At 66.1% G+C, this 56,836-nt stretch carries 50 protein-coding genes and 2 pseudogenes (1 of these 52 cut by a window edge); 21 read left to right on the top strand and 31 right to left on the bottom strand.

Annotated features, from left to right (window positions below):
• The 4 genes and pseudogenes from ACZYX4_RS15050 to ACZYX4_RS15035 form a co-directional block, all read right to left on the bottom strand.
• On the bottom strand, positions 1–586 hold the 5' portion of the coding sequence (locus tag ACZYX4_RS15050) for a hydroxypyruvate isomerase family protein (RefSeq protein WP_463877259.1). It extends 215 nt beyond the left edge of the window; only the first 586 of its 801 coding nucleotides appear in the window; its start codon is at positions 584–586; its stop codon lies beyond the left edge, outside the window.
• A gap of 169 nt (positions 587–755) precedes the next feature.
• A complete protein-coding gene (locus tag ACZYX4_RS15045) occupies positions 756–917 on the bottom strand; it encodes a hypothetical protein (RefSeq protein ID WP_463877257.1) in 162 nt (53 codons plus the stop codon).
• A gap of 371 nt (positions 918–1,288) precedes the next feature.
• Positions 1,289–2,887: a malate synthase A gene (gene aceB / locus ACZYX4_RS15040; RefSeq protein ID WP_463877255.1), complete on the bottom strand. Its 1,599-nt coding sequence runs from the start codon at positions 2,885–2,887 to the stop codon at positions 1,289–1,291.
• 260 nt (positions 2,888–3,147) lie between these two features.
• A pseudogene (locus ACZYX4_RS15035) lies at positions 3,148–3,381 on the bottom strand (factor-independent urate hydroxylase); the annotation flags it as partial.
• 541 nt (positions 3,382–3,922) lie between these two features.
• Between ACZYX4_RS15035 and ACZYX4_RS15030 the strand changes: the two are divergent.
• A complete protein-coding gene (locus tag ACZYX4_RS15030; RefSeq protein WP_463877253.1) occupies positions 3,923–4,906 on the top strand; it encodes an aldo/keto reductase in 984 nt (327 codons plus the stop codon).
• A gap of 95 nt (positions 4,907–5,001) precedes the next feature.
• On the opposite strand, the gene ACZYX4_RS15025 is transcribed toward ACZYX4_RS15030, so the two are convergent.
• Complete coding sequence (locus ACZYX4_RS15025; protein WP_463877251.1) at positions 5,002–5,526, bottom strand: DUF488 domain-containing protein; 525 nt, start codon at positions 5,524–5,526, stop codon at positions 5,002–5,004.
• 93 nt (positions 5,527–5,619) lie between these two features.
• Between ACZYX4_RS15025 and ACZYX4_RS15020 the strand changes: the two genes are divergently transcribed.
• Both ACZYX4_RS15020 and ACZYX4_RS15015 read left to right on the top strand, forming a co-directional pair.
• Positions 5,620–6,309, top strand: coding sequence for a uracil-DNA glycosylase (locus ACZYX4_RS15020; protein ID WP_463877248.1), 690 nt, complete (start codon positions 5,620–5,622; stop codon positions 6,307–6,309).
• Between the two features lie 190 nt (positions 6,310–6,499).
• The gene (locus tag ACZYX4_RS15015) at positions 6,500–6,739 is read left to right on the top strand and encodes a hypothetical protein (RefSeq protein WP_463877246.1); all 240 of its coding nucleotides are present in this window, start codon (positions 6,500–6,502) and stop codon (positions 6,737–6,739) included.
• Positions 6,740–6,824: 85 nt separating this feature from the next.
• Here the strand turns inward: ACZYX4_RS15015 and ACZYX4_RS15010 are convergent, their stop codons facing one another.
• Entirely contained in the window at positions 6,825–7,670 is an 846-nt protein-coding gene (locus tag ACZYX4_RS15010) for an alpha/beta fold hydrolase (protein WP_463877245.1), read from the bottom strand.
• 192 nt (positions 7,671–7,862) lie between these two features.
• Between ACZYX4_RS15010 and ACZYX4_RS15005 the strand changes: the two genes are divergently transcribed.
• A complete protein-coding gene (locus ACZYX4_RS15005; protein WP_307464437.1) occupies positions 7,863–8,030 on the top strand; it encodes a hypothetical protein in 168 nt (55 codons plus the stop codon).
• A gap of 83 nt (positions 8,031–8,113) precedes the next feature.
• Here the strand turns inward: ACZYX4_RS15005 and ACZYX4_RS15000 are convergent, their stop codons facing one another.
• Positions 8,114–9,028 (bottom strand): serine hydrolase, encoded by a 915-nt coding sequence (locus ACZYX4_RS15000; RefSeq protein ID WP_463877243.1) that lies wholly within the window; start codon positions 9,026–9,028, stop codon positions 8,114–8,116.
• Between the two features lie 193 nt (positions 9,029–9,221).
• Here ACZYX4_RS15000 and ACZYX4_RS14995 point away from each other — a divergent pair, with 193 nt between their 5' ends.
• The 4 genes from ACZYX4_RS14995 (at position 9,222) to ACZYX4_RS14980 (ending at position 14,813) form a co-directional block, all read left to right on the top strand.
• The gene (locus ACZYX4_RS14995; RefSeq protein ID WP_463877241.1) at positions 9,222–10,160 is read left to right on the top strand and encodes a 2-hydroxyacid dehydrogenase; all 939 of its coding nucleotides are present in this window, start codon (positions 9,222–9,224) and stop codon (positions 10,158–10,160) included.
• Positions 10,161–10,304: 144 nt separating this feature from the next.
• A complete protein-coding gene (locus ACZYX4_RS14990) occupies positions 10,305–10,964 on the top strand; it encodes a dihydrofolate reductase family protein (protein ID WP_463877240.1) in 660 nt (219 codons plus the stop codon).
• Between the two features lie 79 nt (positions 10,965–11,043).
• Positions 11,044–12,783 carry an ABC transporter ATP-binding protein gene (locus ACZYX4_RS14985; protein ID WP_463877238.1) on the top strand — a complete coding sequence of 580 codons (1,740 nt, stop codon included), beginning with the start codon at positions 11,044–11,046 and terminating at the stop codon, positions 12,781–12,783.
• On the top strand, positions 12,780–14,813 hold the full coding sequence (locus tag ACZYX4_RS14980; RefSeq protein ID WP_463877237.1) for an ABC transporter ATP-binding protein: 2,034 nt from the start codon (positions 12,780–12,782) through the stop codon (positions 14,811–14,813). Before ACZYX4_RS14985 ends, ACZYX4_RS14980 begins: the two co-directional genes overlap by 4 nt.
• 335 nt (positions 14,814–15,148) lie before the next feature.
• On the opposite strand, the gene ACZYX4_RS14975 is transcribed toward ACZYX4_RS14980, so the two are convergent.
• The 4 genes and pseudogenes from ACZYX4_RS14975 to ACZYX4_RS14960 all read right to left on the bottom strand — a co-directional run bounded on the left by ACZYX4_RS14975 (position 15,149) and on the right by ACZYX4_RS14960 (position 18,452).
• Complete coding sequence (locus ACZYX4_RS14975) at positions 15,149–15,937, bottom strand: DUF3800 domain-containing protein (RefSeq protein WP_463877235.1); 789 nt, start codon at positions 15,935–15,937, stop codon at positions 15,149–15,151.
• A 168-nt stretch (positions 15,938–16,105) separates the two neighbouring features.
• Positions 16,106–16,357, bottom strand: a pseudogene (locus tag ACZYX4_RS14970) (hypothetical protein); the annotation flags it as partial.
• 121 nt (positions 16,358–16,478) lie between these two features.
• Complete coding sequence (locus ACZYX4_RS14965) at positions 16,479–17,117, bottom strand: RloB family protein (RefSeq protein WP_463877232.1); 639 nt, start codon at positions 17,115–17,117, stop codon at positions 16,479–16,481.
• Positions 17,118–17,120: 3 nt separating this feature from the next.
• On the bottom strand, positions 17,121–18,452 hold the full coding sequence (locus ACZYX4_RS14960) for an AAA family ATPase (protein WP_463877230.1): 1,332 nt from the start codon (positions 18,450–18,452) through the stop codon (positions 17,121–17,123).
• Positions 18,453–18,880: 428 nt separating this feature from the next.
• Here ACZYX4_RS14960 and metH point away from each other — a divergent pair, with 428 nt between their 5' ends.
• Positions 18,881–22,531 (top strand): methionine synthase, encoded by a 3,651-nt coding sequence (gene metH / locus ACZYX4_RS14955; protein WP_463877227.1) that lies wholly within the window; start codon positions 18,881–18,883, stop codon positions 22,529–22,531.
• Here the strand turns inward: metH and ACZYX4_RS14950 are convergent.
• On the bottom strand, positions 22,521–25,379 hold the full coding sequence (locus ACZYX4_RS14950) for an ATP-binding cassette domain-containing protein (protein WP_463877224.1): 2,859 nt from the start codon (positions 25,377–25,379) through the stop codon (positions 22,521–22,523). The genes metH and ACZYX4_RS14950 overlap by 11 nt on opposite strands.
• Positions 25,376–25,933 carry a hypothetical protein gene (locus tag ACZYX4_RS14945; RefSeq protein WP_463877222.1) on the bottom strand — a complete coding sequence of 186 codons (558 nt, stop codon included), beginning with the start codon at positions 25,931–25,933 and terminating at the stop codon, positions 25,376–25,378. Before ACZYX4_RS14945 ends, ACZYX4_RS14950 begins: the two co-directional genes overlap by 4 nt.
• 291 nt (positions 25,934–26,224) lie before the next feature.
• Here ACZYX4_RS14945 and ACZYX4_RS14940 point away from each other — a divergent pair, with 291 nt between their 5' ends.
• The 3 genes from ACZYX4_RS14940 (at position 26,225) to ACZYX4_RS14930 (ending at position 28,037) form a co-directional block, all read left to right on the top strand.
• Positions 26,225–27,445 (top strand): MFS transporter, encoded by a 1,221-nt coding sequence (locus tag ACZYX4_RS14940; RefSeq protein ID WP_463877219.1) that lies wholly within the window; start codon positions 26,225–26,227, stop codon positions 27,443–27,445.
• Between the two features lie 33 nt (positions 27,446–27,478).
• Positions 27,479–27,733, top strand: a complete 255-nt coding sequence (locus tag ACZYX4_RS14935) for a hypothetical protein (RefSeq protein ID WP_463877216.1) — start codon at positions 27,479–27,481, stop codon at positions 27,731–27,733.
• Positions 27,734–27,860: 127 nt separating this feature from the next.
• Positions 27,861–28,037: a CsbD family protein gene (locus ACZYX4_RS14930; protein WP_463877214.1), complete on the top strand. Its 177-nt coding sequence runs from the start codon at positions 27,861–27,863 to the stop codon at positions 28,035–28,037.
• A 149-nt stretch (positions 28,038–28,186) separates the two neighbouring features.
• Here the strand turns inward: ACZYX4_RS14930 and ACZYX4_RS14925 are convergent, their stop codons facing one another.
• The 3 genes from ACZYX4_RS14925 to ACZYX4_RS14915 form a co-directional block, all read right to left on the bottom strand.
• Positions 28,187–28,969, bottom strand: a complete 783-nt coding sequence (locus ACZYX4_RS14925) for a hypothetical protein (RefSeq protein WP_463877212.1) — start codon at positions 28,967–28,969, stop codon at positions 28,187–28,189.
• A 203-nt stretch (positions 28,970–29,172) separates the two neighbouring features.
• The gene (locus ACZYX4_RS14920; protein ID WP_463877209.1) at positions 29,173–29,574 is read right to left on the bottom strand and encodes a hypothetical protein; all 402 of its coding nucleotides are present in this window, start codon (positions 29,572–29,574) and stop codon (positions 29,173–29,175) included.
• Between the two features lies 1 nt (position 29,575).
• Positions 29,576–30,253, bottom strand: a complete 678-nt coding sequence (locus tag ACZYX4_RS14915) for an MSMEG_4193 family putative phosphomutase (RefSeq protein ID WP_463877207.1) — start codon at positions 30,251–30,253, stop codon at positions 29,576–29,578.
• 144 nt (positions 30,254–30,397) lie between these two features.
• Between ACZYX4_RS14915 and ACZYX4_RS14910 the strand changes: the two genes are divergently transcribed.
• Entirely contained in the window at positions 30,398–31,786 is a 1,389-nt protein-coding gene (locus tag ACZYX4_RS14910; protein WP_463877206.1) for a sigma 54-interacting transcriptional regulator, read from the top strand.
• 46 nt (positions 31,787–31,832) lie between these two features.
• Positions 31,833–33,836 (top strand): vWA domain-containing protein, encoded by a 2,004-nt coding sequence (locus tag ACZYX4_RS14905; protein ID WP_463877204.1) that lies wholly within the window; start codon positions 31,833–31,835, stop codon positions 33,834–33,836.
• A 19-nt stretch (positions 33,837–33,855) separates the two neighbouring features.
• Here ACZYX4_RS14905 and ACZYX4_RS14900 read toward each other — a convergent pair whose 3' ends face one another.
• The 9 genes from ACZYX4_RS14900 to ACZYX4_RS14860 all read right to left on the bottom strand — a co-directional run bounded on the left by ACZYX4_RS14900 (position 33,856) and on the right by ACZYX4_RS14860 (position 44,338).
• The gene (locus ACZYX4_RS14900) at positions 33,856–34,428 is read right to left on the bottom strand and encodes an MOSC domain-containing protein (protein WP_463877201.1); all 573 of its coding nucleotides are present in this window, start codon (positions 34,426–34,428) and stop codon (positions 33,856–33,858) included.
• Between the two features lie 63 nt (positions 34,429–34,491).
• Entirely contained in the window at positions 34,492–34,740 is a 249-nt protein-coding gene (locus ACZYX4_RS14895) for a hypothetical protein (RefSeq protein WP_463877198.1), read from the bottom strand.
• A gap of 471 nt (positions 34,741–35,211) precedes the next feature.
• On the bottom strand, positions 35,212–37,401 hold the full coding sequence (locus ACZYX4_RS14890; protein WP_463877196.1) for an S-layer homology domain-containing protein: 2,190 nt from the start codon (positions 37,399–37,401) through the stop codon (positions 35,212–35,214).
• 667 nt (positions 37,402–38,068) lie between these two features.
• Positions 38,069–38,962 carry an alpha/beta fold hydrolase gene (locus ACZYX4_RS14885; RefSeq protein ID WP_463877193.1) on the bottom strand — a complete coding sequence of 298 codons (894 nt, stop codon included), beginning with the start codon at positions 38,960–38,962 and terminating at the stop codon, positions 38,069–38,071.
• A gap of 244 nt (positions 38,963–39,206) precedes the next feature.
• Complete coding sequence (locus ACZYX4_RS14880; RefSeq protein WP_463877191.1) at positions 39,207–39,677, bottom strand: hypothetical protein; 471 nt, start codon at positions 39,675–39,677, stop codon at positions 39,207–39,209.
• Between the two features lie 239 nt (positions 39,678–39,916).
• Positions 39,917–40,960, bottom strand: a complete 1,044-nt coding sequence (locus ACZYX4_RS14875; protein WP_463877189.1) for a cytochrome b/b6 domain-containing protein — start codon at positions 40,958–40,960, stop codon at positions 39,917–39,919.
• A 623-nt stretch (positions 40,961–41,583) separates the two neighbouring features.
• On the bottom strand, positions 41,584–42,567 hold the full coding sequence (locus tag ACZYX4_RS14870) for an electron transfer flavoprotein subunit alpha/FixB family protein (RefSeq protein WP_463877187.1): 984 nt from the start codon (positions 42,565–42,567) through the stop codon (positions 41,584–41,586).
• Between the two features lie 11 nt (positions 42,568–42,578).
• Positions 42,579–43,355, bottom strand: a complete 777-nt coding sequence (locus ACZYX4_RS14865) for an electron transfer flavoprotein subunit beta/FixA family protein (protein ID WP_463877281.1) — start codon at positions 43,353–43,355, stop codon at positions 42,579–42,581.
• 296 nt (positions 43,356–43,651) lie between these two features.
• Entirely contained in the window at positions 43,652–44,338 is a 687-nt protein-coding gene (locus tag ACZYX4_RS14860) for a hypothetical protein (RefSeq protein WP_463877185.1), read from the bottom strand.
• Between the two features lie 304 nt (positions 44,339–44,642).
• On the opposite strand from ACZYX4_RS14860, the gene ACZYX4_RS14855 reads away from it, so the two are divergent.
• The 4 genes from ACZYX4_RS14855 to ACZYX4_RS14840 are packed head-to-tail and all read left to right on the top strand — an operon-like array spanning position 44,643 to position 47,830.
• The gene (locus ACZYX4_RS14855) at positions 44,643–45,407 is read left to right on the top strand and encodes a phosphatase PAP2 family protein (protein ID WP_463877183.1); all 765 of its coding nucleotides are present in this window, start codon (positions 44,643–44,645) and stop codon (positions 45,405–45,407) included.
• Positions 45,408–45,417: 10 nt separating this feature from the next.
• Positions 45,418–46,164: a DedA family protein gene (locus ACZYX4_RS14850; protein WP_463877181.1), complete on the top strand. Its 747-nt coding sequence runs from the start codon at positions 45,418–45,420 to the stop codon at positions 46,162–46,164.
• Positions 46,161–46,835: a response regulator transcription factor gene (locus ACZYX4_RS14845; RefSeq protein WP_463877180.1), complete on the top strand. Its 675-nt coding sequence runs from the start codon at positions 46,161–46,163 to the stop codon at positions 46,833–46,835. Before ACZYX4_RS14850 ends, ACZYX4_RS14845 begins: the two co-directional genes overlap by 4 nt.
• A gap of 5 nt (positions 46,836–46,840) precedes the next feature.
• Complete coding sequence (locus ACZYX4_RS14840) at positions 46,841–47,830, top strand: sensor histidine kinase (protein WP_463877279.1); 990 nt, start codon at positions 46,841–46,843, stop codon at positions 47,828–47,830.
• Positions 47,831–47,872: 42 nt separating this feature from the next.
• Here the strand turns inward: ACZYX4_RS14840 and ACZYX4_RS14835 are convergent, their stop codons facing one another.
• Positions 47,873–49,069, bottom strand: a complete 1,197-nt coding sequence (locus tag ACZYX4_RS14835) for an NAD(P)/FAD-dependent oxidoreductase (protein WP_463877178.1) — start codon at positions 49,067–49,069, stop codon at positions 47,873–47,875.
• 367 nt (positions 49,070–49,436) lie between these two features.
• On the opposite strand from ACZYX4_RS14835, the gene ACZYX4_RS14830 reads away from it, so the two are divergent.
• Positions 49,437–50,210 (top strand): GOLPH3/VPS74 family protein, encoded by a 774-nt coding sequence (locus ACZYX4_RS14830; protein WP_463877176.1) that lies wholly within the window; start codon positions 49,437–49,439, stop codon positions 50,208–50,210.
• 48 nt (positions 50,211–50,258) lie between these two features.
• Here the strand turns inward: ACZYX4_RS14830 and ACZYX4_RS14825 are convergent, their stop codons facing one another.
• The 5 genes from ACZYX4_RS14825 to ACZYX4_RS14805 form a co-directional block, all read right to left on the bottom strand.
• The gene (locus ACZYX4_RS14825; protein ID WP_463877174.1) at positions 50,259–51,821 is read right to left on the bottom strand and encodes a long-chain-fatty-acid--CoA ligase; all 1,563 of its coding nucleotides are present in this window, start codon (positions 51,819–51,821) and stop codon (positions 50,259–50,261) included.
• A 23-nt stretch (positions 51,822–51,844) separates the two neighbouring features.
• A complete protein-coding gene (locus tag ACZYX4_RS14820; RefSeq protein ID WP_463877172.1) occupies positions 51,845–53,041 on the bottom strand; it encodes an acetyl-CoA C-acetyltransferase in 1,197 nt (398 codons plus the stop codon).
• Between the two features lie 204 nt (positions 53,042–53,245).
• Complete coding sequence (locus ACZYX4_RS14815) at positions 53,246–53,956, bottom strand: TetR/AcrR family transcriptional regulator (protein WP_463877170.1); 711 nt, start codon at positions 53,954–53,956, stop codon at positions 53,246–53,248.
• A gap of 51 nt (positions 53,957–54,007) precedes the next feature.
• Positions 54,008–54,601, bottom strand: a complete 594-nt coding sequence (locus ACZYX4_RS14810) for a hypothetical protein (protein ID WP_463877168.1) — start codon at positions 54,599–54,601, stop codon at positions 54,008–54,010.
• Between the two features lie 63 nt (positions 54,602–54,664).
• On the bottom strand, positions 54,665–55,114 hold the full coding sequence (locus ACZYX4_RS14805; protein ID WP_463877166.1) for a MarR family winged helix-turn-helix transcriptional regulator: 450 nt from the start codon (positions 55,112–55,114) through the stop codon (positions 54,665–54,667).
• A gap of 636 nt (positions 55,115–55,750) precedes the next feature.
• On the opposite strand from ACZYX4_RS14805, the gene ACZYX4_RS14800 reads away from it, so the two are divergent.
• Together ACZYX4_RS14800 and ACZYX4_RS14795 are read left to right on the top strand one after the other, a co-directional pair.
• Positions 55,751–56,476 (top strand): hypothetical protein, encoded by a 726-nt coding sequence (locus tag ACZYX4_RS14800; protein WP_463877164.1) that lies wholly within the window; start codon positions 55,751–55,753, stop codon positions 56,474–56,476.
• A gap of 17 nt (positions 56,477–56,493) precedes the next feature.
• The coding region (locus ACZYX4_RS14795; protein WP_463877277.1) for a phage holin family protein at positions 56,494–56,836 on the top strand (343 nt) is incomplete at its 3' end.

The raw sequence follows: 56,836 nt of genomic DNA, 5'->3' as shown, positions 1-56,836 counted from the left end.
CGTCGTCGCCGTTGACCGAGAGGTGATAGAAGTCGGCGAGGAGCTTGATGTTCTCCGCACCGGTTTCCTCCTTCACGCGGGAGATGACCCGCAGGGCGTCCTCGGCGGTGAGGAGCGGGTAACTGGGGGCGCCGCTGACCGGTTCGAGCAGCACGGTGCCGCCGATGCCGGCCACTCCCGCGGCCGCGGACGCGAGGTTCTTGACCGCCAGTTCGTCCTGGGCCTCCGGGGTGTGCCCGTCCTGCCGGTTGCCGTAGAGGGCGTTGAAGGACGTGCAGCCGAGCCGTCCGCCGATGCCAGCCACCACGTCGATGTTGTCCTTGAACTCGGAGCAGCGGCCCTTCCAGGACACCAGGCCCCGGTCGCCGCCGGGCATGTCGCCGGCGTTGAAGTTGAGGCCGGTGAGCTGGACCCCGGCGTCGGTGATGGCCCGCTCGAAGCGGGTGACCTCGGCGTCGGCGGGCACTGACGCCGCGAAGGGCCACCAGAACTCGACGGCGTCAAAGCCGGCAGCCTTCGCCGCGGCGGGCCGCTCGAGGAGGGGCAGCTCGGTCAGCAGGATGGAGCAGTTCACGGTGTAGGTCATGGTGGGTTCTTTCCGGTGCGGGGAGCTGGAAGAAGTGCTTCTTCGCCTCTCTCAATTTCCACTTTGTGGCACCGACCCAGCAGCTGGAATGTCAGGGCGCCGCCTCAGGGCCCGGTACATCGAGGGCCGGGTACATCAGGGGCCGGGGAATTCAGGGCGGGGGATGTCGCTACCCCTTCGTGGGGTCTTTCCGGGCCGCCAGGCCCACCAGCGCACCGACGGCCACACCGATCAACAGGCCTGTGAACGGCTTGTCGGCGGTGGTCACGCCGATGGCGAAGCCGAGGGCTGCGCCCAGGAGCATTCCGATCCACAGGGATTCGTATTTCACAGCCTCAGGGTACCAAGCGCCGCCAAGCCCCGCCGTCACGGGAACGGGCCCGGCCAGCCGGCGTAGCGGGCCGGGCAGAAGGGGCGAAGCCACATGAAGTCGCAGGCCTCGACTTCCGTCCAGCGGCTCATGGGCCTTGCGGATCCACTGGACACGGGCAGCGTCCCCGGCGGCGGCGTCGTTGGAGACCTTCCAGACGTGGCCGCCGCCCCTCCAGGCGGTGGATCCCGCCGTCGCGCGTCAGTGTCAGTTCGCCCTTGGTGAGGAAGACGACGCCTTCGCCGCCGGCCTCCGCCTCGGGTTTGTCACTGTCGCGCAGCACCCTCTTGGGGATGCCCGTGCAGGCCTCCGGAGGGAGGGGCCGCCATGGCTCAGCCGACCAGTTCGTAGGCAGGCGTGGTGAGGAAGTCCGTGTAGTCCTCGGAGAGGCAAATGTCGCCGATCAGCTTGCTGGCGGGCAGGTAGTGCTTTGCGAAAGCGTCCTCGCCCACCTCGCCGCGGAGCTTCGCGGTTTCCTCGGCCAGGATCCCGGACACCAGTTCACGGGTCACGGTCCGGCCGGTGTCGGCGAGGACCACCTGGTTGCGGATCTGCTGCCACACCTGCGAGCGGGAGATTTCGGCCGTAGCGGCGTCCTCCATCAGGTTGTGGATGGCGACTGCGCCGTTGCCGGAGATCCACACCGCGGTGTAGGCGACGGCGACGTAGAGGTTCAGGCGCAGGCCAGCCTCGGTGACCGTGCCGTTCGCGGAGGCGATGTCCAGGAGCTGGTCCGCGGTGACCGTCACTTCCGGGCGCTGTTTGTCCAGCTGGTTCGGCCGCTCGCCCAGGACGGCGTCGAAGACCTCCCGGCAGACCGGGACCAGGTCCGGGTGGGCCACCCAGGAACCGTCAAAGCCGTCGTTCACCTCGCGGGTCTTGTCCGCCCGCACTTTCTCGAAGGCCTGGGCCGTCACCTCGGGCTCGCGGCGGTTGGGGATGACGGCCGCCATGCCGCCCATCGCGAAGGCGCCGCGGTGGTGGCAGGTTTTGACCAGCAGCTCGGTGTAGGCGCGCATGAACGGCGCGGTCATGGCCACGGTGGCGCGGTCCGGGAGCACAAATTGCGGGCCGGCGTCGCGGAAGTACTTGATGATGCTGAACAGGTAGTCCCAGCGCCCGGCGTTCAGGCCGGAGGCGTGGTCTCGGAGTTCATAGAGGATCTCGTCCATCTCGAACGCCGCCGGGATGGTCTCGATCAGGACGGTGGCGCGGATGGTGCCCTGCGGAATCCCGAGGTAGTCCTGCGCAAAGACGAAGACCTCGTTCCAGAGGCGGGCCTCGAGGTGGCTCTCCATTTTGGGCAGGTAGTAGTAGGGGCCCTGGCCGTTCTCCAGCAGCTGCCTGGCGGTATGGAAGAAGTGCAGGCCGAAGTCCACCAGGGCGCCGACGGTGTGTTCGCCGCCGATCAGCAGGTGGCGCTCGCTCATGTGCCAGCCGCGCGGGCGTGCCACGACGACGGCCAGCGGGGCATCGGTCCGCAACGTGTATTCCTTCCCTTCCGGGGAGGTGTAGGCCAGGGTGCCCGCCGCGGCGTCGCGGAGGTTCAGGATCGATTCGATCACGTTGGACCAGGTGGGGGTGCTGGCGTCCTCGAGGTCGGCGAGCCAGACTTTGGCTCCGGAGTTCAGGGCATTGATGGCCATCTTGGCGGGCGCGGCCGGGCCCGTCATTTCGACCCGGCGGTCCTGCAGGGCTGCCGGGGCCGCGGCAACGGTCCAGTCACCCTCGCGGATGTCGCGGGTCTCCGGCAGGAAATCGAGCCGGCCGGTGCGGGCCACCTCCTCGCGCTTGGCCGCGCGGACCTTGAGCAGATCCCCGCGGGTGGCGGCGAACCGCTGGTGCAGTTCCTCAATGAAGGCCAGGGCCTCGGGGGTGAGGATCTCCTCTGCACGGTCTACGGGGTGCTGGGCTGAAATGGTGAGAGCCATTGTGGTCCTTCTTCGTCGGTGTATCAGGTGGGAATCCGGCAGCTGGTATTCAGCACACCGTCAGCCCCTGGTTCGCGATCGCCGAGGCTGCGGCGTCGTCGAGCGCCGAGCACGAGCGCTATGCGGCGTGGGTTGGCCATGGCGAACAGACTAGCGGCCCTGGCCATGGATTCCACCGGCTCGTCGCAGATTTTCACGATGTGGATAAAAAGTGAATAGCCGGGGGGTCCAGCGTCCGCTGCTTCGTCATGGCAACGTCCCTAACAGAAACCGGCGGTTCCGGACCAGGCTGCATCGGCCGGTACTGCGTCGTCGCACTGGACCGTCGCCTCGATCAGGCCGTAGGGGCGGTCGGCGGCGAAGAGCACCTCGTTGGGCACCGAGAACCTGATCTCGTCGAGCTCGCGGTGTGCTTCTAGGACCTTGGTGCCCATATCGAACAGGGTCTACTGCAGGGCGTGGGAGTACTTTTCGGTGAAGCCCTCCAGCAGCAGTTTCCAGGTCAGGCGACAAACGCCACAAAGAACATTTATGGCTAGCCGGGGGTGGGCACATCACAAGCTTTCGGCGACGCAGTGTTCTACGAGTACTTCAAGAACAACCAGCCCGATGCCGTCCTGCCAGTGCGCAAGCTGGAGCTTGACGGCCCGGGGCACCGCCCGTGCGGATTTCGCTTCGCTTTCGGACAGTCGCAGCGCGGATCCCGGGCGCGGGGGTCCGAAACCGCAGCGGATTTCCGGTGCGCCCGGCCGGGCGGTGCTTCCCCCGGCCAAGATTACGAACGAGAATGTGCACTCCCCCCGCCGCACGGGAGAAGGGGGCGCCGTGCTGGATCTGATGTCTGCGCTGGTGGCCTGGCAGCCGGCAGCCTCCGGCGAGCGCTGCGCTGTGGCCACGGTGGCGGGGGCCGGCCGGTCCGTGCCGTGTCCGGCGCTGGCCAACTAAAACCAACGCGGGGTCAGATGCGGCCCACGGTGCGGGGCTTCTTGGGCCGTATCTGACCCCGCGTTTATCGTTCCGGCCTATAGTCGGATGATGGAACAGCGAATCTTGGGCAAGACCGGACGGAACGTCTCCATTGTTGGGCTGGGGACCTGGCAGCTTGGCGCGGACTGGGGCAACGTGGACCCCGCGCAGGCCCAAGCCATCCTGGCCGCCTCCGTGGAAGCCGGCGTCACCTTCTTCGACACCGCGGACGTGTACGGCGACGGGCGCAGCGAGCAGGCCATCGGCAAATTCCTGGCCGGCAACCCGGGCCTGGACATCACGGTGGCCACCAAGATGGGCCGCCGGGTGGAGCAGCGGCCGGAGAACTACACCCTCGCCAACTTCCGCGAGTGGACAGACCGGTCACGGCGCAATCTGGGCATGGAGCAACTGGACCTGGTCCAGCTGCACTGCCCGCCCACCGATGTGTACAGCAACGCCGAAGTCTACGACGCGCTGGACACCTTGGTGGCCGAGGGGGCCATCCGCAACTACGGCGTCAGCGTGGAGCGGACCGATGAAGCCCTCGAAGCCATGCGGCACGAGGGCACGGCCACTGTGCAGATCATTCTCAATGCCTTCCGGCTCAAGCCGCTGGACGAGGTGCTGTCCGCGGCGGAGGCTGCCGGCATCGGCATCATCGCCCGCGTGCCGCTCGCTTCGGGGCTGCTCTCCGGCAAATACACCGCGGACACGTCCTTCGCGGCGGACGACCACCGAAACTACAACAGCACAGGCTCGGCCTTCGACGTCGGGGAGACCTTCTCCGGCGTGGACTTCGGGCAGGGCCTTCAAGCGGTGGCCGAGTTCGAGGAGCTGGTGCCCGACGGCGTCAGCACCGCCCAGGCGGCCATCGCCTGGATCGCGGCGCAGGACGGCGTCAGCACGGTGATCCCCGGCGCGCGGAACGTGGACCAGGCCCGGTCCAACGCCGAAGCGGCAGGGGTCAACGGCATCGACGCGACGTTCGACGTCGGCGTCCGGGAAATCTACGACAAGTACTTCCGCGAATCGATCCATCCGCGCTGGTAGCCGCTTCCGAAAACCAGCGCGGGGTCAGATACGGTCCATGGTGGCGGGTTTCATGGGCCGCATCTGACCCCGCGTTGTAGTTGGCTTGCCGGCCGTTAGCCCGCCGGATACCAGATCCGCTCCCCCTCGACGCGCGCGAAGGAGGTCAGGGTGTGGGGTTTGGCAGACTTTTCCGTCATGATGTCCAGGACCCGGACATTCCGGACCAGGAGCGCGTCACCGATCAGCGAGCGGTGGCAGCGCCACGGGACGGCTTCAGCGCACATGATCGCCGCATCGTTGGTCCGCCCGCGGTCCAGCAGCTGGTCGATGGCGGTGGAGAATTCCTCGGTCTGCATATAGTCCGCGTACCCCCGGAACGAGGCGTTTCGCCAGGCGCCGTTGGGACTGTCTTTCCGGGCGTGCCGCAGGCCGCCGAGGGATTCCATCCGCCGGTAGGTGATCCCGCTGGCACGCACGCTCGCCGCGAGCGTGTCCGCGTTGAACTGCGGATTGTGCCGCGATTTCGGGACGGTGCGGATATCGATGAGCTTCTTGACGCCGTGGGCGTTCAGGATGCCGATGAACTCGTCGATGGGATGAGTGGAGTGCCCCACCGTGAAGATGGTCGTGTCCGTCATGTCCCCATGCTAGGACGCCATGCACCCGTGTCGGCGGCGAAGCGGCCCGGATATTCTAAATATCCGACGAGGTGCCAAGGGAGCAGGTTTGGAATGACTTCATCCTCCATCGAGGGCTTTGTTGACCGGCTCGCAGCCGTGCAAACAGGGCCGGGGTGCAACAACTTCTTCGACCACACCGTGCCGGGAAATTCCCAGCGCCGGCGGAACCTGGCGACCTACTTGCGGGAGATGCTGGACCGCTCCCCGAAGGTGCTGCTGGTCGGGGAAGCGCCAGGATTCAGGGGCATGCGGATCACTGGGGTTCCCTTCACCAACCGCACGATGTTCCAGGGTCCACCCAACGCGTTCGGGCTGTTCGGGCCCGGCAAGGGATACGTGCTTCCGGCGGAGGCTGCGGGTGTTGCGGCGGAGCCGACGGCCACGGTGATGTGGGAGGTGCTGGCCGAATTTGAGTTCCTGCCCTTGCTCTGGAGTGCCTGCCCGTGGCATACCCACGTACCCGGGCGGCCGCTGTCCAACCGCACTCCCACGGTCTCCGAAGCAGCACAGGGAACCCCGTTCTGGCAGGCGCTGACCGAGGAGTTTCCCATCGAAACGGTGGTGGCCGTGGGGAATGTGGCGCACCGCAGTCTGCAGCGGAGCGGCCTGGACGTGCCGAAAATCAGGCATCCCGCCCACGGCGGCCGGTCCGGTTTCAAGCTCGGTTTGCAGGAGCTCCTGGGTCCCTCCCGCGTTGTGGTGGGCGATTCGGGTCGCGGCGGCGGGCCCGGATGCCGCTGACCCTGGTCGAGGAGGTGCAGCTGGCCGGGGGAGTCGAGGTCCCCGCCGCCGGAGAGGTCGCTGCAGTCCACGAGGTCGATCAGCGTGAAGGCTCCCGGAGTGCCAACTCATGCAGGCGCCGCGGCCCGGCCGCGCATCCGCTCCCACGTTAGTGTGGGAAGGAGTTAATCCACGGATGAAAGGCAGTGTCATGAGTGATCCGAACGAACCGAGCAACGATCCGGCCGACCTGCGGGGACCCGGCGACCCGGACGCCGTCGAGGTCCGCCAGCCGCACGCCGAACCCGGCCAGGCCGGCAACATCCGCGAGGAACAGTTGACCCAGGCGGCAGGAACGGTGCCCGCCGCCTACGTCGGTTCAGGCGACCCTTCGGGGGAGGCGACGCCGGAAGACACCGCCGACGCCGGCATGTGGGACGCCGAAACGTAGCCTTCACGCCCTGCCGGCGGCGCCGACCGCCGGGTGTCCGGGCAGAGCCGCGGGTGCCCCCCGCGAGGCCCCGGCCCCAGCCAGGCTACGCGCGCGGCTTCCCCAGGAACCCCAGCAGCACCTCGTTGACCTCGGCGGCGTGGGTCCACAGCATGCCGTGCGGGGCGCCCTCGATCTCCACGTACTCAGCGCCGGGCAGGGCCTTCGTGAACCGGCGGCCCGTGACATCGATCGGCAGGATCCTGTCCGCGGTGCCGTGCACGATCAGCGCGGGGACGTCGATCTTGGGGATGTCCGCCCGGAAGTCCGTGAGCCAGGTGGGCTGCGCGGCTGCCGAGGCGGTGGCTCCGCCCGAGATCGCCAGGTTCCAGCCCGCCCGCATGACTTCCCCGCTGAGCCGGGGTGTGCCCAGGAAGGTGTCGCTGTTGTAGAAGTTCTTGAAGAATTCCGTGAAGAAGGCGTAGCGGTCCGTGGTGACAGCCTCCATCAGGCCGTCGAACACAGACTGCGGGACGCCGTCGGGGTTGTCCTCGGCCTGCAGGATGTAGGGCTCCAGCGAGCCGAGAAATGCGGCCTTCGCCACCCGGGCCGAACCGTAGGTGCCGAGGTACCGGCCCACTTCGCCGGTTCCCATCGAGAAGCCCACCAGCACGGCGTCATTCAGGTCCAGGGTGGTGCACAGGGTGTCGAGGTCGGCGGCGAAAGTGTCGTAGTCGTAGCCGTCAGTAGGCTTGCTGGACTTGCCGAAGCCGCGGCGGTCGTAGGTGATGACCCGGTAGCCGGCGCCCAGCAGGGCCGTGGTCTGCTTCTCCCAGGAGGCGCCGTCCAGCGGGTAGCCGTGGATCAGGACCACCGGCTGCCCGCTGCCGTGGTCTTCATAGTAGAGCTCGATGTCGGTGCTGTTCTCGGTTCCAACCTTGATGTAAGCCATGTCAGCAGTCCTCTCGGTACGGTTCGGGAGTCAGTTCGTGCGGGAGTGACCCGGCGCTGGTGCCACTGTACGGAACCAACGCAGACAGGCAACAGGGTGTTCCCGCGGCTGGGACTTTGACGGCGCCAATTTGGGCACTGATACCCCTGGGGGTATAGTAGTAATAATAGACCTACCAACAAGGAGAACCGGATGTGCCGACAGGTTGCATGCAAGAAGTGCGGTAAGACCACTTGGGCCGGCTGCGGCCAGCACGTTGACTCGGTCATGCGGGGCGTCAAGAGCGCCGACCGCTGCAAGGGTCACGAGGGTGAAGTCAGCACCAAGACCGGCTTCTTCGCCAAGCTCTTCGGCCGCTAACCCCGGTTCTCCAGATCGATCGCAGGGCCCCGTTGCACAAAGTGCAGCGGGGTTCTCCGCATTAACGCCCCCGCGTGACCGGCCTACTCCAGCAGCGCCTTCGTGACCGCCCCGGTCAGCTCGTGGATCACGGCCAGGCGCTCCGCGCCCCCGCCGTCCTCGCCCCAGGTATAAATGGTCAGCGCGTAGGACCGCTCGCCGGAGCTTAGGAGGGCCGCGTCGTGGAGGTAGCCTTCCAGCTGGCCGTACTTGTGCTGGACCGTGATGCCCGGGCCGACGGCGGCCGGGATGAGCCGTTCGTTGTTGGTCTGCTGCATGTAGCCGAGCAGCTCCTGCGTGTGCTCCGCGTTCAGCAGCGTGCCCGTGGACAGCTGTTTGAGCAGGTCCGCCATCTCGGCGGGGGTCAGCAGGTTCTGTTCCGGGTCATAGCTGATCCCGATCGACGCGGCGTACTCGATCAGCCGGGGGTAGCCGATGTCCCTCATCAGCAGCAGCCAGGCGTCGTTGCTGCTCGCGTTGACCATCGCCTGGATCTGGAACGCGGCGTCGAAGCTCCCCAGCGGCACATCCAGCGACTTCTCACCGGTCTCCACCAGATGGTAATAGGCGGCCGCCGTGAGGATCTTGGCGGTGCTGGCCGCCACAAACTCGGCCCCGTCACCGTAGCTGCGCGGCTCCCCGCCGTGGGTGTCCGCAAGGACGACGCCGATCCGGTAGCCGGAGTTGTCGGCCAGGATCCGCCGCATCTCGGCATCGAGGGCGTCGAAGTCGACGGCGGCCCGCGGGGCCTCCGCTGCCGGGGCCTCGGCCGCGGGCTGTTCCTCCCACTGTTCCTGCGGGCCGGCGAGGAAGTCCGTGCTGGGGACCGGCCCGGTGCGGACGGCGGCAAGGGTCACCATGCCCAGCAGCACAAGGGCCGTGGCCGCCCAGACGAGGGGCAGTTTCCGCTGGGCATTGAGGGACTTGGCGGCCGGACGGGAAGGTCCCGAGGTGTTCATCGTGCAGGACCTTCCAGGTCAGTAAAGAGGAGGGGTTCACTGCAATGTATGCCCGGGGAAGGGGCATGTCCAAAAGCCGCGCGGGGCGGCGCGAAGGTGACGGCAAACTACCTGCCGGGACGGGGCCGGACGTGTGGCGCGGACCACGGCGGAGGCATCCTGCGGCGGTGAAAGCACCAGTAGGCTGGCAGCTATGCCGAGGAAGATAACTGTGAGCCTGCCGGACCCGACCCTCCGGGAGTACCTCCACCCCCACCCGGACGTCGCCGTCCTCGAGTGGGACCTGTCCGGGGAACCGCCGCGGCCGCGCCTCGACATCGTGGTCGCGCCCTATATGGGTGGCCCGCAGGTGCTGCGCGGCCTGGAAGCGGTGGATACCGGGCTGGTGCAGAGCCAGTCGATCGGCTACGACGGCGTCGCGGAGTTCCTTCCCCCGGGCAGGGTGTTCGCCAACGCCGCCGGCGTCCACGAAACCTCCACCGCCGAACTGGCCCTGGCCCTGATCCTGGCCAGCCAGCGCGAGCTCCCGCGGCTGCTGCAGAACCAGCAGGACGGCCGCTGGGAGACCCGGCCCACCGCCAGCCTCGCGGACCGGCGGGTGCTGATCGTCGGCTACGGCGGCGTCGGCAAGGCGATCGAAAACCGTCTCGTGCCCTTCGAAACCATCGTGACCCGGGTCGCCAGCAGGGAGCGGAGGGACCCGCGCGGCCACGTCCACGGCGTCGCGGAGCTGCACACCCTGCTGCCGGAGCATGACATCGTGATCGTGGGGGTTCCGCTCAGCGACGCCACCCGCCACCTCATCGACGACACCTTCCTCGCGGCCATGCCCGACGGCGCACTGGTCGTCAACGTGGCCCGCGGGCTGGTCGCGGACACCGACGCCCTGGTCCGGCACACCGCCAGCGGCCGGATCCGTGCCGCCCTGGACGTCACCGATCCCGAGCCGCTGCCGCAGGACCACCCGCTGTGGCGGACCCCCGGCGTCATCATCAGCCCGCATGTCGGCGGGGACAGTTCGGCCATGCGCCCGCGGATGGGCCAGCTGCTCCAGCGGCAGATCGAGCTCATGCTGGCGGGCGAATCGCCGGCGAACGTCGTGCTGAACGGCCAAGGAACCGGGCGGCCCTAACGGCGGGGCCGGGTTTCCCCGCCCGGCTGTGGCGCTCCGCAGTGTTGCTGACCGTGCGGCCTAATTCGCCCATCGACGGTCTTGAGCCGTCGGGTTCGATCACCATAGAGTGATGGCGAAACGACAAGCACTCCAGGAGATGACATGTCACTCGTCCGCGTGCATAACTTCTCGGTCTCCCTCGACGGATTCGGCACCGGCGAGGGCCAGCAACTCGACGCTCCGTTCGGTCACGCAGGCTTACGGCTAATGGAGTGGGCTTTTGAGACGCGCACCTTCCGCGAAATGGGCCTCCACGGGGAGTCGGAGGGATCCTTCGGCGTCGACGAGGCGTTCGCCAGCGCGTGGGGGCCCGGGATCGGCGTGGAGATCATGGGGCGCAACAAGTTCGGCCCTCAACGCGGTCCCTGGGAGGACGAGGAATGGAAGGGCTGGTGGGGCGACAACCCTGTCTTCCACACCCCTGTCGTTGTTCTGACACACCATCCTCGGCCGGTACTCGAAATGGATGGCGGAACAACCTTCCATTTCGTTGACGCCGACCCCGTCTCCGCGCTCAAGCAGGCCCGCGCCCTGGCAGGCGAGCTCGACGTCCGGATCGGTGGCGGCGTCAGCACGGTTCGGCAGTTCCTCGAGGCCGATCTGATCGACCACATGCACATCGTCATCGTGCCGATCGTCCTGGGCCGGGGCGAACGGCTCTGGGATGGACTCGAAGGACTCGAACATCGCTTTGACATCGAAGCGACCCCTTCTCCACACGGAGTTCTCCATCTGATCTTCACTCGTCGCACGGCCCGGTAGGCCGACTTGGTCCGCTCACGGCCTCCGGACGTAAACTGACCTTCGGATCACTTGGCGTGACGCCTGGCTTGGAGTACGGATGCTCTGGAAACTGCTTGTTGAATTCCTGCGGCCGCAGCAGCGGCTGCTGCTCGCCGTCGTCGTCTTCCAGCTGGCGCAGTCCATCGCCTCGCTGTACCTGCCCACCCTGAACGCGGACATCATCGACCAGGGCGTGGCGAAGGGGGACACGGACTACATCCTGCGCACCGGCGGCGTGATGCTGCTGGTGACCCTGCTCCAGATCGCCTGCGCCATCGCCGCCGTGTACTTCGGGGCGAAGGCGGCGATGGCGATGGGCCGGGACGTGCGCGGGGCGATCTTCAGCAAGGTGGCGGCCTTCTCCGAACAGGAAGTCACCCGCTTCGGCGCGCCGAGCCTGATCACCCGCTCCACCAACGACGTCCAGCAGGTCCAGCAGCTGGTGCTGGTCTCCGCCACCCTGATGGTGGCCGCGCCCATGCTCAGCATCGGCGGGGTAATCATGGCGATCCGGCAGGACGTGCAGCTGTCCTGGCTGATCGCGGTCAGCGTGCCGGTGCTGCTGGGGGCGGTGGGGCTGATCATCACCCGGATGGTGCCGCTGTTCCGGCTCATGCAGACCCGGATCGACACCGTGAACCGGGTGCTCCGCGAACAGCTCACCGGCATCCGCGTGGTCCGCGCCTTCGTCCGCGAGGACGTGGAGACCGCCCGCTTCGCCCGGGCCAACGAGGACGTCACGGACACCGCCCTGCGCGCCGGCCGGCTGATGGCGCTCGCGTTCCCCACGGTCATGCTGGTCCTGAACGTCTCGAGTGTGGCCGTGATCTGGTTCGGGGCGTTCCGGATCCAGGACGGATCCATGCAGGTGGGCACCATGATCGCGTTCCTGAGCTACCTCATGCAGATCCTGATGTCCGTCATGATGGCCACGTTCATGGCGATCATGATCCCCCGCGCGGCGGTCTCAGCGGACCGGATCGGGCAGGTGCTGGGCACCGAGTCCAGCGTTAGGCCGCCGGAGCACCCGCTGGACTTCTCCGGCCGCACCGGCCGCGGCGAGCTTCAAATGCGCGACGTCGGGTTCGCCTACCCGGGCGCCGAGCAGCCGGTCCTGTCCGGGATCAGCTTCACCGCCCGGGCGGGGCAGACGACGGCGATCATCGGCGCCACCGGCTCCGGCAAGACCACCCTGGTGAACCTGATGCCGCGGCTCTTCGACGCCACCGCCGGCTCGGTCCGGATCGACGGCGTGGACGTGCGGGAACTGCACCCGGACCTGCTCTGGGGGCACATCGGCTTGATCCCGCAGCGGCCCTACCTGTTCTCCGGCACCGTGCGCAGCAACCTGCTCTACGGCAAACCCGACGCCACCGAGGACGAGCTCTGGCAGGCGCTGTCCATCGCGCAGGCGGAGGACTTCGTCCGGGAGATGGACGGCGGGCTGGACGCGCCCATCTCCCAGGGCGGCACCAACGTCTCCGGCGGGCAGCGGCAGCGGATCGCGATCGCCCGGGCGCTGGTGAAACGGCCCGAGCTGTACATCTTCGACGACTCCTTCTCCTCCCTGGACACCGCCACCGACGCCCGGCTGCGCCAGGCCCTCCGGCAGCACACCGCCGGCGCCACCCTGGTGATCATCGCCCAGCGCGTCTCCAGCATCGTGGACGCGGACCAGATCCTGGTGCTCGACGGCGGCCGGCTCGTCGCGCACGGCACGCACGAGGAACTGCTGGAGACCTCGGAGACCTACCAGGAGATTGTGAACTCCCAGCTCGCGGCGGAGGAGGCGGCATGAGCGCTCCGAACCGCACCGGGCCGGCCGCACCGTCCGGGCCCACTGGCGGGGGACCCGGGTCGCCGGGTGCCGCTCCCGCCGTCGAACGCATTCCCCGTCCGCGCGGCGGCCCCGGCCACGGCGGACCGTTCGCCGGGATGAACGTCCCGGCGGAGAAGGCCATGAACTTCGGCCCCTCCGCCAAACGGCTGCTGGGCCAGCTCCGGCCCGAGCGGCTCTGGCTGGTGCTGGTCCTGATGCTCGCGGTGGTGAGTGTGGCGTTCTCGGTGATCGGGCCGCGGCTGCTGGGGGAGGGCACCAACCTGATCTTCGCCGGCGTCGTGTCCAAGGATCTGCCGGCCGGGGTGAGCCAGGAGCAGCTGATCGCGCAGCTGCGCGCCGAAGGGCAGGACCAGCAGGCGGACATGCTCAGCGCCATGACGCTGACCCCCGGCACCGGGATCGACTTCACCGCGCTGGCCACCGTGCTGCTGTGGGCGCTGGTGCTCTACGTGCTGGCCGCCGGCTTTATGTGGATCCAGGCCTATGTCCTGAACGGGATTGTGCAGCGCACCATGTTCCGGCTGCGCGAGCGGATCGAGGCCAAGATCAACCGGTTGCCGCTGCGCTACTTCGATACGGTCCAGCGCGGGGAGCTGCTGAGCCGGGTCACCAACGACGTGGACAACATCTCCCAAAGCCTGCAGCAGTCCATCAGCCAGGCGGTCACCTCGCTGCTGACCGTGCTCGGCGTGCTGGTGATGATGTTCATCCTCTCGCCCACACTCGCCCTGATCGCGCTGGTCACCGTGCCGCTGACGCTGGTGACGACGGCGCTGATCGCCAAGAGATCGCAGAAGCTGTTCGTGGCGCAGTGGAAGCACACCGGGGAGCTGAACGGGCAGATCGAGGAGACGTACACCGGGCACGCGCTGGTGAAGGTCTTCGGCCGGCAGCGGGAGGTCGAGGAACGCTTCCGGCAGAAGAACGCGGAGCTGTATGAGGCCAGCTTCGGCGCGCAGTTCGTGTCCGGGCTGATCATGCCGGCCATGACGTTCATCGGGAACCTGGTTTATGTGGGGATCGCGGTGGTGGGAGGGCTGCAGGTGGCCGCCGGGGCGATGCAGCTCGGGGACGTGCAGGCGTTCATCCAGTACTCGCGGCAGTTCACCCAGCCGCTGGCCCAGCTGGGGTCGATGGCGAACCTGCTGCAGTCCGGGGTGGCGTCGGCCGAGCGGGTGTTCGAGCTGCTGGACACCGAGGAGCAGACTGCGGATCCGGATCCCGGGGTGGCACCCGCGGCGACGCGGGGGAAGCTGGTGTTCGAGGACGTGTCCTTTGCGTATTCGCCGGACAAGCCGCTGATTGCGGACCTGAGCCTCGTGGCCGAGCCGGGACAGACCGTGGCGATCGTCGGGCCGACCGGGGCAGGGAAGACCACGCTGGTGAACCTGATGATGCGCTTCTACGAGCTCGACGCCGGGCGGATCACGCTCGACGGCGTGGACGTCACCGCGATGACCCGGGATGAGCTGCGCTCGCGGATGGGCATGGTGCTGCAGGACACCTGGCTGTTCGGCGGGACCATCAGGGACAACATCGCCTACGGCCGGCCCGCTGCTACCGAGGCGGAGATCCTGGAGGCGGCGCGGGCGACGTACGTGGACCGGTTCGTGCGGTCCCTGCCGGAGGGCTACGACACCGTGCTCGACGACGAGGGATCCAACGTCTCCGCCGGGGAGAAGCAGCTGCTGACGATCGCCCGGGCGTTCCTGGCCCGGCCCTCCGTGTTGATCCTGGACGAGGCGACCAGTTCCGTGGACACCCGCACCGAAGTGCTGGTGCAGAAGGCGATGAGCGCGCTGCGCTCGGACCGCACGAGCTTCGTGATCGCGCACCGGCTCTCCACCATCCGCGACGCCGATCTCATCCTGGTGATGGAAGCCGGGCAGATCGTGGAGCAGGGGAACCATGCGGAGCTGCTGGCGGCCGGCGGGGCGTACGCCGCGCTGTATGCCGCACAGTTCGCGGCCCCGGTTGCGGAGGTTTGAGGGCGCGATTCCGCACAGCCCGAACGGGCGGCGCGGTGGGCACAATGCCCGCGCTACGCCCTTGGGACCCGCCGAGTAGCCCGTCCGCTCGCTCGGGCATCGGGCATCAAGGCCCCTAAGGCCCGGAGACGACCGCCCACGAGATCCCCGCACCCGGCGATGCCAATAGCCGCACTCATCCCATTGCCACGACTAAGGGGCCGTTCCCTCCGGGCGTTGATTTGTAGTGTCCAACATGCAAGGATGGCTGCATCAGCTAGTTTGGAACTCGCCAAGGTAAGCCCGCGGTGCTGTCATCGCACTCCTTAAGTGGATCGGCCCTTGGGAGTTCCTAGCTAGCTGATTTGCGTGCACGCATGACACGGGACGCACCCAGTAAGGTTCGCTGCCCTGTACGACGGCATGGGCATAAATCCTAGCGGAATGGCACAGTAGGAGTTTCCCGCGTTCGTGCAGTTACTCGAGTTGCGTACCAACGGCCATATCGACTTTAGGTAACTGCCCTCGAAGTTTCCGAACTGATCGGGCCAAGTCGCCGCTTTCAGGAAGCCCCCGAATGCGTCGGCTGCTTGACTCTCCTTATATTTGTCAGCGCTGACCCACTTGAGGCCCTGCTCCATGTGGAACGGAACACTCCGGTCTGTGAATTTCATTCTGTCGAAATAGTCGGCAGTCGTTTGGTGGTCGTGGCCGCGAACGTGGCCGAACCGGGTCCAGATTTTTCCGTATGGCCCCACCTTGTTGCGCGCAGCCCACAGAATATTTTTGTACATCTTGTACGCCACGTAGTTGTAAAACCGCTCACGGCTGTTTGCGTAGGATCCTGGCTGAAGTTCCGACTTTTGACTGTAGACGTAGATAACTTCAAGACCGCGGACGGCGGCGAGCCGTTGAGCTACGTACTTCCTGCGTTCATGAGTCTTAATGTAATCCTTCCAAGACAGGACGGCCTTGGCCGGCACCCCGAAGGTAGCCCGGATGTCGCCCACCGCAGCAATGAGGCCGTGGACATCGCGATCCTCGATCAGAACACATGCCATTCCGAATATCGGGCTGGAGTTTGCGCCCTCACCCCGGTCGCCCGTCTCGTCTATGTATGCGAACAGCTTCCGTGGGGTGCTCATGCCTCGGTGCTCCGGAGACGCCTTGGTCTGCTGGGCGCATCCCCGAGCGGGGGTGGGAATAGACCTTGCACTGCAACCTTCACTTTCTCAAGCCTGGAGCGGACGCCTTGCCGCCATACCTGAGAAGCGTATGCATGCCGTCGGGCAAGGTCCTAGTGCACGTCGCGGCTAAACTGTAGATAACATTTGCACGGAGCCGGTGATGTGGCACACCACCGGTAGTCGTCCCCCAACGTTTCGGATGCGCTCCTTCGAAACGGCGAGTAGGTCGGAACGGGCAACGAAGTCCGCTTGTTTCCCGGCTGTCAACGTGTCCTTGTCCTGCTCCTGGCCCACCGCGTCGGCGGATCCGTGGGCGCGCACCCGCACGGCCTCCTTCACAGCGAGCCCTTCCTCCGGTCCCAAGATTGCGCCTGAGGCCGTACGTCTATTCCGGTTCCGATTGGTTCTTCACAGGCGAGAACATGCGCCACCCCGTCCAGCGAGGTCTAAGGAAAGCAAATGTCCCTAAGTGTAGCGGACGATCGATCGCTCCTGGCGCCTAGTAGTTGGCCCCCAGAGAGTCCACTAGACGCCAAATTCCGGATGAAGGATTGTCCTCTGGGAACTCTGTGTCGTCGCCCTCATGCTTAGATTCCAATTTTTGCGCCCTTCCCCGCGCATCTTCGTAACGGCCCGCCAGCGGGTCAAGTGTGGTTAGAACTTTGTTGTAACCAGTGATGTGCTTCTGCAACTGCCGCCGAGCGTCATCGCGATGGATGTTCCCGGTCTGGTTGTCAAAGTGGAGAAGGAACCAGACTTCAATGGAAGGATTTGAGATCGCAAGGTTGATGCCGTTATCGGCCGCCTGCTGACGTGCCTCCTTCAGCATGGGATGTTGGTCCACGTCGAACGCACACCAGATTTCGTCTATTTTTGCGAATGGGTCCTTCGTGCGTCGGAAGAGTTTCTCCGCATCCGCCTGTGTTTGGCACGCGCGCTCTACCAGTTGCTTGGGAGATGTCGCAGCTTCGTCCACGATGACGAGCTCCACTAGGGCATCACGTGAAGCGGCGTTGACTAACTTTAGGTACATAGGCTCCGTTTTGGAGCCTTCGCACACCACTGCAACCCTCTTCTTCGGAGGGCGAGATCCGACCGCACGTTTTAGGCTTGCTCCGCCCCGCTTCGGCTTGGCCATCCTCTATTTGCTCGAGACTATAGCGGACAGAGGCGAGGCAAGGCGTGGTGTCCCACCGTAGCGGCCTTGCAGATATCCTCGCGCAAGGTCCTCTCCCTTGCGGGGCCGATATTCGCTGAGAGGGGTCAAATTTGATCCGCCGCCGCGCTCTTTTTCGACCAGCCAAACTTGGCCTCGTGATAGCCGATGTTGTTCCAATGTGTCTTGAGATCCACCGAGCAAAGTCACATCGTGGGTGGTAAAGACCAGCTGAGCGCCGTTCGGGTTCGATTTCGATGACTGGAACATGCGCAATGCCTCAGCCAAGAGCAGAGGGTGCAAACTTGCGTCCAACTCGTCAACCAACATGACGTTGCCCTCGTCCAGGGCTTCAAGCGCGTGAGTGACGAATGAAAGCCAGGACTTCGTCCCCAGGCTCTCCTCCTCGAATGGTAGGGGCATGGGTGCGCGGCTGCCCTGATGGATAAGCTGAAGTGTTGGCTCGTCGAAGGAAAGGGACTTGGTCATCTCCAGGATGTGGGCATCCTTGTCCTCTTCACTGAGGTCGGGCGGAAAATCCACGGCCTTGCGGAGCGCGGAACGAAAATTCTCCGCTTCTTCCTCCGATTGATCATTGTGCTCGATATGAGCATCGGTTATCCCGAGATCAGCCATGGAAAGAAGCCTCATCGCCTTGCTGCGGCGCTCCATCAAGCGCTGGATCATTCTAGGGTCAGATCGTCCGCGCTCCGGCACGTCTAGCAACTGGAGATTATTTAGAAAGAACTTGTAGATCTCCGACAACACCGGATGGCCCGCATTTGCGGCCGTCGACAGGAAAAGGACCTGGGGTCGTGTCATCTCTGACATGACTCGGTTGTGTCCGGGCAGGTTCTTGCCGAAATGAAATTCTGAGGTGTGTTCGCGATCGAAGAGAACTTGAATTCGCTTATGGGGAAAAGTGTGTAGCCACTCTTCTTCAACCTTTCCGCGCGAGATCTCAAAACCATACTGATAACGCGACCCGTGAACCGTGAAATCTATTTCCATCAATGTCGGCATCTCGCTGTACCTTGGGTCCAGCAAAAAAGGCTCCAGCTCAAGATTCTGATAGGGCGGCCGAGAAGCGGACGTCAAGACCAATTCCCTCATTGCGGCCATTGCCCTCAGTAGATTTGATTTTCCAGAAGCATTGGCGCCTAGGACCGCAACGACCGGCAGTACGTCAACTGTGGTTCCATCGTGGGCTACGCGGGCAGGGACTCCGTATCCCTTATCAAGGCGAGTGGCCAACGTCGACAGGGACGCCTCATCCTTGAATGACCTGAAGTTGCTGACGCGGAAGTTGAGGAGCATGTGTTTATTCTATGCTCTGAAGGGGCGGCAGTATCACCCGCTAAGGAGGTTTTCCGCATATTTTCCGCGCTAAGTGGCCTTAGGAGGTCCGGCCCAAGGCCCCTAGATCCATCCTTGCGCGGAAGACCGTCCGCCGGCAGAAGTCGCCGATGGCGTCCGATGGCGCGGCAATCCCCTTTGCATACTTTCTTCTTCAGCGATGGGTTGGAAGCTAGGCCGATGAGACACCGCGTACTGTTCACCCTCGATGACTCGCCGTTGATGGCTGACCGGAGGCGCAGCTGCGGATGGCCCTTTCATCGGTCGGAACCAGCGGATTGAACGTGGTGCAACCGTCGGAAAGGCCTGGGAAGAACTGCCACCACCCCGCGGTCGTAGTACATGGAAACACGGCTCAATGTTTCGGGCCCCGCCCGTAGTCTGTTCAGATGCCTCGTTTTGCGCTCGATATCGATTCCGTCCCCCGTCCCGTCCGCTCCCAAGCGCTGCTGGATGCAGTGAACCATCGGGTTGTCATCGCCGATGGGGCGATGGGCACCATGCTGCAGGACCGGGAGCTGTCGCTCGAGGACGACTTCCTGGGGCTGGAAGGCTGCAACGAGATCCTCAACGCCACGCGGCCGGATGTCCTCGCGGACATTCATGACGCGTACTTCGCCGTGGGAATCGACGCGGTCGAAACCAATACCTTTGGCGCGAACTGGTCCAACCTCTCCGACTACGGCATCGATGACCGGATCGAAGAGCTCGCCCGGAAGGGGGCGGAGATCGCCCGTGACCGCGCAGAGGCCGCAGAAAAAACAGACGGCCGGATGCGGTGGGTCCTGGGCTCGATGGGGCCGGGGACCAAGCTCCCCAGCCTCGGGCACACCAGCTACGACCACCTCAAGCAGACCTTCGCGCGGCAGGCCGGGGGCCTCATCGACGGGGGAGCGGACGCCTTCCTCATCGAGACCAGCCAGGACCTCCTGCAGACCAAAGCCGCGGTCAACGGCTGCAAGCAGGCCATCGTGGCCCGGGGCGTCCGGCTCCCGATCTTCGTCGAGGTGACCGTCGAGACCACCGGAACCATGCTGATGGGCTCCGAGATCGGCGCAGCGCTCACCGCGCTCGAGCCGCTCGGCGTCGACGCCATCGGCCTGAACTGCGCCACCGGGCCGGACGAGATGAGCGAGCACCTGCGCCACCTGGCCAAGCAGTCCTCCGTGGCGATCGCCTGCATGCCCAATGCCGGCCTTCCCGTCCTGGGTGCCAACGGCGCGCACTATCCGCTCTCGCCCAGCCAACTCGCCACCGCGCACGAGCAGTTCGTGCGCGAATTCGGTCTGGGCCTGGTGGGCGGCTGTTGCGGTACGACGCCGGAGCACATGGCCGCCGTCGTCGAACGTCTTGCGCCCTTGCGCACCGCCGCCGCGGTTGCCAGCGGCGGGAGGGGCGCCGACGGCGCCCGCGTTCCCACCGAGCGGGAAGCCGGCATCGCTTCCCTCTACCATCACGTGAATTTCGACCAGGAGTCCGCGTACCTCGCCATTGGCGAGCGCACCAACGCGAACGGTTCGAAAGCGTTCCGGCAGGCGATGCTCGACGAGCGCTGGGACGATTGCGTCGACATCGCCCGCGGGCAGGTCCGCGTCGGCGCGCACCTGCTCGACGTCTGCATTGATTACGTGGGGCGCGACGGCGTCGCGGACATGAAGGAGATCGTCTCGCGTTTCGCGTCGGCCTCCACGCTCCCGCTCGTCATCGACTCCACCGAACCGCAGGTGCTGCAGGCCGGGCTCGAACACATCGGCGGACGCCCCGTGATCAACTCCGTCAACTACGAGGACGGCGACGGCCCGGACAGCCGCTTCGGGCGCATCATGCCGCTCGTGAAGGAACACGGCACCGCCGTGATCGCCCTGACCATCGACGAACAGGGCCAGGCACGCACCACCGAGGGCAAGGTGGCCATCGCCTCGCGCCTGATCGATTCCCTGGTGGGTGAATGGGGGATGCGCGTGGAAGACATCATCGTCGACTGCCTGACCTTCCCCATCGCCACCGGCCAGGAAGAAACCCGCCGGGACGGCATCGAAACGATCGAGGCCATCCGCCAGATCACCGCGAAGTACCCCGGCATCCACACCACCCTTGGCGTCTCGAACGTGTCCTTCGGCCTGAACCCGGCAGCGCGCATGGCGCTGAACTCGGTGTTCCTGCACGAGGCCGTGCAGGCGGGCTTGTCCAGCGGCATCATCGATGCCGCCAAGATCGTGCCGCTCGCTTCACTGCCGGAGGAGCAGCGCAAGGTGGCCCTGGACCTCGTTTGGGACCGCCGCGAATACGACGCCGACGGCAACACCACGTACGACCCGCTGGCCAGCATGCTGGACCTCTTTGCCGGCGTCGACACTGCAGCGCTGAAGGACCAGCGCGCGGCGGAACTGGCGGCGCTGCCCACCGGCGAACGCCTGGCCCGGCGCATCATCGACGGCGAGGGCAAGGGCCTTGAAGCGGACCTCGACCTCGCACGCAGCGAGGGCATGACCCCGCTCGCCATCATCAACGACCAGCTGCTCGAGGGCATGAAGGTGGTGGGCGAGCGCTTCGGCGCCGGCGAGATGCAGCTGCCGTTCGTGCTGCAGTCCGCCGAGGTGATGAAGACCGCGGTGGCTCTGCTCGAGCCGCACATGGGGAAATCGGATTCCTCGGGCAAGGGCACCATGGTGATCGCCACCGTGCGCGGCGACGTGCACGACATCGGCAAGAACCTGGTGGACATCATCCTCACCAACAACGGCTACAAAGTCATCAACATCGGCATCAAGCAGGGGATCGCCGAGATCATGGCCGCGGCGGAGGAGCACAATGCCGACGTGATCGGCATGTCCGGGCTGCTGGTGAAGTCCACCGTGGTGATGAAGGAGAACCTCGCCGAACTCCAGTCCCGGGGCCTGGCGAAAAAGTGGCCCATCATCCTCGGCGGCGCAGCCCTGACCCGCGCCTACGTGGAGCAGGACCTGGCGGAGCAGTTTGATGGAACCGTCAGGTACGCCAAGGACGCCTTCGAGGGCCTGGCACTGATGGAACCGCTGGTGCAGGTGGCCCGCGGCGCCGACCCGGCCGCCGTCGGCCTTCCGCCGCTGAAGAAGCGGATCCATAAAGGCGGCCCGAGGTTCACGGTGACCGAGCCGGAGGCGATGCCCGGCCGGTCCGACGGCGCCTCCGACAATCACGTGCCTTCGCCGCCGTTCTGGGGCACGCGCATCGTGCGCGGCGTCGCACTCCACGACTACTCCACCTTCCTCGACGAACGCGCCACCTTCATGGGGCAGTGGGGGCTCAAGCCCGGCCGTGGCGAGGACGGCGCCTCCTACGAGGAGCTGGTGGAACGCGAGGGCCGGCCGCGCCTGCGGTACTGGCTGGACCGCATCCTCGGCGAGGGAATGCTCGACGCGTCCGTCGCGTACGGCTACTTCCCGGTGGTCTCCGAGGGGGAACAGGTGGTGGTGCTGCACCACGGGGAGGATCGCGACGGCGTCCTCGGCACCGCGGGACTGCTCGCCCCCGACGGCGGCTCCGGCGGCCCGATCGGCACCGAGCGGCTGCGCTTCGACTTCCCGCGCCAGCGCCGCGACCGGCACCTGTGCCTCGCCGACTTCGTGCGCCCGCGCGAATCGGGACAGGTGGACGTGCTGCCGGTGCAGCTGGTCACCGCCGGTTCGAAGATCGACGAGGTGACTTCCGAGCTGTTCAAGGGCAACCACTACCGCGACTACTACGAACTCAACGGCCTGGTCATGCAGCTCACCGAGGCGCTCGCGGAATTCTGGCATGCACGCATCCGCTCGGAGCTGGGATTCGCGGCTGAGGAGCCGAAGGACAAGGCCGGCCTGTTCAAGCTCGACTACCGCGGTGCGCGGTTCTCGCTCGGATACCCTGCGTGCCCGGACATGGAGGACCGCCGCAAGGTCACGGAACTGCTGAAGCCCGAGCGGATGGGCGTGGTCCTGAGCGATGAGCTGATGCTGCACCCCGAACAGTCCACCGACGCGTTCGTGTTCCACCACCCGGAGGCGAAGTACTTCAAGGTGTGAGTTGAAGCCGGTCCCTGGCTTGGGCGGGTTGGGCCTGCGCGGCTTGCCCGCCGGCGCTTCCGCCCACGCTGGAGACCGGCTTCACCCGCCTGAGTGCGGCGAGAATGGCCCGCCCCACCACCGCGATTCCGATGACCGTGGTGATGGCTCGCAGGGTGTCCCAGCCCGCCGTCGAGGTCACCAGCGAGTAGAGCAGGAAGCTGCTGAGGTTGGTGGCCAGCGGCGCGCCGGGCACGTAGGAGATGCCGGTGCCGGCGCCCACCGCGAAGGGCCAGAACCACAGGTTGGTCAGCAGGCCGAACACGTAGGACGCCAGGACGCCGTAGCCGCCCAGCATCCACAGTTCGGCTTTTCCCCGCACCCGGCGGGGGAGCAGGCCGGCCCCGGCGCCCACCCACGCGCAGGCGAAGATCTGGAACGGTGTCCAGGGCCCGATGCCACCCCATAGGGCGCTTGAGAGGGTGATGGTGGCGGCGCCGAGGAGCATGCCGAAGCGGGGGCCGAAGGCCCGCCCGGCCAGGATCAGCAGGATAAACACTGCCTCTACACCTCCGACGCCGGTGCTTGCCACCCGCACCGCGGAACCGACGGCGGCCAGGACGCCGAGCAACGCCACCGTGTGTGCGGAGCGGATGGAGCCGTCGAGGGACACGACGACGGCAACGGCGGCGAGCGGCGCAACGGCCAGCGCCGCGTAGGGGAGGGCCGCGGCGGCATCCTCCGGGAACGCCGCGGCGAGCAGAGGCCAGCAGAACGCTGCGAGGGCCAGGACGTTTGCAGCTGCAAGAACTGCGAGCTCCACGCCACGCGGCATCCGGATGCGGCGCTGTGTTGCCGCGCCCTGGGTGTCTGTTTGTTCAATGACCCGGGGCCTCGGTCTGGCATGTGCCTGCCGGGCAGGCGGGAGTTCTGGCTCCGGCGTATGGGCCGCCACGGAGGAAGGCGCGACGCCGTCACGCATCGGGAGGATCCGGGCGCCCAGGCCGTGAGCAAAATTCAGGTCGTGCGTGGCGATCAGGACCGCCGCGCCGTCATCCGCCGCTGCACGGAGCGCCGCCGCGACCGCTGTGCGCGCCGCCGGATCGAGTCCGCGGGTGGGCTCATCGATCAGGAGTACCTGGGGGTCGTCCATGGTCTGCAGCGCGATAGCAAGGATCCTGCGCTCTCCCGCAGAGAGGTCCCTGGGATGCTCGTGTCCAATGGGTATCCGAACGTCCCCCCGTAATCGGGCCAGGCGCGCAGCTGCTGAGCCAGGCGCAGGCTGTCCACCGTTCTTTCGGCGTGACCGACGCCGATCGGCCGATCGGAGCTCCGCTGCCACCGTATCCCTGGTGAAGAGGTCGTCCGAGGCGTCCGGGACGAGGGCGACGCGGCCGCCGTCGACCATTCTTACACCACCCGTGCCTTCACCAACCGCTCCGTCACCGAGGGCAAGTGCCACCAGCAGGGAGGATTTCCCGGCCCCGTTCGGCCCCACCAGGGCCACCACTTCACCGCGGTGCAGGGTCAGGGACGCATCCCGCACGAGGGGCGTGCCCTTGCGGTGCACCGCAAGCTTTACCGCAGTCAGCACGGGCGCGAGGTCAGCCGGCACTGCCGGCGCTGGACGGGCATCGACAGGGGGCGAAGGCGCGGATGGCGCAGCACCGGGCACCAGGGCGCCGCCGTCGATGGTCCACCACGAGTCGGCAACGCATACGAGCGCTTCCGCCCGGTGCTCCGCCACGATGACGCAGACATCGGCGTCGCGGGCGAGGGCGTTGAGCACGGCGATGACGTGTCCGCGTGCTGCAGTATCAAGGTCGGCCAGGGGTTCATCCACCAGGAGCAGGGCCGGATGATCCACCACCGCGGCGGCGATGGCTACGAGCGTGGCCTCACCCGCCGAGAGGGTGCTGACATTCCGGTCCAGCAGCGCCGACACTCCGATACGCTCCGCGACCTCCAGCACCCGGGCCTTGGCGGTCCCGGATGCCATGCCGCGCAGCTCAAGTGCGAGGGAGATTTCGTCCCGGACCAGGGTGCTGGCGAATGCTGCGCGGGGATTCTGCAATACGACGCCGATGATGCGGGCGGTGTCGCGGGGCGGCGTGGTGGCACGGTCCGTTCCGGCGACGCGCACGGTGCCGGAGATTTCTCCACCGTCTACGTGTGAAAGGAGGCCGGCGATACCCCGCAGGATGGTGGATTTGCCGGAGCCCGTTGGCCCGGTAATGACCGTAATTGACCCGCTGGGCGGTGTGAACCCTGCGACGTGCACCTGCGCGTCACCAATGCGGAAGTGTGCGTCCCGGACAAGAAGCGGGGCTTCGATACCGCTACCGGGTTGGTGTGCTCCCCGGCTCCCGAAGCCACGCAGCTCCAGGGCCGCGGCAACCCGGCCCGCGTGCTCAAGGGTGCGCTCGAGCACGGGAACCAGGGCACGGGGTCCGAAGCGTTCGCCCCGCAACCGGAACGCCAGGCGGACGGACGTCACGGCGTCGGCAAGCGCCGGAAGCGCCGCCCACGCCACCACAAGCATCCGGGCCAGGCCCTGCATGGGACCGCCGCGGGCCAGGTGCACGAACCCGCGGGCCACATCCACCCAGGCGTTGAGCAGCCCGAAAGCGAGGAACATTCCGGCAATCGGCAGGGCGGACAGGACCGCCGCCCACAGCCCGGGTGCCGTGACCGGACCGAGGAGGACCACATGGGCGTACGGGGCAGGCAGCCGGATCGCCGGCAGGTCGAGCAGCGCCGGTTCGCCAATGCCGGCCCCGTTGAAAAGGATGCGGTAGATGACCCGGGCCGCGATGAAGACGACGGCGAGGACCGCCGCGGCGCGTAACGGCGCGGGTCGAAAGGTCATGCCGCGGGGGCGGCCGGTTCGCCGTCGACCGTGAAGAGCAGTTCCAGGCTCTCGCCCGGGCTCACCTGCAGGGTGGCGAGGCCTTCCTGCGCGTATCCCCAGTCGCCGGAGGCCGGCTTAACCCAAAGAGCCCAGTAGGCGAAGGCTGCGGGCATCTTGCTGCATTCTTCCCGGTACGTCCCGCCCTTGTGGGTGATGTCGAGGTCTGCGGCGGGCACACCGTTCACACGGCACACCAGTTCCTTGGGATAGTCGGCAGTGCCCTCGGTCTTCACTTTCGCATCGTCCAGCACCTTGGAAGCGGGAGTCGGCCCGTCCACGGTCACGCAAACGGACGAATCAGCGGCAGCCTGCTTCAGTGCGCCCGAATCGACGATGACCTTCACCCCGGCGCAGGGCTCGGAGGCGGCGCTGGATGAAGCCGCTGCCGCAGACGCCGTGGCGGCGGTGGCCGGCTGGGTGGCGGCCGGCGCCGAACAGGCTGCGAGGGTAAACAGGAGACCGGCAGCGGCGAGGGAGGTCGCGGCGGCGGTGCGAATCGAAGTCAAAGTCACGTGTCAAGGGTAGGGCGTTGCCGATCCGGATGCGGAGGCCGTCGCCTTGTGTGACGCCGGGTCTCCTGATAGGCCAACGTCGCAACCAGCAGGCCCTTGCCACCTTGGACGGCGGCTGGTCGGCACGGCTCCGGCGCATCCGCACCAACGGCTCGAAGCGGGCGCAAGGAGCAGCATCCCGCTCGGCATAAGGTAGGTTGTCGGCAACTTGAAATGCCTAGTCAGAGATGACTTTGATCTGACAAAGGCGGAATCGTAGGAGGCGCGAGGGCGCTCCTCACCCCTCGAAGGATGGAAGAACGCACGATGCCCGCTGCCACCCGGAACGCGCCCGACCGCACTGCCAGGTTCGGCGTCGCATTTATCGGCCTGCTGCTCATCGCAGTGAACCTCCGGGTGTCCTTTGTCAGCGTGGGGCCGGTACTCGGGAACATCAGCAGCGACCTTGGGCTATCCAGTGCCGCAGCAGGGTTTCTCACGGGACTTCCGCTCATCGCTTTCGCAGTCTTCTCCCCGCTGGCACCCGGCGTTGCTTCCCGTCTGGGTCTCGACCGGGCACTGTGGGTATCCCTGCTGATCCTCGCCTCGGGCATCGTGCTGCGCTCCTTACCCCTGCCCGGCTTCATCTGGGCGGGCACCGCACTGATCGGCCTGGCTATCGCGTTTCTCAATGTCTTGGTGCCCTCCCTGGTGAAACGGGACTTTCCGATGAGGGTCAGCCAGGTCACCGGAGGCTACACCGCCACACAGGCCGCCTTCGCCGCGATCGGGGCAGCCGTCGTCGTTCCCGTGGCACAAACGTCCCCGGCGGGATGGCGGCTTGCCCTCGGAATCTGGGTGGGACTGGCTCTCATCGCCATGGCGGTGCTCCTGCCGTGGCTGCGCCGGCACAGGTCAGGGACCGCGCACGCCACCAGGCCGGAGGTTTCCTTCCGGTCGCCCTGGACCTCAGCCATGGGCTGGCAGGTGACGATCTTTATGGGACTGCAATCGATCGCCTTCTACGTCCTGATGGCGTGGCTGCCCACCATCGAACAAAGCCAGGGGGTTCCCGCCACTACTGCGGGCGTCCATTTGTCCGTGTTCCTGCTCATCAGCGTGTTCGCCAGCCTTGCCGCAGGGGGGATCCTTCACCGCGGTTCGGACCAGCGGCTTGTGTCCTTCACGAGCGGCGGGCTCACGTTCGTGACATTTCTCGGGCTGGCACTTGCGCCGGAGCTCATCTTGCTGTGGGTGATTCTTGGGGCCATCGGGTGCGGGAGCCTCATTGTCATCGCTCTGTCGTTGTTCAGCCTCCGGACCGTGAATTACCCGCAGGCAGCGTCATTGTCCGGGATGGCGCAATCTGTCGGCTACGGTCTCGCCGCGGGGGGGCCGGTCATGTTCGGTGGTCTTCGCGACGTCAGCGGGGGCTGGACGCTTCCGCTCCTCGTCACCGCCGGCATCATGGCGGTTCTCGCCGTGACGGGTCTGCTGGTTGGGCGTGACCGGGTGATCAGCGGGCCAGCGTGACCCGCTCCTTAGCCACACGTGCGGGAGGTCAGCATGGACACCGCTTCGCCCAGTGCTCAAGATGAGGTCATGACCTCCGGCGGTCCTGCTGATTGGCGAGCCGGCGAGCGGCGTTGCCGTGCTGAGTTTCCGGCCCAACGTCTGGTACGCGACCGGGGCGGTGCGCTCGTCGAGATCAACGTCGATGGCGAGGACACCGATGCGCACCGTTTCTACGAAGCGCACGGGTTCACCAACACCGAACCCAACCAGACAGACCCAATCCTGTACTACTACCGAGAGCTCTGAGACGGGCGCGTTGTGCACGGCCGTGACGGCGCTGCGGGGTTGAGGATGGCCGTCACGCCGGGCGGCAGATAGCATGAATTTGTGACCCCTCGGCAGCCCGCCGGGCGGTATCCCAAGGAGGAAAACCATGGGTCTGGGCGACAAGATCCGGAATACGGCGACAAAGCTGACCGGCAAGGCCAAAGAAACCACAGGCAAGGCGACCGGTGACGACCGCCTCAAGAACGAAGGCAAGAGCGACCAGGTCAAGGCGGACCTGAAGCAGGCTGCCGAAAAGGTGAAGGACGCTTTCAAGAAGCACTGACGGCCGGTAGGTTCGAATGTCTCCGCGGCGAGAAGCAGCTGCTCACAATTGCAGGGGCGAGGACCGCTGGATCAAGAATGTTCCATTCCTCGCCAACGGTCCGGGTTCAGGTGGTCCTTCTACAAGGCGAGGCCTCGAACTGACCCTCCTCAGTCAGTACCTCCGCCCAGCACATCCACGTGCACGTGGTCGAGGTGCCGCAGGATCTCGTTGCCGGGCTCAGGTGCAGCGTAGTCCTGCCATTGCCCCCGTGAGCTGTGCACGCTCCAGAACCGGTCGTCGAAGATGACGTACTGGATTTCCAGGTCCTCGGCATGAGCGACGAGCCAGTGGGCCAGTATCCACCCCTCACGCCGGTTCTCCTCCGTCACCGGACGGAAGAAGATGTCGATCGCCCGGCCGTCGTAGTGCGTCGAGTCCGCTCCGTGCCCCTGACCGATGCCACCCGGGGCGAACCCTCCCAGGCTCTGTTCACCGAACACCTCGGTCATGGCTTCGCGCAACTGCTCGGCGCGCGGTGTCAGGCCCGTGACACCCAGCTGCTGTTCCTGGAGGTCGTCGGAGGCTGAGCCCTGGCAGGTCAGGCTGGCACCAGCGTCTTCAGGTGGACCGTCGGCCAGCCGCTGTAACACTGCCTCGTCGATGCCGGAGGTGTCCGGGGCCTCCACCCCCAGGGCCACGAGCGCCACCGCCGTCGTGGCCAGCTGCGCCTCCTCACGGAGGAGGTCAATCTCTCCCTCTGAGGTTTCGACCGTGCATGCCGGGCCCCCTCGCAGCGGACCTTCGTCGGCGCGCAAGCCGCTGAGCAAGCCGGGCCCGAGGAGCACCAGCGTTGACGCGAGCATCCCGAGCAGGAAAAGGACCAAGAGCGGCCGAATGCGGCGTCGCCAGCCTTTATGCGTTTCGTCGTTGGTCATCACGGGTGCAGACATGTATGCCGCCCGGAGACCTCGTGGGTGCGTGTGCTGGCCAGCTCACGGGCCAGGGCCGATTCGAGAACTTCAGCGCCGATCACGGCCGTCTTGCCTAAGATGAGGCGCCCCTTTCATTGGTAGCGGTTCTCCAGTTGTAGCAGAGGACGGGACTGTTGAAGGTTGAGGTGACAGCCCGGCCAAATAGTTCCCGTGGGCTGGCCCTAAACGAGCGGCCAGGGGTAACGCATGCCGGTGCGGTCAACGGGCAGCACCCGCGCGTGCAGCAAGCGCTTGGCGCGGCGCTGCAGGGCAGTGACCTCGTCATCGCCGCGCAGCACGTGCCCGCTTTTGCGGTCGGTGTTGTTGGCCACGTAATCGAACACCGCGATCCGCGCCAGGTCGCGATGGGTCTCGGGGGCATCCGCGTACAGGGTGAAGTAATGCTCACGGAAGCCGCAGTCGATGAACCACTGCAGCGAACCTATACCCAGGGGGGCGTCCTCACGGATCACCGTCGGCGGCACGAGCCCCCACTCCAGGGACTCGCTGAGCAGGTAGGCGGCGCGTTCCCGCCGGTACAGCCCGGGGTCGAAATCGGACAGCGGCCGTTCCCCGGCCTCCATCTCATTGCCCCCTCAGCCCGCTGAGCGGTTCCGAGGTTGAATTCACCATCAGCACGGCGGGTGCCTGGCCCTCTACATACGAGACGGCCGAAACCGAGCCTGGGCTGATGACGATGCGCTGGAAGAGGTCCAGGTGCGTGCCCAGGGCGTGGGCGACGGCGGCCTTAATGGGATCAGCATGGGAGAAGCACACGACGACGCCCCCGGCGTGGGCTGTGCACAGTGCCTCCAGCGATCCGACGATCCGCGCCTGCATCTGGGTGAAGCTCTCGCCGTTCGGGAAGCGGAAGGCGGACGGGCTGTGCTGGACGGTCTGCCATTGCGGCAGGGCCGACAGATCGGCGATCGCGGAGCCGGTCCAGTCGCCAAAGTCGCATTCGAGCAGGCCGTCGTCGAGCGTCACGTCCAGTCCCGTGCCGGCTGCCGTCGGCTCCGCCGTCTCGCAGGCACGCTCCAGCGGCGAGGAATAGAGGGCGCTGACGGACAAACCCTCCAGCCGTTCCGCGACCCGTTCAGCCTGGGCCCGGCCCCGGTCGGAGAGGTGCAGTCCGGGGGCCCGCCCCGGCAGTACCGTACCCGTCGTCGGCGTCTCCCCGTGGCGCACCAGAAGGAGGAGCGTGCCCGGCCGCTCGGGTGAAGTCGATGGTGCCGGTGATGCCGGCGGCGTTGCTGCAGTCATCAGCATCAAGCCTAGCGTTCACCGCCTCCCCGTGCCTCGCAAGCTCGGCCCGGGGACCCCGGGCGGCTCTCTTATGGCCGCCCCGTGCGCAGGAATCTGAAAAATCTCTCGATTCCCCACCCGGTAGAGGCTTACGGTAGAGGAGTGAGTGATCGCCCCGATATCTTCACTGTTGGTGAACTGCGTGCCTCCGGCCACGTTCACAAGGACCTGCGCCGCGAAATCCGCGACAACCTGCTCGCCGCGCTCGCCGCCGGCCGCGATCCCTGGCCCGGGATGTTCGGCTTCCGCCGGACCGTCCTGCCCCAGCTGGAGCGGGCCCTGCTTGCCGGGCACGACGTCGTCCTGCTGGGTGAACGGGGACAGGGCAAGACCCGGCTTCTCCGCACCCTGGCCGGGCTGCTGGACGAGTGGTCGCCGGTGATCGAGGACTCGGAACTGAACGAACACCCGTACGAACCCCTCACGGAGCACTCCCGGGCCCGTGCCCTCACCGAGGGGGACCGGCTGCGGGTGGCGTGGCGCCACCGCTCGGAACGGTACGTCGAGAAACTCGCGACGCCGGACACCTCCGTCGCCGACCTGATCGGCGACGTCGACCCGATGCGGGTGGCCGAGGGCCGCCGCCTCGGGGACCCGGAAACCATCCACTACGGCCTGGTCCCGCGCTCCAACCGCGGAATCATCGCCATCAACGAACTGCCCGACCTCGCCGAGAGGATCCAGGTCTCCATGCTCAACGTGATGGAGGAACGCGACATCCAGATCCGCGGCTACGTGCTGCGGCTGCCGCTCGACGTGCTCGTCGTCGCGTCCGCGAACCCGGAGGACTATACGAACCGCGGCCGGATCATCACTCCGTTGAGGGATCGGTTCGGCGCCGAAATCCGCACCCACTACCCGATAGAGCTCGACGACGAGGTCGCCGTCATCCGGCAGGAGGGGCAACTGGTGGCCGGCGTCCCGCCCGTCATCCTCGAGATCCTGGCCCGCTACACCCGGGCGCTGCGGCAGTCCCCGGCGATCAACCAGACCTCCGGGGTGTCCGCGCGGTTCGCCATCGCCGGTGCCGAGACCGTTGCCGCGGCGGCCCTGCGCCGGGCCAGCGTGCGCGGAGAGGAGGAGGCTGTCGCCCGGATCATCGACCTGGACGCCGCCGTGGAAGTCCTCGCGGGGAAGATCGAGTTCGAGTCCGGTGAGGAGGGGCGGGAACAGGACATCCTCGACCACCTCCTGCGCATGGCCACCGCAGAAGCCGTGCGGGCGCACTTCCAGGGCATTGACATGGGCGCCCTCGTGGCTGCACTCGACGGCCACACCACGGTGACCACGGGGGAACTGGTCACCGCGCGGGAATTCCTGGAAAACCTCCCGTCCCTCAACGGCTCCGGCCTCTACGACGAAATCAGTGAGCGCCTGGGCGCGGAAAACGACGGGCATCGCGCCGCCGCCGTCGAACTGGCACTGGAAGGTCTCTACCTCGCCCGGCGGATTTCCAAGGACTCCGACGACGAGGCGACCATCTACGGCTAGGCAGTCCTACGGCCAGGCAGTTCTACAGCAGAGCACAGGAGGGCCCATGAGCGCTCACAACCGGTCCCGGTACGGCCGGTACGCCGGAGGACCGGATCCGCTCGCGCCGCCGGTGGACCTGACGGAGGCGCTCGACGCTGTCGCCGAGGACGTCATGGCCGGCTACTCGCCCCGGCAGGCCCTGCAGGAGTTCCTGCGCCGCGGCGGCCGCAACCGGGAAGGGCTCGATGACCTCGCCGGCCGTGTCCAGCAGCGGCGCAGTGAACTGCTGGGCCGCCACCGGCTGGACGGCACGCTCGACGACGTCCGGACGCTGCTGGACACGGCGGTGCTGGAGGAGCGCAAACAGCTTGCACGCGACGTCCGGATGGACGACACCGACCGTGCCATCCGGGAGCTGCAACTGCAGAACCTGCCCTCCTCCACGGCCGCAGCGGTTAACGAACTCGACTCCTATGACTGGCAGTCGAGAACGGCACGGGAAGCCTACGAGCGGATCAAGGATCTGCTGGGCCGCGAAATCCTTGACCAGCGGTTCGCCGGCATGAAGCAGGCACTCGAGAGCGCCACCGACGAGGACCGCGCGGCCGTGGCCGAGATGCTGCAGGACCTCAACGAGCTCCTCGACAAACACCGGCGAGGTGAGGACACCGACGCGGACTTCCGGGAGTTCATGGCTAAGCACGGCCACTTCTTTCCGGAGAACCCCCAGTCAGTCGAGGAGCTGGTGGACGCGCTCGCCCAGCGCGCGGCCGCCGCCCAGCGGCTCCTGCAGTCCATGTCCCCCGAGCAGCGCGAGGAGCTGATGCAGCTCTCCGCGCAGGCGTTCGGCTCGCCCGAACTAATGGCGCAGCTGAGCCAAATGGACGCCAACCTCCGCGCCCTGCGCCCCGGCGAGGACTGGGACGGCTCCGAACGCTTCGAGGGGGAGGAAGGGCTCGGGCTCGGCGACGGCACCGGCGTGCTCCAGGATCTCGCCGAACTGGACGGGCTCGCCGAGCAACTCTCCCAGTCCTACAACGGCTCGCACCTGGATGACCTGGACCTGGACGCCCTCGCCCGCCAGCTCGGGCAGGACGCCGCCGTGACGGCCCGCACCCTCGCGGAAATCGAGCGGGCCATGCAGGACGGAGGCTACCTCCGGCGCGGGGCCGACGGCGACTTCCGGCTCTCACCGCAGGCCATGCGGCGGCTCGGCAGGTCCTTGTTGCGGGACACCGCCAAGCAGCTCCCCGGCCGGCAGGGGCGCCGGGACACCCGGGTTGCCGGGGCGGCCGGGGAGCAAACCGGCTCCAGCCGGCCGTGGGAGTTCGGGGACGCCGAACCGTGGGACGTCACCCGGACCATCACCAATGCGATCCGCCGCACGATTGCCGACGGCGGCGACCCCCGCAGCGGACTGCGCCTCGCCATGGATGACATCGAGGTGACGGAGACGGAGGCGCGCACCCAGGCCGCTGTCGCCCTGCTCGTGGACGTGTCCTACTCGATGGCCGCCGAGGGACGCTGGGTGCCCATGAAACGCACCGCGCTCGCCGTGCACCACCTCGTCTCCACCCGGTTCCGCGGCGACCGGCTGCAGCTGATCACGTTCGGCCGCTACGCGCAGTCCATGGACATTGGCGAGCTCACGGCTCTGCCGGCCCTGCGGCAACAGGGAACCAACCTGCACCACGGGTTGCTGCTGGCCGGCCGGTTCTTCCGCCAGCACCCGTCGATGCAGCCCGTGCTGCTGGTGGTGACCGACGGCGAACCCACCGCGCACCTGCTGCCCGACGGCGAATCCTGGTTCTCCTGGCCGCCGGACCCGGAGACCATCCGCGTCACGGTCGCCGAGCTGGACCGCCTGGGCCGTGCAGGCACGCAGGCCACGTTCTTCCGGCTGGGCGATGACCCGGGCCTGGAACGGTTCGTCCAGCGGATGGCCCGCCGGATCGACGGCCGCGTCGTGGGTCCCGAGGCCGGGGATCTGGGAGCTGCCGTGGTGGGGGAGTACCTCCGCGCCCACTTCCGCGGCCGCCCCTACGACGACGCCGACTGGGCTCGATAGACGGAGGCGCCGCATCGGTCTACGGCAGCCGCGAGGGGTGCAGCAGGGTCGCGTCTCCCGCGCGATCGGGATCGAGGGGCACGGGACTGACCAGCACTGCCGGGCCGCGGTGCAGGACGCCGTCGGAGAGTACCTGGCACCGCACGCCACCGCGCCCGCGCATGGCTTTGTGGGCGCCCGGGGCGAGCATCGCATCCATCCAGACGCACGGATGCGCGGGCCGCCCGGCCTTGAAACGCACCAGCTCCCCGCCGGACTCCAGCGCGAAGTCGTGGCCGAGCAACGGCGCCAGCTGGGCTCCGCGGATGTGCACGTTGCGGCGCGTCAGCAGCGGGTCAAGGGATGCCGTGCCCAGCTCGGCGGCGATCGCTTCGAGGGCCTCGACCGCGAACACAGTGACGGCGGCATCCATGTGCGCGGCTTTGCCGAAGAACCGGTCGCCGACGATTCCCTTGCCGGCTACGAAGGCCGCCTTCTCGGCATCTGTGGTGGGGACAACGGCGGCGCCCTCTCGTGCGCGGCCGAAGTAGGCGTGCGCCGGCGACACGAGCAGGTGCAGGATCTCGACGTCGTATCTGTAGCTAGCCGTCATCCCACCAAACTATCGTCTCTGGGGTCCAGGCCGGACGCGCATCAGGGCCACGCCCGGCGGTGCCTAAGGCTCGACGAGCATCAGCATTGTTTCCGGACGGACACCGTCGAATTTCATCGCTTCGGCTGCCGCTTCGGACTCCATAATCCGCTGGAAAGTTTCCATGTCGGGGACTTGGACGATCAGACCTACACGGTGGCTTTTTGCCGGATCGATAAACGTTCGAACCGTGATGCCCAGAGGCCCGAATACCTCTTCCCGTTTTGGTGAGCTGAGCCAATGCTCGACGTCGTCGACTTCGTGGAAAATCACTAATGTTGGCATAGTTGCCTCTGCTTTCTGGGGTTATGCCAGGAGCCGGGCTGGACAGGGGCCGCGTCGGGACATCCTGGTCACGCTGAACGTACCACGGCCTCGAATGCGGCGGTAGCGGGCAAAATCGACCCGTCCCTCTCTGTAACTGAGCGCGGCCCTGAAAGGTCATTGACCGCGGGACGCGCCGGACGGGAAAGGGGTGGCCTCGGCCAGACCCGGGATCTTGTCCCAGGCGCCGATCCTGCCCAGCTGCTTCTCACTGTCATTACAGCCCCTCCGCCATTTCCGCTAGCAGTGCCGAGCGCAGCCCGGAGGGGCACCGGTCCGCGGTGAGGGGGGCGTTGAGGCGCATGGCTTGTTGCTCCTGAAGTGATCACGCGGGCAGGCAACAATCTGCGCCACGCCGCAGACACAGGAACAGGCCCCGGTTGCCAGGGGCCTGTTCCTGTGTTCGGTGGTGCAGTGTTCCTAGCCGGCGATATTGCTCATCCGGTAGAGGAAGGCTGCCATCTGGTCACGGTTGACGGAGGACGCCGGACGGTAACTCCACGTTCCGTTCGCCTCTGCCCAACCCTTCGAGATGCCCTTCTCTGCCATCCACGAGATCTCCTTGTAGAAGCCATGGCCGGGCGCAACGTCCACGAACCGGGACGCCGCGGGTGCCGTGTAGTCCGGCGAGCCGGCCATCCGGTAGAGGAAGGCAGCCATCTGGTCACGGTTGATGGTGGATTCCGGACGGAAAGTCCACGTATTGTTCGGACCCGCCCAACCCTTCGAGATGCCCTTTTCTCCCAGCCAGGAGATTTCCTTGTAGAAGCCGTGGCTGGTGGGCACGTCCGCGAACCGCGACACAGCAGGTGCCGTGTAGTCCGGCGAGCCAGCCATCCGGTACAGGAAGGCAGCCATCTGGTCACGGTTGACGGTGGACGCCGGACGGTAAGTCCACGTCTCATTCGGTCCCGACCAACCCGCGGAGATACCCTCGCTCGCCATCCACGCAATCTCAGTGTAGAAATCGTGGTTGAGGGCCACATCCACGAATCTGACCGGGGTCACCACATTCGATGCCGCCGACCTCGGACTGGTACCTCCCGCATTGACTGCCTCAACCTGGAAGCTGTAGGCGGTGCCGTTGGTCAGGCCGGCCACCACGCGGCTGGTCTCCGTGGCAGCGATGCCTTCCATGGTTTTGACGACGGTGTTGCCGGCGCGGACCACGACGTTGAGCGTCTCGGCACCCGCGGGAGCCACGAAGCGCACCGTCGCAGTCGTGTCGCCGGCAACCGCAGTCGGAGCGGCGGGGGCGCCGGGTGCTTTCAGAGGAGACGTGCCGCCCAGGGGCCGGTAGGAGAACCAGTAGCGCTTGGTCACGTCGTTGCTGGCCAGCACGACGAGGCCGGTGGTGTTGTTGACGCTCTGCTTGCTGGTGGTGACGTCATTCATGTTGGCGGACGCTCCGTCCTGGATGATCGGGGTGCCGCGTCCGGACGGGAACACCGGGTTGTCCATGGGGGCCGTCTTCTCATAGATGGCGCCGGGGACGCCGGAGTACGCGCAGCCGCTGACGTCGGTGCCGGGCGCTGTATGGAAGGCGTGCACCGTGTTGTTCTGCGTGTCCAGGACGATCTGCGGGCGGGACACACAGTCCCCGATCGTGGCGATCGTTGACACCGAGAACGAGCCGGTAGCGGGCTTGAAGACCAGCAGTTCCACCTCCGCCAGGCTCTTGTCGGTTTGGGCGTCGTTCAGGCCGGTCTTGATCGCAGCGAACACCCGGCCGGAGTTGTCGGACTGTAGCGTCTTAATGTTCAGGTGGTCGTCGGCGTACTTGGGGCCCTTGACCGCGTCCGTGACTTTCCACGTTGACGTGGCGGTGGGGCTGGTCCCGTCGGTGTGGGTTGCCCAGCGCACGGCGCCGGTGAGCTGGTCGCTCCACATGACGCCGATCTTGTTGCTGCCGTAGGCCACGATCGCGGAGATGTCATCCGGTGCGGGGTTGGGGTTGGTGACCGGGATGACGAACGGGGAATTCCAGCTGGTCCCGTTCGGTGCGGAGCGGTTGACGTAGACGGTGTTGGTGAAGCCGCTGGTCGGATTGCCGGAAACCTGGGTCCAGGTGGCCCAGATGGCGCCGGTGCTGTCCTGGTCGATCGTCATCGACTCGCTGCTGTTGTTCATGATGGTGGTCGGGAAGCCGCTGTCCAGGGTGAACTTTCCCCCGGAGTAGCTGTAGCGGTACAGCTTGGCCGGCTGGCCCGGGATAGACGCCTGGGACGTTGTGTCTGCGGACACTGTGACGACGTGGGAAGCGATGTAGAGGTGGGTGCCGTCCCAGAGGGTGTCCGCCAGTGTGTTGGTGCGGGTGTCGTTCGTGAGGCCCGTGCTGACCCAGGTCTTTGATGCAACGTCCAGCCGGTGGATCTGCCAGCCGGTTCCGGTGGTCCACATATCGGCCCACCACGACCCGTCATGCCACCAAAGCTTGCTCTGCGGTTTGTCCGAGGTGGGCGGCTTGCCCACGCCGGCGTAGCTGTTGCCCTGATAGCCGTAGTCCGTGGCCGCGGTGGCGCTGGTGGAAATTCCCAGCAGCCCCCCGGCCGCAACTAATGCTATTACTAAGAATTTGCTGAGCCAACTGGCGGTACTTTTCATCTTCATCGCCGTTTCTTTCATGCGTTTGATCGCCGTTTCCATGGTGGTCCTGCTGAGGTCTCCCGATTGAGGTGATGCTAGCCACTCTTGCCGGAAGTAAGGAAGGCTCCTTTTCTTTTCTTGAGTTTTCATTTGTCTTTCATGGCGGAGAAAGAACTTTCATGGAATACGCGATAATCCCCCCGGGCGTCAGTTGAACTGCGCCCACAATCCCGTTCCCCCCCGAACTGCACCCACACCGGACAACTTCGATGTGCCTGCGGCGCACGCTGGCTCTGGACCTCACCCCAGCATCAGCGTACGGCTCCAGTATCAGGACAATAACGCTGAAAATCAAAGGATTTCAGCGTTTTGCGGCCAGCCGAGTACACCGATTCAGAATGACGCGTAGTTCCCGCGTAGGCCGCCCCGAAGGCCCAAGTAGAGGTGCGGGCATTGCCCAGAGAATAAAACGAACCATCAAGTGTTAGCCACTCAGGACACAAATTTGATCGGCCGCAGAATTACGGCGGATGTCTCCGAATTCGTTCGACGTTCTCATTCGGGGAGGGTTATGGCGCCGATGCCCGAACATGTCGCGAAGCGGGGGCGTTTTGCTTTTCCCAATTTGGCCACAATTCGGAGTCTGACGTGGGCGTTAAGCTCTCACTCTGAGGGGCCAACGTCGAAACGCTCAATCGAGCAAACTCAACACGGCTTGTGCGAACGCGTCCGGATTCTCCTGCGGAACGTTGTGTCCAACACCCGGAAGGACGCTTTGGCTGTAGGGACCGGTGAAGTGGCCTCTGCCGGCTATCGCCGCGGGGCCGCCGACGCCGTCGTCCCCGCTTTCGAGCACCACCGTCGGAACGGTGATGCGCGGCTCTTGGGCGATCAGGTCCTCGAACCGCTGGTACCGGGGGTCGCCGTCGGCCAGCCCGTAACGGTGGCGGTAGGAGTGGATGACGACGTCGACGAAATCGGGGTTGTGCAGGCTCGGGGCGCTGGCGGGAAACGCCTGGCGTGCGCCGGCCCAGTCGGGCGACCAGGTGCGCCACAGCAGCTCGCACAGGTCGTTCCGGTTTTGTTCCAGCCCGCGGCGCCCCCGCTCCGAGTGGAAATAGTACTGATACCAGTAGCTTCGCTCCCATTCCGGGTTGGCAGGTTCGCCGGAACGCGCGAGGTTGTGCATGTTGTAGCCGCCGACGGACACGAGGCCGGCGACGCGTCCGGGGTCCAGTGCCGCCACGACGCACGCCGCCCGGCCGCCCCAGTCGTAGCCGGCGACGACTGCCCGATCGATGTCGAGGGCATCCATGAAGTCGATGAGATCCTGCGCGAGGGCGGCCTGTTGCGCTGAGCGGATCGTCGTGTCATCGAGGAAACGCGTAGGACCGAAACCGCGGAGGTACGGCGCGAGCACGAAGGCGCCCTGGCCGGCGAGGATCGAAGCGACGTCGTCGAAGGCCCGAACGTCGTACGGGAACCCGTGCAGGAGGATGACCGGGGCCCCGCCCGGATCACCCGCGGACTCATATCCGATATCCAGGACGGGGGTCTCGATGCGGCCGAAGGATGAAAAGCTCATAACGCCATTCTGGCCCCGCCGGCGCGTTGTCCTCAGAACCTGCCGGCGGGACGCGCCCGATTGGAGAAACGGAACCCTGCACAAAGACCCGAAAAGCCTGTCAAATGCCCACCCGCCGACCGTGACTGAGGCAAACCCAACAGATCACTTGCCAGGAGTATCCAGCTTCGCCGGTGACGTATTGATGATGGGCGATCGGAGCAGGTGCATGAGCGGCGGCGCCCCGAGTCCGACGGGCTTCCGGTCATTCCGCAGGACCGAACATTACGGCCAGCTCCTCTTTGGTGAGTATGAGGTTGGCGTCCACGTACTGCCCTTGAGGGAAGCCGAATTCAGCCCGGCGGTCCTTGAGAACGATCAAGCGGAGAGGCCTGGGCCCGTCCGTCCAGGGGGCCCTGACTCTGAAGCGGTACTGCGGCAGTTGAGTGCCGTATTCCTCCCAGATGACGGATGTAGCCCGCCGGAGGACCTCGGCCAGAGCCGCATCGCCTCCGGCGGTGACCGTGAGCGTCGTCGTCGACGAGTAGTTGCCCGGTAGACCGTCAACAGCTAACGCCACCTTGGCGTCATCAACCCCGTCGATTGATTTCAGCGATTCGATGACGTACTTCGCGTCCGTGCTTGCCTCCGGTGGCGAGGTTGGTGACGATTTGACCGGTTGGGGGGCGCAGGCGACGAGGACCAGGCTGACGGAGATGGCCGCAGCTAGCCACACCAGTCGACGCCACCCGCCCCCACCAGCCAGGCTGGTGGGGGTCCTCGTCACTGCCGGCGGCTTCGCGGAAGTAATTTCCGTTGCCGACGTTGTTGTCTGCGCCCGCCGCTGGGAACTTGTGGCCGGGACCTTGGGTTGCGCTGTCGACATATGCACTGACCTTCTCCTGAACTCTTGACTGCGTTGTGATTGAGGTCTTCGCCGGCCCTACCCGCGACTGACGGGAGCGCCACGTGGGGCTAGCGGCTGCTCACCTGGCCGAACAGCTTTGCGATGGGTGCGAGCACGATCGGGCGGGCGGCGTACCACCCGGCCACGGTGATGGCGATTGCGGCCGCGAAGAGCCAGAACCCGACCCAGTTCACCACATCGGTGCCGCCGAACATGTGGTTCAGGTTGCGCAGCGCACCGGTCGAGAACACCAGGAACACGTGGATGAGAATGAACAGCACGAAAAACAGCATCGTTGGGAAGTGAATAGCGCGCGCAGCCTCCACCGGGTAGATCTTGCTCAGCGTCTTCGCGTTCTTGGGCCAGAACTCGCTCATGCGCACACCCGTGATCGCCGCGAGCGGGGCCGCGATGAACACCACGAGGAAGTACATGAGCTGCTGCAGGCTGTTGTAGTTCACCCAGCCGTTCTCAACGGGCCAGTCCAGTGTCATGTACTGCAGGAGCGCGGAGAGCGCATTCGGGAACACCTCCCAGCTGGTCGGTACGATTCGCATCCAGTGGCCGGAGGCAAACAGCAGGACCACAAAGATAAGACCATTGACCAGCCATAAAATGTCGAGCGACTGGTGCAGCCACAGGTTGATGCTGATCTTCTTGCCACCGCGCTTCGGCGTCCAGAACGCCGGCGGCTTCTGCTGGGTGCGCACCTGATAGCCGGAGCGGATGATGAGCGCCATGAGGAAGATGTTCAGGAAGTGTGTCCACTGCGCCCACCACGGGAAGCCCGGCTCGGCCGTCTCGGGCAGGTGATACTCGCCGGGGTACCTCTCGAGGAACTCCGGTACGCCCGGCAGCGTCGTCACACCGCGCGCGGCGAGCACAAGAATCGCTGCGGCGGCCACGGCACCGAGCGCGAGGAGCACAACGCGCTTGATCCACTGGCCCAGGGTACGCGAACCGTAGAGCCTTGCCTCGGCCTTTGGTTTCACGGGTTTCGGTTGCTCGGGTTTTTCAGCGGCGACGGGCTGTGCCGCTGGTGCCGGGGCGGCTGTGGCCGCGGGTGCACTCGCGGCCACCGACGGCTCGGCCTCGGCAACGGTCTCCACCACGCTGGCAACCGGGGCAGGGGCCGGGGCGATGGGTTCGGGATCTGCCTGCACCGCGGGGGCGGCAGCGACCGCCGGAGCAAGTCCGGCCGGCGGCCAGGGTTCACCAGCGGGGACACGGGGAAGCCCGCGACGAAGCGAGGTGGTTCCCACGGTGGGTGCGGCGGGTGTGGCGGGTGCGGTGGCGGCGGCCGGAGCAGTTGCGGGCGGCGCCGCTGCCGGCACAGCCTGCGCAGCAGGAGTCGCGGGCGGCGGCGTGGCGCCTGCTGCGGGAGCTCCGGACAGATCCGCCCCTGATACCGAAGCCTCGCCCGCTGGCGGCCACGGCTCGCCGCCCGGCACCCGCGGCAGGCCACGGCGAAGCTGCAGAGCCACCCTTGCGCCGGCGTTCCCTGCAGAGACGTTCACGGCAGGGACCGGAGCGGACGATGTGGCACCCGGTGCCGTTTCCTGGACAGCGGCGGCGGCAGCAGCAGGGGCGGAGGGTGCGGCGGAAACAGACGCCGACGGGGCTGCCGTTCCTGCCGTGGCAGTGGGGGCGGGCACCTGGCCTGCTGCAGGCCAGGGCTCACCACCTTCGACGCGCGGCAGGCCCCGCCGAAGAGACCGAGACAGAGTTGCCACCACTACCTCTTCCGAGCCTCAAGTGCGCTGATCAGCTGGGGCACAACCTGGAAGAGGTCGCCGACCACGCCAAAGTCGGCGATCTCGAAGATCGGCGCGTCTGAATCCTTGTTGATGGCAACGATCGTCTTTGCGGTCTGCATGCCGGCCCGGTGCTGGATCGCGCCGGAAATGCCCAGCGCGATATACAACTGCGACGACACGGAAACCCCGGTCTGGCCGACCTGATGCGACTGCGGGATGTAGCCTGCATCAACCGCGGCACGCGAAGCACCAATGGCAGCACCGAGTGTATCGGCGAGCTCTCCCACGAGGGCAAACTGTTCCTCGGACCCGAGGCCGCGGCCGCCCGCGACAACCTTCGCGGCACCACGCAGCTCCGGCCGCGCGGTGGCGGCAACTTCCTCCTCGAACGAGTCGATCCGGGCGGCCGGCTTCCCGGAGCTCGTCACTGCCAAAGTGTCCGACGCTTCCGGCTGAGCCGTAGCGCGCGCCTCGATGGAGCCCTGGCGAACCGTAATCACCGGCGCCCCAAATGTGGACGTTGACGTCACATCGTAGTCACCGCCGTAGACGGAGTGGTGTGCCACGACACCCTCGTCATCACGTGACACGCCGATCGCATCGACGCAAACCGCCGCACGCGACCGAGCAGCGTAACGGCCGGCAAGGTCGCGCCCATTCAGCGAATGTGAAATCAGGATCGCGCCTGGCTGCACCTGCTCCACAGCGGCGGCAAGCGCATCAACGCCCGGCACACCGAGCGCGGAAGGATCCGGAGTTTCCGCGATCAGAACGTGCGCGGCCCCAAGGAGCGCTGCCTCCGCGGCGGCGGCGCTCCCGGTGCCGGGTGAGGCAAGCACCAATGCAACTGGCGTGCCAGCTGCAGCGGCAGCGCCGAAAAGTCCGGCGGCAGCCTTCTCGAGTTCACCGGAAGCCCGGGTTTCCACGACGACGAGGATTGCGTCACGAGGGAATTCAGTCATGTCGATACGCCTTACGCCAGTCGGTTTTCGATAAGGAAGTCAGCGAGCTTCTCGCCGGCATCACCCTCGTCAAGGATCTTTACGCCCGCCGCACGCGGAGGCTTCTCTGCAATGGTCAGCATGATCGAACGCGCCGCGTCCGGGTTGTCGGCCGTAATCCCGAGGTCCGCGAGGGTAAGCACCTCAACGGGCTTCTTCTTCGCGGCCATAATTCCCTTGAAGTTCGGGAAACGCGCCCCGGGAAGCGACTCGGTAATGGAAATCACCGCGGGCAGGTTCGCTGACACCATCTGCACGCCGGATTCAACGCCCCTGGTGCCGGACACCGCGCCGTCGCTGATCGTCACGGAGCTGAGGCCGGTGGCATGCGGCACGTCAAGCAGTTCTGCAAGCATCGCGGGAATCATGCCGCCGGATCCATCGGTGGAGACGTTGCCGGTAATCACAAGGTCAAACTCAACGCGACGGATCGCTGCAGCGAGGGTCTCAGCGGTAAGTCCAAGATCCGCACCCCGGAGTGCCTCGTCGGAGACGTGGGTGGCGCTTCCCGCGCCCATCGCAAGCCCCTTGCGTATCGTTGCCGTGGCACCCTCGGGAGCGAGGGATAGGACTGCGACCTCAGTGCCCTGGTTAGCGTCGGCGTACGTCAGGGCCAACTCCAAGGCCCGCTCACCGATTTCATCAATGACTGCCTCGCTGGCTTCTCGGTCGGCGAGGCCTGTTATAAGGTTCAGTTTTCGGTCCCCGTACGTGTCGGGGACCTCCTTTACTAGGACGATAATCTTCATTGATGGCTCTTCCTGTGGCGGTTCGTCTCTATAGCGGAGACGGTGCATCTCCATAGAGTCTACGAAGGTGGGGCCCTTCTTGGCTGACATAGTCCGTGTTGTGACGTGAAGTACCTGGTCTTCGCCTGCAGCAGTGCCAGCGCGGAACCAGTCAAACGGGTATGCCCCGGGAGCCCGTTAGCGGAATGCTGAGCAGTAAAGCAATGGCAAGAGTCTCTGCGCGAAGGCGCAGCGACTCCTGCCATTGGTGGGGTGAGCGGGCCCCGGATAGGTGAGGAAGAGGGGTTTCCCTCAAACTATCTTTGGGGCTCCAGTTTGAAGCTCCCCAGCTTGGGTTCGTCCGTGCCTCCGAAACGGTAGGAGAATGACACCTTCTTGTCGGCGTCGCATTTGATGAGACCCGCAACATCGGCAGAGTTGGCGCCGTTGGTCGAGATGACCTTGATGTCGTTGTAGGTCGGTTTGCAGGTGTCGTTCAGTTTAGGGCCCGCGATGCCACTGATAAATGATTGCTTCGGCATCTTGACGTGAAGTGCGGGGTCCAGATATTCATAGGCCTCGTCGGTGTCGCCAGAAATGAGGGGCTTGTTGAAAGCGTCCCCCCGGCCCGTGGCCCGGCTTGTGGCGCTGCCCGCAAGGTTGACCAGGGCGGTCACTCCAATAATGACCAGTAGCAGTACTCCGCCTGCGCTCCCCAAGATGATCCAGAGTTTTTTTCGGCTTTTGACGGGAGGCTGCTGACCGGGGAGGCCGGAAGGGCCCGGGTAGTAGCCCGGAGCTCCGTACTGGGCGGCGGCAGGGTACTGCCCCTGGGCCTGATATTGCCCCTGGTTCTGCCCTTCCGGGGAAGGCTGAAATCCGGCGTACTGCGGCTCGCTGGAGGGCTGCACTGGCTGTTGCTGCGGCGCTGCCGGTAGCTGCAGTGAGGGCTGTTGCCCGGCGTTGGGCTGTCTTGGCTGGTGCGGTTCCTGCGGAGTGCTCAAGGTGGAGCCTTTCCGGCAGCATACGTTCGCACTGCCTCGTTGCGGGGACCCGATGATTGTGTCGCACCCAACTCGAGCAAGTTCTTCGAAAAACGACTGGCCCGCTTCCCCAGGGTTACAGCCGCATCGGATATTCGCCCATGTACATCGCGATACCGACCTCCCCCTGAGAACCAACGATCCTCGCCAGACTAGCGGGAGCGCTGACGGACGGCACGGGCACTTCTTAAGCCTTTCTTAAGGGCCGCACGGGAGAGTTGAAGCAGGCGCCCGACAGCGCCCTAACCCCGACCCGGAGGACTCCATGCCCGGACCCGTCCCTTTTGGCCGCGTCACAGCGCCCCATGACCCCGGCGGCACACACCCGGCTGCCAGTCCGCAGTTCTGGGCCATCCCGCAGGCCCGCCACTGGCTGCTGTGGGGCGCACTGCTGTCCGCAGCAGTCCTCGCGCTCGGCCTGACGGCACAGCTTGTGCCCGGTGGCAGCTCGGCCGAACTCGTTGTGGACCAGGACCTGAGCCAGCACCATGCCGCCCTTCTGACCGGCGTGGCGATGGCCCTGAACGTGGTGTTCGGCCCGCCGGCCGGCGTCGTCCTCGTTGCCGCCGTCGCACTGTATCTCTGGATGGTTCGTCGCTCCCTGGTGAAGGCCGTTGCGTTCGGCGTCGTCGCCTGCTCCGGCTGGGTGGCCAGTGAGTTCTTCAAGCTCATCATCGCCCGCGAGCGGCCCAACCCGGCCCTGCTGCTCGATCCGCTCTCGCCCGAAACGGGTTCCAACAGCTTCCCAAGCGGTCACGTTTCCTTCGCGGTCGCGCTGGGATTTGCGTTGTACTTCCTGGCCCGCGGGACCCGCTGGGCCAAGGCCGCCGCCGTCGCCGCCGCGCTGCTGGCCCTGGTGGTGGCCTGGTCGCGGCTGTATATCGGGGTCCACTACCCCACTGACGTGGCAGCCTCCTTCCTCGCGGCAAGTGCAGGAGTATTGCTGCTGGCCGGGTTGTGGAACCGTTTCGCTCCGCGCATCCTGGACCGCCTGCCGGCCGCAGCCCCGCTCCGATCAACCCGATCCTAAGGAAGTGACCATGAGCGGCATTATCGCTTCAGGGCTCGCCCCGGTACTTTCCGTCGCGGCGGGAAGCCCGTCGCTCCTCGACCCTGCGAGCCTGCTCGAGGGTCTCGGCCCGGCGGCGCTCGGCGTCATCTCCCTGATGGTGTTCATCGAATCTGGCGTGCTGTTCCCCTTCCTGCCCGGGGACTCACTGCTCTTCACTGCAGGCCTCCTGCATCAGCAACTGCAACTGACGCTGCCGGTGCTCATCGGCGTCGTCACCGCCGCGGCCGTGGCCGGCGACCAGGTCGGCTACATGATTGGACGCAAATACGGCCGCCGGTGGTTCAACGACGACGCGCGGATCCTCAAGACAGCGCACTTGAGGACCACCGAGGACTTCTTCCGCCGCCACGGCGGTGCCGCCGTCGTGCTGGCCCGTTTCGTGCCCATGGTCCGGACGTTCGCACCCCTGAGCGCCGGCATCGCCCGCTACGAGTACAAGTCCTTCACGCTCTGGAACTTCGCCGGGGCGCTGGCCTGGGGCACGTCCGTGACACTGTTGGGATCCTGGCTCGGCCACTATGAGATCATCGCCAAGAACATCGACGTGATCGCCGTCGTTATGGTCATTGTCTCCGTTCTGCCTTGGGGCATCCAGCTCCTCAAACGCCGCCGAGCGAACCGCGGCCCCGCCGCCGAACCTGCAGCTGACTTTGGCGACGACACTTCCAGCGAACTGCCGGCGGGAAGGCATAACGCAGGAGAATTGCTGACATGACAACCGCGAACGGCCGGCCGTCCCTGCTGCTGGTGGAGGACGACGTGGTCCTGGGACCGCTCATCGCCGAACTGCTGGAACCGGACTACCGGATCCGACTGGCCGCCAACGGCCAGGACGGACTGCATCTTGCGCTGACCCAAACGTGGGACGTTATGGTGATCGACCGCGGCTTGCCCCTGATGGACGGCATCGCCCTGATCAGCGCGCTCAGGTCCAAAGGGGTTTCGACGCCCATTCTGATCCTCACGGCCCTCGGGGCCACTGATGAAAAGGTCCGGGGACTGGATGCGGGCGCCAATGACTACATGACCAAACCGTTCGACGCCGGTGAGCTCGCGGCGCGCCTGCGCGCCCTAACGCGCACCTTCACGCCGGCGGCCGCGCCAGTGAGCATCGGCGACTGGGAACTCGATCCGGCGTCGCGTTCCGTGCGCTCGGTCTACGGGTCACTGGTAGCACTCACGGCAAAGGAGGCTGAGCTGCTGGCCGCCCTGGCGGCCGAACCCGACCGGGTCTTCACCCGGGAAGAATTGCTCAGCGAACATTTCCGGTCCGCCGACCAGCCCGGAGTGATCGACACTTATGTCCACCACCTCCGACGGAAGATTTCCAAGTCCGTGGTCCGCACGGTCCACGGCATCGGCTACCAGATCGGGGATGCCCAATGAACAGAATGTCTCCCGTGGCAGGCGAACCGGACCGGGACACACTCCGCCGGGCCTCACTCAAGGTCGCTTTGCGGATCAGCGCCGCCTGCGCGGTGCTGGTCCTCTGCCTGCTCGCCGCCGCGACCGGCTACCTGATGAACAAGCTGGCGCACCCGGATCTGCCCGGCTCCGCGTCAGCCGGTAAGGCGTACACGTATCTCGATTCCAAGGACCTGATCGAGGCGATGATCATCGCCGGGGTGGCGGGAATTGTGCTGGCCGGCGTCGTCGGGTGGTTCAGCGCGCGCAGCGCCATCCGGCCGCTGGGGGAAGCGCTGGCCTTGCAGCGGCGGTTCGTTCAGGATGCGAGCCATGAGCTGCGCACGCCCCTGGCCATCCTGGACGCGCGCATCCAGCTCGCCCAGCGCGACGCCACGCCTGACTCCAAACCGGGCCAGGCCCTGGGCAGGATCCGGGAGGATGCGGCCACCCTGACCGGGATCGTCAACGAACTCCTGCTGGCGGCAACCGGGGCCACACCGGACCCCTCCGCGGATCCGGTGGAGCTGGCCGACGTGGCCGGGTCCGTCACCGAGAGCTTGCAGGAACTCGCGGCGCGGCAGGACATCCGGCTTTCCTTCTCCGACGCCGGCCGGCCGCTGGCCCGCATCGACCGGAACTCCCTGCGGCGGGCCGTGCTCGCCCTGGCGGACAACGCCTTGGCCCACACACAGTCCGGGGGGAGCATCACCATCAGCACAGGAGTCGAGGGCAACCTGGCGGTTCTCTGCGTGGCGGACACCGGGTCCGGAATCACGGGTGTGGACCAGACCCGGATCTTTGACCGCTTCGTCAGGACCCCCAGCCCGGATGGAACGCGGGACCAGCGAAGCTTCGGCATCGGCCTGGCGCTGGTCCGTGAAATTGCCACGGCAGCCGCTGGCACCGTCGAGGTGGCCCGGACCGGACCTGAAGGCACGACGATGAAGCTCGCACTTCCGCTTGTCCAGAGCTGAGAACGGGGCCTCGTCGGCCACAGGGCTATCGTGCCAGAGGCCTCAGGCGCGGCCCTTGAGGATCAGGTTCCAGTACAGGTACGGCAGCCCGTAGCGCTTGAGCAGCCACATGTCACTGCGTTCCTTGGTGGTGTCGATGAGGGGGATGCTGGGGGCGGGCTGGAGGGTGTAATCAAACTCAGCCAGCAGCATCTTCCCCCGCGCCGTGGTCAGCGGACATGAGGCGTAGCCTCCGTACTGGGCCGACGGTGTTCCGCCGTCAAGGGCGGCCAGCAGGTTCTCCACCAGTACGGGGGCCTGCTTGCGGATTGCCGCGCCAGTCTTCGAGTTGGGCGTGGAACCGGCGTCGCCCAGGGCAAAAATTTCCGGGTAGCGCTTGTGCCGCATGGTGTGCTTGTCGACGTCCACGTAGCCTGCGGGGTTGGCCGGATCTGCCAGCGGGGTGCGCTTCAGCCAGTCCGGGGCCGACTGCGGCGGCACGACATGAAGCAGGTCGTAGTGCAATGATTCCTCGGTATCCGCCGCGTTGTCCTTAATTACTGCCACGCTGGCGGCCGGGTCCACCGAGGTCATCTCGCTGTTGAAGCGGACTTCGATGCCGTATTTGGCCACCACCCGGTCCAGCTCATCGGCGAACACCTTGACCCCGAACATGCTCGGCGTCGGCAGAACCATGACGACCCGAATGTTGTCCAGCACCCCCTGCTTGCGCCAGTAGTCGGCTGCCAGGTACGCGATTTTCTGCGGGGCGCCGGCACACTTGATCGGACCGGAGGGCTGAGTGAAAATGGCCGTTCCGGACTTCAGGTTCCGGATCATGTCCCAGGTCTTGGGCGCCAGGTCGTATCGGTAGTTGCTGGACACCGCCGGAGAATCCATGGCTTCGGCCATGCCCGGGATCTTGTCCCAGTCCAACTGGATGCCGGGACAGACCACCAGGTAGTCATATGTGACGGAGCCGCCGGAGGCGAGTGCGACACTGCGGTGCTCAGGGTCAATGTCCATCGCGGCGTCCTTAATCCAGGCAACGCCCTGGGGCATGACGGATGCCTGGGGGCGGACCGTTTCCTCCTGGCGAGCGACGCCTCCCCCGACCAGGGTCCACAGCGGCTGGTAGTAGTGCTTATCGCTCGGCTCGATCACGCCGATATCGCTCCGTCCTGCATTGCGGAGCCGGGCGGCAACACTCAGCCCCGCGTTGCCGCCTCCGATGATCAGGATCTCGTGGTGCATAGTCATGGATTTGACGCCTCTCTAGGGATCGAGCGTCGCTTCAGCGCCGACGCCGGTAGCTTTCCAAACACTGTGGTGATAATCACCGTATACCCCAAGGGGTATAGCTGTATACCCCAGCGGGTATCTTCGCCGTCGACGGTGGGAGGCCGGGCCGGTCCCGCGCCTTCGCCTGAGATAGCCGTGGGTATCCTCGGTACGATCCGTCCCTCTGGAGAGGGGGGCAATCAGCGCGTCTGATCTGCAAGCGGGATGAGTCCGGCTGGGTCCTTCAAGCACCGCGCCAAACGCAGGCGGACGACGCGGGAGGTTCGGCTGTAGATGGGTACAAATCCTCATTGTGGTGGCAGCTTAACTGCGCCACCATGATCGTATGGATGCTAAAACACCTGAAACACCCAAGGCGCAGGCACTGAGCCTGCCCCAGGCCTTCCTGCTTTTGGCAACGAACGACAAGGACGGCACACCTGAAGTGCCGTTGTTCGCGCTCAGGACCACTGTGGCCGGGGCAATACTGGCCGAGCTGGACCTGCTTGGTGCCATAGAGCTGGAGGGGAAACACGTCAAGGCGACCGGCACCGCCGCGCAAACGGACTTCCAGCACGAGCTGGAGCGCATCCGCGGCAAATCCCGGCCTCACACGCCCAAGCAGTGGGTCTCCATGCTGGAGGGCCGCGCCGAAGTGCAGCGTGTCTACGAAGGGATGGTGTCGCTGGGCATCTTGGAACCTGTCGGCGAAAAACACCTTGGGCTGTTCAAGTCAACGCGGTACCCGGAGAAGGATCACGGTCCCGAAGCTGCGCTCCTGCAAAAAATCGAAGCAGCACTCAGCGCTGCGCCGCCGGAGCCCGCGAAGGCCGACGCCAAGGCGCCCGGTGCCGAACCTGATTCCGGGGCGCCTGAGACCAGGCCTGATGCCCAGCCCGATACCCAGCCTGATGCCAAGGCGCCCGTGGCCACAGTGCCTGACGCCAGGACCACGGCGCTGATCGCCTTGCTTCACGCTGCCGGGCTGTTCGGCAAGCTCCTCCCGGCAGCAGATCGAACCCGGGCAGGCGAGCTGGCCAAGGACTATTGGCCGTCCCGCGCGGTGGAGGACGAACTTCGTATGATCAGGCTGGCGCAGGAAGAAGCCGCAACCTTGTGATGCTGCCCGCTGAGCGCGGGGGTTGTTAGTCTGCGGGGGCCCGGTTTTCTATGATCCGACGGACCCGGCCGCCAGGTCTCGCTTGAGGATTTTTCCACTGGGCCCGAGGGGGAGTTCCGTGAGCAGCGAGATGACGCGCGGATACTTGTACGCGGCGAGCTGGGCGCTTGCGAATTCCCTCAAGTCCGATTCTGTGGCGGTGGCTCCCGCGTCGAGCACGATCGCGGCTGCAATTTCCTGGCCGTGGACGTCGTGGGGGACTCCGTAGACCGCGGCGCTGACGACCTCCGGGTGGGTGAGGAGGATTTCCTCCACCTCGCGGGGGTAGACGTTGTAGCCGTTTCTGATGATCATGTCTTTTTTGCGGTCAACGATTGTCAGGTAGCCGTCGTCGTCCTTCGTACCAAGGTCGCCGGTGCGGAACCAGCCGTCGACCATCGCCTCGGCGGTGGCCTCCGGCCTGTTGAGGTAGCCCTTCATCAGCAGGTGTCCGCGGATGACGAGCTCGCCAAGTTCGCCCCGGGGCAGCAGTTCGATGCTTTCAACCGTTTCGGCGCGGGCGATTTCGACGTCGACGCCCCAAATGGCCACCCCGATGGTGCCGGGCCGGGGCGGGGTTCCGACATGGTTGAACGCGGCGAGGGGGGATGTTTCGGTCAGGCCGTAGCCTTCGTGGATTTCCACCCCGAAGACGTCGCGGATTTTGTCCATGACGGTTAGCGGGAGGGAAGCGCCGCCGGAGATGCCGTAGCGGAGGGCAGCCGGGCGGACATCGGTGGCCTTGGCCGCTTCAAGAAGCGCCACATACATGGTCGGCACTCCAAAGAAGATGTTGACCTTGTGCCGGGCCATCAGCTTGATGGCGCCCTCGCCGCTGAAGCGGGGCATCAGCACGATGGTGGCGCCCGCCCGCAGCCCCGCGTTGAGAACCACTGTCTGGCCGAAGGTGTGAAAGAGCGGCAGCCCGCCGAAGAGGACGTCACCCGGCTTGAAGTCCAAGACGGACGTCAGTATGACGGAAGTCTGTTCCACCAGGGCGAAGTGGGTGCCGAGGGCACCCTTTGGTTTGCCGGTGGTGCCGGAGGTGTACAGGATGGTGGCAGTGTCCGAGGGCCGGCAGGGGACGTAACTGCGGATCGGCTCGGCCGCGGCGGCCTCGGCTTCGAGCCGCGGCAGCCCGCCGTCGTCGGGCGCCATCACGGTCAGGAGATCGGTCCCGGTGCTGGCGGCACCCGCAGCGCCTTCCTTCAGGAGCGGAGCGGCGCAGATCAGCATCCTGGCGCCGCTGTCGTGGAGCACGTACTCGATTTCGCGGGCCTTGAGCAGGGCGTGCACCGGAACCACAATGGCGCCCAGCGAGAGGATGGCGTAGTACACGCGGGCGAAGTCCGAAACGTTGGGGATCAGCACGGCGACGGCATCCCCGGGGCCGATGCCGCGCGCCCGCAGTGCCCCGGCGTAGGCGCAGGTCTCACGCCAGAGGTCGCCGTAGCTGGTTTCTTCCTCACCGACGATCAGTGCGGTGCGGTCTGGTGTCCTTCGAGCGGACTCGGCCAGGATGGCTGCGACGGAGATGGTTCCGAAGCCGTCTTCGGGATTGGTGGTTTTCATGGCCTGCTTCTTCGTAGGGATGGTTATGCCTTAAGGATCAGGGCGTCGCCCTGGCCGCCGCCGCCGCAGAGTGCGACGACGCCGGTGCCTCCGCCCCGGCGCTTCAGCGCCAGCGCCTGGTGCAGGACCAGGCGCGCGCCCGAAGCCCCTACCGGGTGGCCCAGGGCGATGGCGCCTCCCTCGGCGTTGATGTCCTCCGGCTCGATGCCCAGGTCCTTGGCGGACTGGATGACCACGGACGCGAAGGCTTCGTTGATCTCGACGAGATCGAGTTCCTGCGCGGTGAGGCCCTCCCGCTTGAGGGCGAGTTCAATGGCACGGGCGGGTTGGGAATGCAGGGATCCGTCCGGTCCCGCCGTCTGGCCGTGGGCGCCGATTTCGGCAATCCACTCGAGCCCTGCCGCTTCGGCTGCCGCTTTGCTGGCGATCACCAGGGCGGCGGCACCATCGGAGAGCGGCGAGGAGGATCCTGCGGTAATGGTCGCCGTATCCTCTTTCGAGAACGCGGGACGGAGCTGCGCCAGGGATTCGGCCGTGGTCTCCGGACGGATGCCCTCATCGTGCTCGAGAGTCAGCGCCGGCCCCTTGCGTTGCGGAACGTCGATCGGGGCGATTTCCTCGGCATATACGCCGGCGGCGCGTGCCGCTTCGGCCCGCTGGTGGGACCGGGCTGCGACGGCGTCCTGCTCCGTGCGGGTAATGCCGCGTTCGGCGTTCCCCGCGTCCGTGGCCTCACCCATCAGCATGCCGCTGACCGGATCCTGCAGCCCGTCCCGGTTCAGCGAGTCCAGCATCGGCGCATCCCCGATGACGACGCCGGCGCGGAGCCCGGGCACGAGGTGTGGTGCGTTGGTCATGGATTCCTGGCCGGCTGCAACGATGAAGTCGGCTTCTCCCGCGCGGATCATTCGGGCGGCGTCAATCACGGCTGTCAGGCCGGAGAGGCAGAGTTTGTTGACCGTCACGGTGGGCACGTCCCAGCCGATTCCGGCAGCCAGGCTGGCCTGCCGCGCGGGGCCCTGGCCTGCGCCGGCCTGGATGACCTGGCCGACGATGACTGCGTCGACCTGTTCCGGGGCGACGCCGGCGCGGTCCAGCGCTGCGCGGATGGCGTGCGCGCCCAGTTCGCTGGAGGAGAAGGGCGTGAGGCCGCCGCGGAAGCGGCCGAAGGGGGTGCGGGCGCCGCCGAGGATGACAGGGATGTGGGCGTTCCGGTTCAAGTCGGTTTCTAAGGTGCTGACTTGAAATTCACCGGCGGCCCTTGCCTCAGCGAACCCGGAACCGTGCGACGTCGTTGTCATTTGTTTGTCCTCTGTTTCGGCGTCGGGACCTGATCGCCCGCATGCTGTGGCTCACACCACATCGACTAAGGATGCATTGAAACTGGGTTCCACGTCAAGAAACTCAGTTCCACGAGGCCGACGTCAGTGCAGCGCGTCGCGGACCGCCTGCACAATCGCGTCATTATCGGCGCCCGCTGTGAGGACGGTCACGACAACGGCCGGGGACGCGTGCGCTGAGACGCCGGGGCCCAGCAGCGCTGGCCGGAAGATCTCCGAGAGGGCCCGAAGTTCATTCGCGAGTGCAGCTGATCGATCCCGGTCGGCCGTCCCTGCTTCCTGGCCGGCGGGTGCAGTGCGGAGCCACCGCCTAAGGAACGCGTTGTGCACGGCGACCGCGGCTGCAGCGAAGGAGACGGCCTTGTATTCACGATGCTCGACGTCGGGCAGTTCATCCAGCAGGTGCTGCAGGAGGGCCCTCTCGTACCGGTAGGAAGTGACCAGCTCGCGGTCCCGGAGTGCCGGCACAGCCTGCATGAGCTCATAGCGCGCGCGGGACGTTTCCTGGTTCCGCAGGTGGTGATTGAAAACAAGCAGCACTGCATCCTCGATCGCTGCGAGCGGTTCCTGAATCGTTTCCGCCAGGCGGTCGGTCACCTGCCGAAGGATTCGCTCGTGGTCAGCGAAGACAACGTCCTCCTTTGACCCGAACTTCCGGAAGAACGTGCTGCGGCTCATGCCGGCGGCGTCCGCAAGGTCGTCAACGGACGTTGCGTCGTAGCCCTGCCTGGCCAAGAGCCCGATGGCGGCGGCAGCGGGCGCGTCGGCATGGTGGCTTGGCAGGTGCGAGATCATGGGCCGAAATGTAGCACAACCGCTGGTGCCGGCCTCGCATGGGGAACATGGCTAGGCGGTGGAAATGCCGGCCTGCGTGTTCTCCAGCAGCCCGCCGCTGGCCCAACGACGCACCGCGGACTTCTCGGCGGCGTCGTCCTCCAGCAGCGCCACCCGGCAGGCGGTCCAGGCTGCTGCCAGATCTGCTGCAGTCGCCTCGCCGTTGAGCTGGAAATTGGCGTAGGCGAGGCCTTGCGGGACGAAGTTCACGGCGTTGCGGGAGGCCGGCTGGCCCGCGCTGACGCAATCATCCCTGACAAGCCGGGACAGTTCGGTGCGGTTGAGCGGATGCTCGCGAAGCCTGGCCGACATGGTCAGGAACACCTGCCGGAACTGGGCTGCGGAAAGTGCCGGAACATCCGTCAGCCTGGTGACCTGCTCCTCGGTGCCGGGGTGCAGGTCGGCCGGGGCAGCAAGATCCTCGCTCGCTGCCTTAGTTTTCGCCTTCGCTGCGGCCGGGGCGTGCTGCTGCTTCGGGGACTCCACCACATGGTCCGCCATCTCCCGGTAGGCAAAGGCTACGGCGCCGGCTGCGGTGACTGTGGTCCTCCGGTCAACGGCCCGGAACCGCTGAAGCAGGACGGCGGGGCGGCCCAAAGTGACCACCCACGGCGTTGCTCTTAGAAACACTACGACGACGGCGGGGGGCGGATCCCAAATTCCGGTGGATCAGCTGCGGGTCGAATCCCGTGCTGGTCGGGGACTTGGGAAGGAATTTATGAATCGGGAGAGTTGTTCGCGGAGGATTTCCCATTCGTCGAAGTCTGAGGGAAGGGCGGCGCTTTCAGCCTCGCGGGCTGCTTTGAGGGCCGCTTCCCCGGCGTCGGTTATCTCAACCTGGAATTGGCGGCGGTCTTGTGGGTCGCGTGTCCTCGTGACCAGGCCTCCTGTTTCCAGACGCGACAGGACTCGGCCAAGGGTCTGGCTCTGAACGCGGACTACTGCGGCGAGCTGTTCTTGGTTCGTGGGACGGCCTGACATGGCCTTGAGCGCGATGACTGCGGCCCGGGTCAGGCCCAGGGGTGCGAGGGCGTCGTCAAAGTGGCGCTGAACAAGGCGGGCAGCCGTAGTGAGGAGCAGGTAGCTCTCCCGGAAATGGTCCTGGGGTTCGAGGGGCATCGATGCCGGCCTTCCTTAGGTGGAAACAGGTCAAGCAGGAAGGGCAGGCCAGGGACCGGCATTAGCCGTGACTCCAACGCGCCCTCATCGCTATCGGCACGTGTTGTCGTCGCCGTCCCTTTCGAAGCGTTCCAATGACACACTTGCGGAGACGCACCCGACTGGTGGTTTCCCGTCCGGCGCTGACGTTCAGGCGTTCCTCTGAGCGAGTCATCGCATCCCCGTAAACCTGGCCGATGGATCCGATCCCTTCCCCATCGGTTGTCAGGACGTTCCCGTTTGCGCTGAAGGAGGTCATCAATGCGTTCCTCGGCGAGCATGACGTCTCCTTGGATCTCCGGGGCGGTTTGTCGTTGCAGCGGGTCCATGTGAATCGCTACATCTACCATAAGCATGCTTAGTAAGTGCTTGGCAAGCTTACTTACTTTCTTTTTGGCTGCGCTTGACGCCGCCTGCCGGGACTGGACTGGCTACCGGCCGTCGCGCACCCTTGGGGACGGCCGCCATCGCGCAAAAAGGAAGTCTTGCGAAAAATACAGCAAGTGTGCTTACTATTTACTTAGTAACCTTGCTTAGTAATTCACGGCACCGCTGGTTCACGATTCACCGGCCGGCCCCTCCTGAAAGAGAGCAACGATGACAGACAACCAATGGCCCCAGGCGACACCCTCAGCGTCCGCTAAGGAAACAGCGAAAGACGAGGCGGCAGCCATGGCAGGGCACGCCGCCGGGGAAGCGAAAAGCGTGGCCGGCACCGCCAAGGCGGAGGCGGCCAACGTCGCCACCGAGGTGAAAACCAGTGCACTCGGCCTGATGCAGCAGGCAAAATCTGACCTGACGGATCAGGCCGGCACGCAGCAGCAGAAGGCCGCTGAAGGGATCCGCGCCATCTCCTCGGAGTTGACCACCATGGCCGACGCTTCCGAGCAGCCCGGCGTCGCAGCTGATCTTGTCCGTCAGGCCGCAAAGAGGTCCCAGTCCGTAGCTTCCTGGCTCGAGAGCCGGGATCCGGGATCACTGATGGATGAAGTTAAGTCCTTCGCGCGACAGCGCCCGGGGACATTCCTCTTGGTAGCAGCCGGCGCCGGAATGCTCGCCGGCCGGCTGGGACGAAGCCTGCAAGCCGGCGCCCCAATGCAGCAGTCTGCGTCCAAAAGCGCTCACGTGTCCTCCCGCGCAGCGGCGCCCATCCACCAGGAGACAGTTATCGCCGCTGGCTCCGGCGACCGGTTCTTCGACGAGCCGGCCCTTCCCGGCACGGCGGGTCCCGTTTCGACCCAAACATTGCCGTCCGGCACGGCAGCCGATAGCACCCTGAGGGACGAAGTTCCCTTTCCGAACCGAGAAGGTGGGCAGCTGTGAGCGGCCCGCTACCGGAGGTGCCTCCCACGGCTGCGCACGCGAAGGCTGAAACGTCGTCCCTGGGCGATCTGCTGGGTGATGTCACGCGGGACATGTCGACCCTGATGCGGCAGGAGGTCGAGCTGGCGAAGGTCGAGCTCAAGCAGTCCGCGACCAAGGCCGGCAAGGGTGCCGGATTGCTGGCCGGCGCCGGCGTCGCAGGCCATTTCGTCCTGCTGTTCCTGTCCCTGGCGCTCTGGTGGGCACTCGGTGACCTGATGGGGCTGGGCTGGTCCGGTGTCGTTGTGGCCGTTATTTGGGGCATCGTCGCCGCGGTCCTGGCCTCCCGGGGCCGCAAGGAACTCAACGCGGTCAAGGGCA

It is taken from the genome of Pseudarthrobacter leeuwenhoeki (assembly GCF_055412885.1).
The sequence above is the reverse complement of the archived record's forward strand: the minus strand, read 5'-3'. Positions and strand labels throughout refer to the sequence as shown.

Coding starts and splice junctions, on each gene's coding strand:
- aceB (WP_463877255.1), bottom strand. CDS start 2,887: ATGGCTCTCACCATTTCAGCCCAGCACCCCGTAGACCGTGCAGAGGAG.
- ACZYX4_RS15030 (WP_463877253.1), top strand. CDS start 3,923: ATGGAACAGCGAATCTTGGGCAAGACCGGACGGAACGTCTCCATTGTT.
- ACZYX4_RS15025 (WP_463877251.1), bottom strand. CDS start 5,526: ATGACGGACACGACCATCTTCACGGTGGGGCACTCCACTCATCCCATC.
- ACZYX4_RS15020 (WP_463877248.1), top strand. CDS start 5,620: ATGACTTCATCCTCCATCGAGGGCTTTGTTGACCGGCTCGCAGCCGTG.
- ACZYX4_RS15015 (WP_463877246.1), top strand. CDS start 6,500: ATGAGTGATCCGAACGAACCGAGCAACGATCCGGCCGACCTGCGGGGA.
- ACZYX4_RS15010 (WP_463877245.1), bottom strand. CDS start 7,670: ATGGCTTACATCAAGGTTGGAACCGAGAACAGCACCGACATCGAGCTC.
- ACZYX4_RS15005 (WP_307464437.1), top strand. CDS start 7,863: ATGTGCCGACAGGTTGCATGCAAGAAGTGCGGTAAGACCACTTGGGCC.
- ACZYX4_RS15000 (WP_463877243.1), bottom strand. CDS start 9,028: ATGAACACCTCGGGACCTTCCCGTCCGGCCGCCAAGTCCCTCAATGCC.
- ACZYX4_RS14995 (WP_463877241.1), top strand. CDS start 9,222: ATGCCGAGGAAGATAACTGTGAGCCTGCCGGACCCGACCCTCCGGGAG.
- ACZYX4_RS14990 (WP_463877240.1), top strand. CDS start 10,305: ATGTCACTCGTCCGCGTGCATAACTTCTCGGTCTCCCTCGACGGATTC.
- ACZYX4_RS14985 (WP_463877238.1), top strand. CDS start 11,044: ATGCTCTGGAAACTGCTTGTTGAATTCCTGCGGCCGCAGCAGCGGCTG.
- ACZYX4_RS14980 (WP_463877237.1), top strand. CDS start 12,780: ATGAGCGCTCCGAACCGCACCGGGCCGGCCGCACCGTCCGGGCCCACT.
- ACZYX4_RS14975 (WP_463877235.1), bottom strand. CDS start 15,937: ATGAGCACCCCACGGAAGCTGTTCGCATACATAGACGAGACGGGCGAC.
- ACZYX4_RS14965 (WP_463877232.1), bottom strand. CDS start 17,117: ATGGCCAAGCCGAAGCGGGGCGGAGCAAGCCTAAAACGTGCGGTCGGA.
- ACZYX4_RS14960 (WP_463877230.1), bottom strand. CDS start 18,452: ATGCTCCTCAACTTCCGCGTCAGCAACTTCAGGTCATTCAAGGATGAG.
- metH (WP_463877227.1), top strand. CDS start 18,881: ATGCCTCGTTTTGCGCTCGATATCGATTCCGTCCCCCGTCCCGTCCGC.
- ACZYX4_RS14950 (WP_463877224.1), bottom strand. CDS start 25,379: ATGACCTTTCGACCCGCGCCGTTACGCGCCGCGGCGGTCCTCGCCGTC.
- ACZYX4_RS14940 (WP_463877219.1), top strand. CDS start 26,225: ATGGAAGAACGCACGATGCCCGCTGCCACCCGGAACGCGCCCGACCGC.
- ACZYX4_RS14935 (WP_463877216.1), top strand. CDS start 27,479: ATGGACACCGCTTCGCCCAGTGCTCAAGATGAGGTCATGACCTCCGGC.
- ACZYX4_RS14930 (WP_463877214.1), top strand. CDS start 27,861: ATGGGTCTGGGCGACAAGATCCGGAATACGGCGACAAAGCTGACCGGC.
- ACZYX4_RS14925 (WP_463877212.1), bottom strand. CDS start 28,969: ATGTCTGCACCCGTGATGACCAACGACGAAACGCATAAAGGCTGGCGA.
- ACZYX4_RS14920 (WP_463877209.1), bottom strand. CDS start 29,574: ATGGAGGCCGGGGAACGGCCGCTGTCCGATTTCGACCCCGGGCTGTAC.
- ACZYX4_RS14915 (WP_463877207.1), bottom strand. CDS start 30,253: ATGACTGCAGCAACGCCGCCGGCATCACCGGCACCATCGACTTCACCC.
- ACZYX4_RS14905 (WP_463877204.1), top strand. CDS start 31,833: ATGAGCGCTCACAACCGGTCCCGGTACGGCCGGTACGCCGGAGGACCG.
- ACZYX4_RS14900 (WP_463877201.1), bottom strand. CDS start 34,428: ATGACGGCTAGCTACAGATACGACGTCGAGATCCTGCACCTGCTCGTG.
- ACZYX4_RS14890 (WP_463877196.1), bottom strand. CDS start 37,401: ATGAAGATGAAAAGTACCGCCAGTTGGCTCAGCAAATTCTTAGTAATA.
- ACZYX4_RS14885 (WP_463877193.1), bottom strand. CDS start 38,962: ATGAGCTTTTCATCCTTCGGCCGCATCGAGACCCCCGTCCTGGATATC.
- ACZYX4_RS14870 (WP_463877187.1), bottom strand. CDS start 42,567: ATGACTGAATTCCCTCGTGACGCAATCCTCGTCGTCGTGGAAACCCGG.
- ACZYX4_RS14865 (WP_463877281.1), bottom strand. CDS start 43,355: ATGAAGATTATCGTCCTAGTAAAGGAGGTCCCCGACACGTACGGGGAC.
- ACZYX4_RS14855 (WP_463877183.1), top strand. CDS start 44,643: ATGCCCGGACCCGTCCCTTTTGGCCGCGTCACAGCGCCCCATGACCCC.
- ACZYX4_RS14850 (WP_463877181.1), top strand. CDS start 45,418: ATGAGCGGCATTATCGCTTCAGGGCTCGCCCCGGTACTTTCCGTCGCG.
- ACZYX4_RS14845 (WP_463877180.1), top strand. CDS start 46,161: ATGACAACCGCGAACGGCCGGCCGTCCCTGCTGCTGGTGGAGGACGAC.
- ACZYX4_RS14840 (WP_463877279.1), top strand. CDS start 46,841: ATGTCTCCCGTGGCAGGCGAACCGGACCGGGACACACTCCGCCGGGCC.
- ACZYX4_RS14835 (WP_463877178.1), bottom strand. CDS start 49,069: ATGACTATGCACCACGAGATCCTGATCATCGGAGGCGGCAACGCGGGG.
- ACZYX4_RS14830 (WP_463877176.1), top strand. CDS start 49,437: ATGGATGCTAAAACACCTGAAACACCCAAGGCGCAGGCACTGAGCCTG.
- ACZYX4_RS14825 (WP_463877174.1), bottom strand. CDS start 51,821: ATGAAAACCACCAATCCCGAAGACGGCTTCGGAACCATCTCCGTCGCA.
- ACZYX4_RS14815 (WP_463877170.1), bottom strand. CDS start 53,956: ATGATCTCGCACCTGCCAAGCCACCATGCCGACGCGCCCGCTGCCGCC.
- ACZYX4_RS14805 (WP_463877166.1), bottom strand. CDS start 55,114: ATGCCCCTCGAACCCCAGGACCATTTCCGGGAGAGCTACCTGCTCCTC.
- ACZYX4_RS14800 (WP_463877164.1), top strand. CDS start 55,751: ATGACAGACAACCAATGGCCCCAGGCGACACCCTCAGCGTCCGCTAAG.